The following is a 54,316-nucleotide window of genomic DNA, read 5'->3' as shown; positions in this document are numbered from 1 at the left end:
GAGACCGCGAAGAACGTCGAGAAGGTCTTCGAGGTGGCCAAGCGCCTCGCGCCCTGCGTGCTCTTCATCGACGAGTTCGACTTCGTCGCGAAGACCCGCACGAGCGACGAGCACGCCGCCATCAAACGCGCCGTCAACACCCTCCTGAAGGCCATCGACGAGATGAGCCTCGTGAAGGACGACGTGCTCCTCATCGGCGCGACCAACCACCCGGACGAGCTCGACGCCGCCGTCTGGCGGCGCTTCGACGAGATCCTGAGCTTCCCCAAGCCGACCGAGCCGATGCGCGCCGACATCATCCGCATCGTCACGCGCGGCATCGAGGTCGAGGACTTCGACCCCGAGGAGATCGCCGCCAACACCGATGGTCTCACGGGGAGCGACCTCCGGCTCGTCCTCCGCGAAGCCGTCCTCGACGCGCTCGTCGAGGACCGCACGACGCTCTCCCAGTCGGACCTCCTGACCGCCATCGAGTCCTTCGAGGAGCGCGACCACCTCCGCAACCTCGACAGTCTCGAGGAAGCCGTCGAGACCGAGGAGGGCGACGGCCACGACCACGCGCACGCCCACGACTGAGCGGCGGGGTCGCGACGCCCACCGATGCCGATGTGCCGGGAGTTAAGAACGCCCGCGACGACGTAGCGGGTGATGCGCGTCACCCTGCTCGGTACCGGCGACACCGCGGGCACGCCCCGGCCCGGCTGTGACTGCGACACCTGTCTCGCCGCGCGCGAGCGCGGCGTCGAACGCACCCGCTCGTCGGTGTACGTCGAGAACGAGGAGACGGGCGAGCGCCTCCTCGTGGACACGAGTCCGGACTTCCGCCAGCAGTTCCTCCGAGAGGGCGTCGCGCTCCCGGACGCCGCCGTCGTCACCCACATCCACTTCGACCACCTCGACGGCCTCGGGAACGTCTATCGCCTCCTCGACCACCTCCCCGTCTACGCGGCCGACGAGACCGACCCGGAGACGGGTGAGTCGGTCTCCGCGACGATACGGAGAAAATACGACTACCTCGACGCCGTCAGCGTCCACCCCCGGACGCCGCTCGAGACCTTCCGGGTGTGCGGCTTCGACGTCACGCTCGTCCCCGTCGACCACCCGCCCCTCCTCACCTACGGCCTCGTGGTCGAGCAGCCGGAGACGGGCGCGACGCTCGCGCTCTCCGGTGACACGAGCTACCGCGTCCCCGAGGCCTCCCGCGACGCCCTCCGGGACCCCGACCTCCTGCTCGCGGACGGCATCGTCCCCGCGAGCCTCTGCGAGTACCACCCGCTCGGCGGGCGCGACGAGGACGCAGAGGGCACCCCGCGGACGTTCGGCACGAAGCACATGACGCGGGAGGGCGCGGTGGCGCTCGCCGACGACCTGAACGCCGAGGAGCTGCGGGTGGTGCACGTCGCGCACCGCTACCCGCCCGACGAGGCGTTCGCGGAGCCGCTGGGCATCGATGGCGAGACGTTCTCCCTCTAGGTCCACCGACCGAGACCGGACTGCTCGCGCGCCCCGCCCGCGTCGGGGTCCCACGCCTGTCGCGCGGCGCGCTCCGAATCGCGGTCGACGGCCGGGCGCTCGCCCGCCTCGTAGCCCGGGCAGTCGGGGCCGCACTCGCTCGCGGCGTCGACGAGACGCCCCTTGTACGCGCAGTGCGGGAGCGTCGCCGCACCCGCCTCCGCGCCGCGATCGGCGTTCGCGCACGCGGGCAGCTCGTACGTCCGCCACCCCTTCCCGTAGGCGCGCTCGGCCACGCGGAGCCGCTGGGTCGCCTTCGCGTCCGGGGAGACGGGACGCACCGCCCAGCGGCCGGCGTGGCGCTCGCCGGGTTCGAGACCCCACCCCGACGCGTCGAGGCGCGTCGGCTCGCGGACGACCTCGATGGCCGACGCCTCGGCGTCCACGCGCCAGACGCCGACCGCGTCCGGGAGGCGATTGAGATGCGCGCGCGTCACGTAGGACTCGGTGGCGAGGACCGCGTAGTCAAGGAGGCCGAGCGAGACGTCGTGGCGGAGTTGCGCGTCGAGGTCCCCCGGTCTGCCGAGGTCGGGTTTGTTCTCGACGCCGACGAGGTCGCCGACCCAGTCGGGGTAGCGCGCGACCTGCCGGACGACCGCGTGGCCGTCGCGGCGCGCGCGTTCGAGGAAGCCCGCCTCGACGCCGCGCTCGGCGAGCGCCCGGGCGCGAGCGGGCGGGCCGTCGAAGACCTCGGTGACGCGACGCCACCGGCCGACGCCGATGTCGGCCTCGATGGCGGCGGCGGGAATCGCCTCCGGAGTGAGTTCGGCGCGCGCGTCGAACTCCGGGCCGCGCGTGAGACAGACGACGTCGACGATGCGCCCGCCGGCGGCGTGGACGCTCGTCCCGAGTTGGCGCGCCACCACGGGGTAGTCGCGCTCGAGGCGGGCGCACAGACGCAGCTCGAAGCCGAACTCGCGCACGAGAGACAGGAGGGCGCTGGGGCGGTTAAGCGTCCCGTCCGTTCACGCCGCGAGCGCGACGTCGAGCGTGAGCATCACCATCAGGCCCGCCATGGTGCCGAGCGTCGCGACGCGCTCGTAGCCCCGCGCGTGGCTCTCCGGGATGATCTCGTCGGAGATGACGTAGAGCATCGCGCCCGCCGCGAACCCCATCGCGTACGGGAGGATCGGTTCCATCACGAGGACGGCCCACGCGCCGAGGACGGCGACCGGCACCTCGACGAGGCCCGCGCGCAGTCCCGTCACCATCGCGTAGAAGCGCGTGCCGAGGCCGGCGTTCCGCGCGGCGATAGCGACGGCGAGCCCCTCGGGGACGTTCTGGATGCCGATGGCGAGCATGAGGGCGAGCGCCTCGCCGAGGTCGCCCGCGCCGAAGCCGACGCCGACCGCGAGGCCCTCCGGGAGGTTGTGGAGGGTGATGGCGACGATGAAGAGGAGGACGGATGCGATGCGGCCGTCCACGTCGGGAGGCGCGGCGGCCTTCGCGGCGGGCTCGCCCTCGGTGGCTTTCGCGGCGTCGGGCCGCTTGCGCCCCGTCACGAGCACGTGGACGTGGGGCACCCAGCGGTCCGCACGGTCGAGCGCGAGCACGCCGAGCGTGAGGCCGACGAGCACCGGCACGAGGCCGCCCGCGTCGATGCCGGGGAGGATGAGGCTCGTGAAGCTCGCGGCGAGCATCACGCCCGCCGCGAAGCCGAGCGCGCCGTCGAGCGCGCGCTCGGAGGGGTTCCGCCAGACGAGGATGCCGAGCGCGCCGACGAGGTTGAACGCGGCGATGACGACGCCGCCGACGAGCGCCTGTATCACGGGGTTCGAGCCCGTGACGCCGACGAACGCGTCGGCGAACCAACTCACACTCCCCACCTCTGCGCACGCGCCGCCGGACGGGCGCGTGACGTGTCGCGATGCATACGCAGTGGGCGGGCGGCCGAACGCATAGGCTTTCGCCCCTCGGACGGCGGGTGCGCGCCGCCGCGAGCGGCCGCTGGGCGTATCGAATCGGGGGCTTTATCATTTCCGCAGGGCGAAGTGCCCGCAAGATTACTTCATGGCAGGAACCCATCGCCAACCGGAGGTGAACATCGGTCTGGTCGGACACGTCGACCACGGGAAGACGACGCTCGTGCGCGCGCTGTCCGGTGAGTGGACCGATCAGCACTCCGAGGAGATGAAGCGCGGCATCTCCATCCGACTCGGCTACGCTGACGCGACCTTCCGCCGCTGTCCCGAGGAGGAACCCCCCGAGTGTTACACGGTCGAGGAGCACTGCGAGGAGCACGACGTCGACACCGAGGTCGCGCGGACGGTCTCGTTCGTCGACGCTCCCGGCCACGAGACGCTCATGGCGACGATGCTCTCCGGTGCGGCGCTCATGGACGGCGCCGTCCTCGTCGTCGGCGCGAACGAGGAGGTGCCCCAGCCACAGACCGAGGAGCACCTCATGGCGCTCGACATCATCGGCATCGAGAACGTGGTCATCGCGCAGAACAAGGTCGACCTCGTGGACGCCGAGCAGGCCCGCGAGAACTACCAGCAGATCGAGGAGTTCGTCGAGGGCACCGTCGCGGAGGGCGCGCCCGTCGTTCCCGTCTCCGCCGAGCAGGAGATCAACCTCGACGTCCTCATCGAGACCATCGAGGAGGAGATTCCGACCCCGGAGCGCGACCCCGACGCCGACCCCCGGATGTACGTCGCGCGCTCCTTCGACATCAACCGCCCCGGCACCACCTGGGAGGGCCTCACCGGCGGCGTTCTGGGTGGAAGCCTCGTCGCCGGCGAACTCGACGTCGACGACGACCTCGAACTCCGGCCGGGCCGTGAGGTCGAGGAGGGCGGCCAGTCCGAGTGGCAGCCCATCACGACGAACGTCCGCTCGCTTCAGGCGGGCGGCGAGAACGTCGACACCGTCACGCCCGGCGGCCTGCTGGGCGTGGGGACCGGCCTCGACCCGAGCATGACGAAGGGCGACGCGCTCGCCGGTCAGGTCGCCGGCCACCCCGAGGCGCTCCCGCCGACGTGGGAGTCCTTCGAGATGGACGTCGACCTGCTCGAGCGCCTCGTCGGCGCCGAGGAGGGCGAGACCATCGACCCCATCAACACCGGCGAACCCCTGATGCTCACCGTCGGCACCGCCACCACGGTCGGTGCCGTCACGTCCGCTCGCGACGGCGAGTGCGAGGTGAACCTCAAGCGCCCGGTCTGCGCCGAGGAGGGCGACGTCATCGCCATCAACCGCCGCGTCGGCGCGCGCTGGCGGCTCATCGGCATCGGCCGACTGCAGGGGTAACCATGTCGGAGCGGGTCGCCGTCGACGCGAACGCCCTCATGATGCCCGTCGAGGTGGGCGTCCGGGTGTTCGACGAACTCGACCGGGTCTGTGGCGACTACGACGCGGTCGTGCCGGACGTCGTCCGCGCCGAGCTCGCGACGCTCTCGGACGGCGCCGGCGAGGAAGCGACCGCCGCGTCAGTCGGCGCGGACCTCGCGGCCCGCTGTGACACCCAGGAGACGGACGGACAGTACGCGGACGACGCGCTCGTCGCGCTCGCAGAGTCGGGCGCGGTCGACGCCGTCTGCACGAACGACGGCCCCCTCCGCGAGCGCGTGCTCGCGGCCGGCGTTCCGGTAATCCATTTACGGGGTCGGAATCAACTCACACGCACTCAACCATAGATGTACAAGCGCGCACGCCTGAAGGACACGGTAGAAGTACCCCCGCGACACCTCGCAGACGTCTCACCGGACCTGGTGAAACGGCTGTTGCAGGACAAACTCGAGGGGCGCATGGACGAAGACCTCGGTAGCGTCGTCACCGTCACGGAGGTTCACGACATCGGCGACGGCGCCGTCCTCCCGAACCGACCTGGGGTGTATTACGAGGCGGAGTTCGACGCCGTCACGTTCGACCCCGAGATGCAGGAAGTCATCGACGGCGAGGTCGTCGAAGTGGTGAACTTCGGGGCGTTCGTCGGCATCGGCCCCGTCGACGGCCTGCTCCACGTCAGCCAGATCAGCGACGAATACCTCGCGTACGACGAGCAGAACCAGCAGCTCTCCTCGCGCGAGTCCAGCGACATCCTCGGCGTCGGTGACGCGGTGCGCGCACGCATCGTCACGAAGAGCATCGACGAGCGCAACCCGCGCGAGTCGAAGATCGGCCTCACCGCGAAGCAGCCGGGGCTGGGCAAGCACGAGTGGCTCCGCGCGGCCGACGAGAACTCGGAGGCCGAGTAGATGGCGTCGAACCGTCTCGCCTGCCACGACTGCCACCGCATCGTCGAGCCCGACGAGGAGGTCTGCCCGTACTGCGGGTCGAACGACCTCACCGAGGACTGGGCGGGCTACGTCGTCATCACGCATCCGGCGTCCTCCGAAATCGCGGAGAAGATGGAGGTCACGGAGGCCGGCGAGTACGCGCTGAAGGTCCGCTGAGGTACTGAGCCGTGTCCGAGGCCGTCGCGACGCTCCCGCCGAGCGCGCGCGCGTCGTTCAAGGAGCCGCTCGGCCCCGTGTTCACGGACGCCCTCGCCCTCCTCGAGGGCGCGGGCGAGCCCCTGATTGCGGTCGGCGACGTCGTCACTGCCCACCTCGGCGAGGCGGGCGTGACGCCGCACGTCGCCGTCGTGGACGGGAGGACCGAGCGCGAGGCCGTCGACCCCGCGGTCACCGCGAGCCTGCCCGACGCAGCGCGCGTCGTCGACGTCTCCTCCGACCCGGGGACGCTCTCCGACGAGTTGGTGCGCGCGCTCGTCGCGGCCATCGACGCCGACGACTCCACCAGAATCGTCGTGGCTGGCGAGGAGGACCTCGCGACCGTTCCGGCGGTGCTCTACGCGCCGGCGGACGCGACGGTGGTGTACGGACAACCCGGTGAGGGGATGGTGCGCGCGACTGTCACCGCCGGCCTCCGCGAGCGCGTGCGCGACCTCGCGGGCGAACTCGAGACGACCGCGGCGTTCTGGCGGCTCGTCGAGCGCGCGTAGCTACGCGCGCGGCTCGACGTCGTGAAGCCACGCGATCGCGACGACACCGAGACCGACGAGCATCGCGTAGAAGCCGACGGCGTAGAACGTCCCCGTGCTCCCCAGCGTGAGGAAACCCCCGACGAGGAGGACGCCGAGGCCGAGGCGTTGGAGCGACGCCGTGCTCATCGAACCACCGTGGCGGGCATGCGCGACGGGACGGCGGAGCGCGGGAAAAGCGTTCGGCCGAGTGAACAGCCCACGGGGATAGCGTCCGGCGACCGAGCGGTCCGTCAGGACCCGGACGGTCGCCGGTTCGCTCGCCGTCAGGCGAGGTGCAAACGGCCCCGTAGGGGTCGTGCAGTACTTTTGGTCGAGCTTTTGCCAGCGCCGGCTCCGCCGGCGCACAGCAAAAGGTCGTTCGTAATGCTTTTACTCGGTTCGACGCCTTAGTCAATGACAACTGACCATGGAAATCGACATCCTCAGTGAGGAGGACAATCCCCTCCTTCACCGCCGGCAGGTTCAGTTCGAGATCGTTCACGACGAAGCGACGCCGTCGCGCCTCTCCGTCCGCGATTCGCTCGCGGCGACGCTGGACAAGGACAGCGACGAGGTCGTCATTCAGAGCCTCGACACGAAGTTCGGGATGCGCAAGACCGTGGGCTACGCGAAGGTCTACGAGTCCCCGGAGGCCGCCATCGACGTCGAGCAGGACCACATGCTCGACCGCAACAAGATCAGCGCGGACGCGGAGGCCGCCGAGGCGGAGGCTGAGGAATAATGCCCCGCTCGGACTACTACAACGACGAGGGCGAGCTGGAGAAGGAGGAGTGTCCGCGCTGTGGCGACACGTTCCTCGCGGAGCACTCGGACCGCAAGCACTGCGGGAAGTGCGGCTACACCGAGTGGAACTGAGCGCGTAACTCCCTCCTTTTCATGCGCGTCGTCGGGATCGAGGGGACGGCGTGGTGCGCGAGCGCCGCGGTGTTCGACTCGGAACGTGATGCCGTCAGTATCGAGTCGGAAGCGTACGAACCGGAGAGCGGCGGCATTCATCCGCGCGAGGCCGCCGAGCACATGCGCGAGGCGATCCCGCGCGTCGTCGCGGCCGCACTGGAGACCGCCGAGGGGCCGATCGACGCGGTGGCGTTCGCGCGCGGCCCGGGCATCGGGCCGTGTCTGCGCATCGTCGGGTCGGCGGCGCGCGCGCTCGCACAGAGCCTCGACGTGCCGCTCGTCGGTGTGAACCACATGGTGGCGCACCTCGAGATCGGCCGGCATCGCTCGGGCTTCGAGTCGCCGGTCTGCCTGAACGCGTCGGGCGCGAACGCGCACGTCTTGGGGTATCACAACGGCCGCTATCGCGTGCTCGGCGAGACGATGGACACGGGGGTGGGGAACGCCCTCGACAAGTTCACGCGCCACGTCGGCTGGTCGCATCCGGGCGGCCCGAAGGTCGAGGAGCACGCGGAACGTGGCGACTACGTCGAGTTCCCGTACGTCGTGAAGGGGATGGACTTCTCCTTCTCGGGCATCATGAGCGCCGCGAAGGACGCGTACGACGACGGCACGCCGGTCGCGGACGTCTGCTGTGGTCTCCAGGAGACGGTCTTCGCGATGCTGACGGAGGTCGCGGAGCGCGCCCTCTCGCTGACGGGGCGGGACGAGCTCGTCCTCGGTGGCGGCGTCGGGCAGAACGCGCGCCTGCGGGAGATGCTCGCGGCGATGTGCGAGCAGCGCGGCGCGGAGTTCTACGCGCCCGAGGCGCGCTTCCTCCGGGACAACGCGGGGATGATTGCGGTGCTCGGCGCGAAGATGTACGGCGCGGGCGACACGCTCGACGTCGCGGCGTCGGCGGTCGACCCGGACTTCCGGCCGGACGAGGTGCCGGTGACGTGGCGCGACGACGCCGAGGATGTCCTGCTCGCGGGCGCGGGCGCGCCGACGGACGTCCGGGGCGCGGAGGCGGTGGTGGACGTCGGCGCGGAGACGGTGACGAAGACGCGTCGGCCGAAGGCGTACCGCCACGACGCGCTGGACGCGCGCCTGCGCCGCGAGCGGACGACGCACGAGGCTCGCCTGCTCTCGGAGGCGCGCCGCGCGGGCGTGCCGACGCCCGTCGTCTTCGACGTGGACGTCCCGGGGAGCACGCTCGAACTGGAGCGCGTCGGCGAGGCGGACTTACGCGACGCGCTGAGCGAGCGGCGCGTCGCGGCGGTCGCCGAGCACCTCGCGGCGCTCCACGACGCGGGCTTCGTGCACGGCGACCCGACGACGCGGAACGCCCGCGTCACGCGTAGCGGGACGCGGGACGAGCGAGCGGGGAGGCACGACCCGCGAGCCGCGCGACACGCGCAGCAACGCGACGCCGACGGGCCGGAGGCGTCGCGGGGAGAGCGAGCGGGAGCGGACGCGACACGCGAGCCGCGCGACGGCGGACGCGTCTACCTCATCGACTTCGGTCTCGGCTACTACACGGACGACGCGGAGGACTACGCGATGGACCTCCACGTCTTCGAGGGCGCGATCCGGGGGACGGCCGACGACCCCGAGCCGCTGCTCGCGGCCGCCGAGGCGGCCTATCGGGAGGCGGGCGACCCCGGTGTCCTCGAGCAGCTGCGCGAGATCGAGGGGCGCGGGCGCTACCAGTAGCGGCGGCGCAGCGTCTCAGCCCGCGCCGACGACGATTTCGAAGCGGGTGCCGCCGTCCGTCCCGTCGCGGACGGCGATCGACCAGCCGTGGCTGCTCACGATGCGCTCGACGATGGCGAGCCCGAAGCCGCTCCCGCCTTTCGCGGTCGTGTATCCCTTCTCGAAGACGCGCTCGCGCTCCGCCTCGGGGATGCCGGGGCCGTCGTCCTCGATGTAGACGCCGTGCCGTTCGTCGAGCACGCCCGCCGTGACGGTCACGTCGCTCGGGCCGTGCTCGACGGCGTTCCGGATCAGGTTCTCGAAGGCCTCCATCACGCGCGTGGGGTCACAGCGCAGGGGGACGCTCGCGGTGACGTCGAGCGAGCTCCCGGGCGCGTGGACGTTCTGGTAGCTCCCGGTGACGAGTTCGGCGAACTCGACCCGCTGGCGCTCGCCGACGCGTTCGCCCTCGCGTGCGCGCTCGAGGAGCTCGCCGATCAGCGTGTCCATGCGCTCGAGCGCGGTGAGCGCCGTCCCGAGGCGCTCGCTCTCCCCCTCGCGCTCCGCGGCGGCGAGTCTGATGCTCCCGTCCGCGACGTTCAGCGGGTTCCGGAGGTCGTGTGCGACCGTTCCCGCGAACTCCTCGAGCTGGTCGACCTTCCGGACGAGCTCGCGCTGGTGGGCTTTCCGGTCGGTGACGTCCCGCGAGATGCCGACGATGGCCGAGACGGTGCCGTCGTCGTCGCGCACGGGCTTACACCGCGACTCGACCCACAGCTCGACGGCCTCGGACTTCTCGACCCGGTACTCGACGACCTGCGGTTCGCCGTCGGACGCGCGCTCCATCGCGGTCGTCACGCGCTCGATGTCGGCCTCGTGGACGCGCTCGAGGAACGACGTCGGGTCGGCTCGGAGGGCGTCGCTCGACTGGCCGAACAGCGTCTCGTGGCGCTCGTTGATGAAGCGGAGCTCCGACCAGTCGGCGTCGAACATCCAGAGCGCCTGCTCGGTGACGGAGACGATTTCGCGCAGTCGGCGGTCGGTCCGCTCGGCTCGCCGCTGTGTGCGCCGGTGCTCGACGGCGGTGACGATCTTCCGCGCGAGCAGCGGCGCCTGGTTCCCGATGGCTTCCTGAATCACGTAGTCGGTGACGCCGGCCTCGATGCTCTCGCTCGCCACTCGCTCGTCCCCGGTCTCGGTCAGGAGGATGAACGGCATCTCGGGGCGCTCGGCGCGGACGTCGCGGAGGAGCGCGAGGCCGGTCTCCTCGGTGAGGTGGTAGTCCGAGAGGACGCAGTCGACGGCGCGCTCGTCGAGGAGCGCTCGCCCGCCGTCGGCCGATTCCGCGGTGAGGACGTCGACGCGCTCCGCTTCGCGAGACAGCTGCGTGCTGATCAGCTCCAGCAGCTGCGGGTCGTCGTTCACGTAGAGCACGGTGATCGGCTCGTCGTCCGCCATGGTCGATACACACGCAAACGAAGGATAGCGCTTTCGCCCGAACGCGCGTCCGCCGCGTCGCACGCGGCGCGCTCCCGTGGAAAGCGGAAAGGTTCTTCCCACCGCCCTCCATACCCCGCGGTATGTCCGACAAACCCGCGTCCGGGGAACTGTTCGGTGTGCCGTACAACTTCGAGCGCCCGTCGGTCTCGAACATGCTGAAGGCCTACTGGCAGCCGGGTGAGGGGATGCTCGTCGAGAAGCCGTTCGGCGTCGGCTACACGCTGAACCTCGCGAACTGGCGCGCGTGGGTCGTGCTCGCCGTCGCGGGCGCGCTCCTCTGGCAGCAACAGCAGGGCGAGAGCGAGGAGTCCGCCGTCGACGAGGCGGTCGAAGTCGTCGTCGACGACTGAGGTCGGTATTCCGTATCCTCTTTTACGCGCGGCGCCGCAGACGCAGGCATGAGCCTGCAGTTCGTGACGACGAACCCGGGGAAGGTCCGGGAGGCGACGGAGTACCTCGCCGAGTTCTTCGACGTCGAGCAGTACGACTACGATTACGCCGAGGTCCAGAGCGACGACCTCGCGGAGATCGCGGCGCGCGGCGCCGAGGAGGCGTTCGCGGCGGCGGGCGGCGACGACCCCGTGATCGTGGACGACGCCGGCCTCTTCATCGACGACCTCGACGGGTTCCCGGGGCCGTACTCCTCGTACGTCGAGGACACGCTCGGCATCGAGCGCGTCTGGCGTCTCGCGGAACCACTCGCGGACCGCTCGGCGGCGTTCCGTTGTACGGTCGCGTACGCTGACGGCGAGACGGTGGAGACCTTCGACGGCGAGATCCCGGGCGAGGTCGTCGCGCCGCGCGGCGACGGGGGGTTCGGCTACGACCCCATCTTCGAGCACGACGGCGAGACGTTCGCGGAGATGGGCACGGAGCGGAAGAACGACCTCTCGCATCGCGGGCGCGCGTTGGCGAAGCTCGCGGACTGGCTCGCCGAGCGCGCGTAGCGGGTGCGGTGCGGGGGGTCAGGCGCGCGGGTCGCGGTCGGGGCCGGGGTAGGCGTCGCCGACGACTTCGGGGTGGAGGCGCTCGGCGTCGAAGAGGCGCGCGAACCCTTCCGGTGAGGTGAAGCTCGTCGTGACGTACTTCTTCACGCTCGCGTTCGTCTTCGCGTTCCGCAGGCGGTCGTCGAACGTGAGGACGTGCGCGGCGTTCCCGTGCGCGGCGGACGCGAGCGCGGGGTGGTCGCCGTCGGGGTGCTCGACGCGCTCGGCGAGCGCCGCCGTCTTCTCGCGCCAGTCGGCGGCGAGACCGACGTCCGCAAGGTCGGCGATCAGCGCTTCGGCGTCGTCGAGGAGGGGGTCGCTCGCGACGAGCGTCATCCAGGAGTGCGCGCGGATCGCGTCGAGGGCGTCGCGCGCGTCACCGCCGACGAGGAGGTCGGCGGCGAGGACGTCGGCGTCCGCGACGACGCGCGAGACGTCGGGGGCGTCCGCGAACTCCTCACGCATCGTCGTCACCTCGGCGCTCGGCGAGCGCGTCGCGGACGTCCGCGACGGTCACGTCGTAGTCGGCGGCGCGCTCGAAGAGGGCGGCCCAGCGTTCCATACGCGCTCGAAGGGCCGTCCGGCGGATAAAGTCATAGCTCACGCGATGCGGTGCCAGCGCGCGGCGTCGACGGCGACGGTCGTCTCGGCGGGCGGCCGGTCGGCGGTGTAGGCGACGAGTTCGGCGTCGCCGACGTCGAGCGTGACGCGGTAGACGGCGTCCTCGCGGACGACGCGTTCGACGGACGCGGGGACGCCGCCCGCATCGAGCGTGACGTGCTCGGGGCGGACGGCGAGCAGGCCGTCGGGCGCGTCGAGGCCGGCGGGGAGGCGCGCGCTCTCGACGGCGTTCGCACCGGTGAACTCGGCGACGAAGCGACTCTCGGGGCGCTCGAACACCTCGTCGGTGGGGCCGACGTGCGCGACGCGACCGTCCCGGAGGACGGCGACGCGGTCGGCGACGGCGCGCGCGGTCGTGCGGTCGTGCGTGACGTAGACGGCGGTCTCGTCGGCGAGGAGGGTGAGGAGGTCCGCGCGGAGGCGCTCGCGCGTCGGCGCGTCGAGCGCGGAGAGCGGTTCGTCGAGGAGGAAGGCGTCGGGGCGGACGCAGAGCGCGCGGGCGAGCGCGACGCGCTGTTTCTCGCCGCCGGAGAGCGTCGCCGGCGCCCTGTCCGCGAGGTCGGCGACGCCGAGGCGTTCGAGGAGCGCGTCCGGGTCGCGGGTGTCGTCGTGGTACTTCGCGCCGAACGCGACGTTCTCGCGGACGCTCAGGTGCTCGAAGAGCGCGTACTGCTGGAAGACGAAGCCGACGCCTCGATCCTCGGGCGGGCGGCCGTCGAGGCTGCGGCCGTCGAGTTCGACGCCGCCCGCGTACTCCCGGAAGCCCGCGAGCGCTTCGAGGAGGACGGTCTTCCCGCTCCCGGAGGGGCCGAGGAGGCAGAGCGTCTCGCCGTCCCGAACGGTGAGGTCGGCGGCGACGTCGAACGCGCTCCCGGCGTCGCCGACGCTCGCGCGGAGGTCGACGCGGAGCATTCAGGTCCACCTCCCGGTCTCCCGGGTGAGCGCGCGGACGGCGAGGAAGACGGCGACGCAGACGAGCAGGAGGAGGACGGCGACCGACACGGCGGACTCGAAGTTCACGTCGAGTTCGTGGACGACGAAGACGGAGCCGAACATCGCCTGCACGCGCTCGCCCGCCGGCGGGTAGAAGACGGTGACGTTGTAGGCGACGACGGCGACGGCGCCGTACTCGGAGACGGCGCGGCCCCACGAGAGGACGGCGCCCGAGAGGACCCCGCGAACCGCGAGCGGGCCGGTGACGCGGCGGAACGTCTCGAAGCGCGACGCGCCGAGCGAGCGCGCGGCGCGTTCGGCGTCGCGGTCGACGGCTTCGAACCCCTCGCGCGCGCCGTTCACGAGGTAGGGCGCGGCGACGAACGCGAGCGCGAGGACGAGGCCGGGCATCGCGCCGAGGACGGGGAGCGTCGGGAACGCGCCGCTCTCGCCGAACGCGAGGAGCACGGCGAGGCCGGCGACGCTGTGCGGGACGACGAGCGGGAGGTCGACGAGCGCCTCGACCACGGGGCGGCCGGTGAAGCCCCGGCGGAGGAGGAGGGCGAGCGGAACGCCCAGAACGGTCGCGAGGAGCGTCGCGAGCAGCGGGGCGTAGACGGAGACGTAGAGCGTCCGCTGGACGTCCGGGCGCGCGAGGGCGTCGAGGACGGCCCCCGGCGTCGTGAACGTCGCGAGCGTCGCGAGCGGGTAGGCGAGCGCGACGAGGAGCGTGCCCCCGCAGAGCGCGGCGACGACGCCGAACGCGCCGCGACCGGCGCTCGCTCCGAGGACGCCGGCGCTCGCGACGGCGAAGACGACGTAGAGCGTGGGGCGACCGAGCGCGCTCGCGACCGCGAACGCGGCGAGTTGGACGCCGGCGACGGCGAGGACGAGCGTGCGCGCGTCGAGGGTCGGCGTGCGCATCGCTCAGAGCGCGAGCGGGCCGAGCGATTCGCGGGCCTCGGCGTGCACCGCCACCGGCTCGGGGACGGCGTCGGCGTGCGCGGCGGGGACGACGGCGGTGTCGAGGACGTCGAAGCCGTTCTCGCGGAGGACGCGCGCGCCCTCGCCGAGCGCGAACGCGACGTAGTCGGCGCCCCGGTCGGGATGTGCGGCGGTGCTCGGGACGGTGACGCCGTAGGCGATGGGGCCGCCTGTGTACGTCGTGCCGCCGGCGTCGACGGAGACCGTCGCGTAGTGCTCGGCGTACGCTTCCGTCGCTCGCGAGAGGTCGACCTCGGGCTGGAGGTCGATGGTGCGGACGTCGTGGCTCGCGCCGAAGGAGCGATAGGACCACGCGTAGTCGAGTTTCCCGGAGTGGAGCTGGCTGAGCAGGTCGACCTCGTCGCTCGCGGGCACCGTCGCGTTCTCGCGCATCGCCTCGGCGGCGGCGTCGTCGTAGAGCGCCTCGCCCTCGAAGGGGGTCGCGCCGAGCGCCATCGCCATGCGCGCGCGGTAGCCGTTCGGGTCGACGGCGGGGTCGGAGTGGCCGACCGCCACGTCGTCGCGCGCGAGGACGTTCCACCAGTTCTCGGGCGTGAACGCGTCGGCGTACGCGGACTCGTCGGTGTACGCGACGGTCATCGCGTTCGTCGCGAAGAGCGCGTACCAGTCGCCGTACTCCGGGAGGAGCCCGTCCCGGAGGAGGCGGTAGTCGGCGACGGCGAGGACGTCCGCGCTCCGGTGCGGTGGCTGCGTGACCTTCTTCGTGGAGCGCACGGAGCCGCCGGACTCCTGCGTGACCGAGACGTCGTTCGCGGCCGTGTACGCGGCTTCGAGGTCGTCGAACGCCGCGCCGAGACTGCCGGCGTGGAAGACGGTCAGCGCGTCGGCGGCGCCGGACGCCGCGCGCTCGGTGCTCGACGCGCCGGTGCTCGACACCTCCGTCCCCGACGCCCCGTCACCGCCCGTCCCGCCACAGCCGGCGAGTCCCGCGAGTCCCGTCGCGCCGACCGCCGCGAGGAACGCCCGCCGCGACCGTTGTTCCGACATGGATACAACGATGCCTCCTCGGCGACATAACCGTTTTGCTCGGCCGACGGATAGGGAGCGTATGGACGCCGGCTTCGACGCCCGACTGCACGCCGACGACGTCGCGTTCGGCGCTCGTGACGCCGCGCTCCTCCGCGCCATCGACGCGACCGGGTCGCTGAACGCCGCCGCCGAGCGCCTCGGGCGCTCCTACTCGCGCGCCCACGGCCGCCTCGACGACCTCGAGGCCGCCTTCGGCCCGCTCGTGGAGCGCACGCGCGGCGGCGCCTCCGGCGGCGGCACCGCGCTCACCGAGGACGCGTACGCGCTCCTCGCGCGCTTCGAGCGCCTGCGAGCGGGCTACGCCGCCATCGCCGAGACCACCGTCGCCGTCCTCTCCGGCACCGTCGTCGACCGCGACGGCGAACTCGGCACCGTCGAGACCGACGCCGGTGTCGTTCGCGCGCTCGTCCCCCCCGACGCGGACGCCGTCGACGTCGCCGTCCGCGCGGACGCCGTCACGCTCCACGCGCCCGACGACGCCCCGTCGGCGGACGCCACGAGCGCGCGCAACCGCTTCGAGGGGACCGTCGAGCGCGTCGAATCCGGCGACGCCGTCGCCCGCGTCCGCGTCGACGTCGGCGCGGACACGGCGCTCGACGCCCTCCTCACCGTCGACAGCGTCGAGCGCCTCGGCCTCCGGGTCGGACACCCGGTCGTCGCCTCGTTCAAGGCCACCGCGACGCGCGCCACCCCGACCGAGCGCTAGGGAAGCGCGTCCGCGACCAGCGACTGAATCGACGTCTCGATATCGGACGCCACCGGCCGATGCGGACTGCGCGCCCGACCCGCCGGCAGGTCGCGCGCACGCATCGCCGCCTTCAGCCCCGGAACGCCGTGCTCGCTCGTCACCGCGCGGTTCACCGCCGCACACCGCCGGTTCACCTGCCGGGACTCCGCGTCCTTCCCCGCCTCGTGGAGCCGATACACCTCGGCCGCGCGCTCCGGGAGGACGTTCGCGAACGCGAGAATCCCGCCGTCCGCGCCCGCCTCCAGCGCGTGTGCGTACGTCCCGCCGCTCCCCGCGAACACCGCGAAGTCGTCCGGCGTCGACTCCACGAACCGCAGCAGCGTCTCCAGGTCGCCCCCCGAGTCCTTCAGCCCCGCCACGTTCGCGTGCCCGGCGAGGTCCGCGACGAGCGCCGGCGAGAGCGTGACGCCCGTGTACTTCGGGACGTTGTAGAGGTAGACCGGGAGGGCCGCGTCGTCCGCGACCTCGCGATAGTACGCGCCGATCGACGCCTCCGCGTGCTTGTAGTAGTACGGCGAGACGACGAGCGCCGCGTCCGCGCCCGCCGCCGCCGCGCGCCGCGTCTGCTCGCGCGTCTCCACCAGCCCCGGATGGCCCGTCCCCGCGAGCACCGGCGTCTCGGCCGGCGCGGCCTCCGCCACCGTCTCGACGACCGCCGCGCGCTCCTCGAGCGTCAACAGCTCCGACTCGCTGTTCGACCCGCACGGCACCACGAAATCGACGCCGCGCCCCGTCACCCAGTCCGTGAGCTCGCGGAGCGCACCGTGATCCACGGTACCCGCGTCGTCGAACGGCGTCACGAGCGGCACACCAGTTCCGTGCATACATCGCGGTGGCGCGCGCCCGCCGTAGTCCTTCCCCTGACTGCCGTCTGACGAAGCTTTAGGTGTATCGGGACACTCCACTCGGCTGAGCGCGTTCCACACGTTCCCATCCGCTCGACGCGCTCTATTCCCCTCCCCGTTCTCGCGTTCCGACCGGTGAGCGACGCGTCTTTCTGTCTACTTCGCGACAGCATCGACTTCTCGTCGAGCGTGTCGTCGTGAGAAGAGCCTAGGGCGGGATTTGAACCCGCGCTCTCGTCCTTACCAAGGACGCGCTTTACCGCTAAGCTACCCAGGCAGGCACTCTTTCGTAGTTCGGTTCCGACTTTAGGGGTTTCGATTCGGATGCGTCGCGCGAACCGCCCGACGGGACTGGACTCGCGCCGGCGACGTCAGTGGTCGGTCGCCGAGGGGCGGACGGCGTCGCCGTCGGCGGCGGGCGCGCCGGCGACGCGCGCGAGGACGTCCTCGATGGTCTCCGGGAGGACGTCCGCCGGATTGCCGAGCGGTGGCGTCCCCCACGAGTCCGCGAGGCCGACCGCGTACTGGCGGAGCGCGCGCGGCGGCTCGGCGCCGGTCGCCGTCGCGCCCGCGACGACCGCGAGGTCGAAGACGGACGCTTCGAGGCTCCGCGCGGACGACTCGACGCCGTCGGCCGCGTCGGTGCGCTCGCGGCCGAACTCGCGGACGGTGTGGACGGCGGCGTCGGCCGCGTCGGTGCGCGCGAGCAGGCGAAAGCCGCGCGCGACGAGGACGTCCGCCGCGAGGACGTCGAGGTCGGCTGGCTGGTCGGAGGCGTCGCTCACCAGCCACGGCTCCGATTCGACGAGTTCGCGCGTGAGCGCGAGCCCCTCGTAGACGAGTTGGACGCCGGCCGTGCGGTCGGCGAGGCCGTCCGCCTCGGCCTGTCCCGGGACCGCGCGTGCGCTCAGGAGAACGAGCACGCCCGGAACGACGGAGCCCTCCGCGAGTCGCTCGTCGATGGCGGCGCGGAGGTCGGCGGGTTCGACGTCCCGAACTGCCTCGCGCGCGGCGGCGCGGGCCCGGTCGGCCTCTTCCATTAGCCGAATGTAGCCCGGCGAGCGGCAAAGACCTTTGGAAAGCGCCGACGCGCGCTCACACGTCGCCCCGGCGGCATCCGCGAGTCGCGCTCAGAACGTCGACTCGGGCGCGGGCGGCACGTGGCGCTTGTGCTCGCTTCGCGCGTGGAGGTCGCGGACGTGCTCGACGTTCGCGAGGGTCGTCTCCGCGATGTCGGCGGTCGCCTCCGGCGGGACCTGCCCGTCGACCGTGAGCGCGATGATCGCGTCGAGCGTGTCGTAGCCCATGCCGATCTCCTCCTCGTCGGTCTGGCCCGCCCAGAGCCCGGCCGTTGGCGTCTTCTCCACGAGCTCCTCGGCGGCACCGAGGTCGGCGGCGAGCTGGCGGACCTGCTGCTTGTAGAGGTTCCCGAGCGGGTGGCAGTCCACCGCGCCGTCGCCGTACTTCGTGAAGTAGCCGATCGCGGCCTCCGTGCGGTTCCCCGTCCCGAGCACGAGCCCGCTCTCGTGGTTCGCGACGAGGTAGTTCAGCACGGCGCGCGTCCGAGCGCGCGCGTTCCCGACGGCGATCTTCTCGCCCTCCGCTTCGGGGACGGCGTTCAGGAACTCCTCGACGATCGGGTTGATCTCGAAGACGTCGTACTCGATTCCGAGCTCCTCGGCGACGCGCTCGGCGTCGCTCATGTTGTCCGCGTCGCTCACCTCGCCCGGCATCACGAGGCCGTGGACGTTCTCCCGACCGAGCGCCTCCACGGCGAGATAGGCCGTCGTCGTCGAGTCGACGCCGCCGGAGAGGCCGAGAACGGCCCGCTCCGCGCCTGCGGCGTCGAGTCGCTCCTCGATGAACGACTCGATGCGGTCGCGCACGTCCGCGAGTTCGTCCGCCGAGAAACGCAGGTCCAGTGGGTCGATATCCGTCATCGTCGGCGCTTCGCCCGCACGCGACTAAAACCCACTCGCCGCCCGCCCGAAGGTGGACGGTCGTCCACTCCCGAAACGCTACGTTCAAGTGGGAGAGCGGATTAACCACGAGCGAAGCGAGCGCACCGGTGTTGAGCGGGACGGCGTTCCGCGATGCACGGTGGGTGAGTGAAACGAGCGCACCGGTGGTGAACAAACCCGAAGGGTTTGTGAGTCACGGTGCACAAGCGAAGCGCAGTGCACCGGTGGTCTAGTGGTAGGACATGAGCTTCCCAAGCTCATAGCCCGGGTTCAATTCCCGGCCGGTGCACTTCTCCTGCGTACGGCTGACCGAGGAGCGTCGCGTCTCGGCGTCGACGCCCTCGCGAGAAAACCGGAAACCGCCGCGCTACGCGTAGTGCTCGTCGAGGTACTCGACGATGTCGTCGCTCTCGTACATCGTGACTTCGCGCTCGGTGTCGACGAGGTAGGGGATCTGGTCCTCGCCGCCGGCGGTGAGTTCCTCGTGGGTGACCTCGTTGGTGACGTCGCCGCCCATGCCGCCGGGGAGGCGGGGGTTGTGGATGACGTAGGAGACGCCGAGTTCGCTGAGCTTCCGGCGAACTTTCTCGCAGTGCGGGCAGCCTTCGGACTGGTAGAGTTCGAGCATACTGGTGTGGACGGCCGGCGCGGACAAAAGGGCTGACGTCGCGGCGAGCGTCTGCGGGTTTCGCGGACGAACCGGGGAGTCGCCGGCGGAACCGTACCCGCTAAGTGTCGCTCGCCCCAATCGTCGCGTATGCGCTATCGCGAACTCGGGGACTCCGGTATCGAGGTCAGCGAAGTCGGGTTCGGCGCGTGGACCGTCGGCACCGACTGGTGGGGTGACCGCGACGAGTCCGACGCCGTCGAGATGATGGAGTACGCCGTCGAGCAGGGCATCACGTACTTCGACACGGGCGACGTCTACGGCCACGGCCGCTCGGAGGAACTCGTGGGGGAGGTGCTCGCCGAGCACGACGAGCTGGTGGTCGCGACGAAGGTCGGCTACGACTTCTACAACAACCCGCAGGCCGGCCACGGCGAACTCCCAAAGGAGATGGACGCCGACTACCTCCGCGACGCCGTCGAGCGCTCGCTGGAGCGGCTCGGAACGGACTACGTGGACTACCTCCAGCTCCACAACGCGAACGTCGAGGAGCTGACGCCGGACGTCCTCGAGTTGCTGGACGAACTCCGCGAGGGGGGCGCGGTGGGCGCCATCGGTCTCGCGCTCGGCCCGTCCATCGGCTGGCTCGCCGAGGGCGAGTTCGCCATCGAGCGGGAGTTCGACGGCGTCCAGTACGTCGGGAACCTCCTCGAGCAGGACGTCCACCAGCATTTCCTCGAGCACGTCCGCGAGCACGACTCCTCGACGAGCCTCATCCCGCGCGTCCCGCACTCCTCGGGCCTGCTGAACGAGCAGGTCACCCCGGAGACCGAACTGGAGGCGGGCGACCATCGGGGCTTCCGCCCGGACGAGTGGTACGAGACGGGGTGGGAGAAGGTGGAGGCGCTGCGCTTCCTCGAGCGCGACGGCGAGCGCACGATGGGACAGGCGGCCATCCAGTGGCTCCTCTCCACTGAGGAGGTGGCGTCGGTGACGCCGACGTTCCGCTCGAAGGCGGACATCGAGGAGTGGAGCGCGACCCCCGAGACGCCCCGCCTCAGCGAGGACGAGCAGGCGCGCGTCGCCGACCTCTACGCGGAGAACTTCGGCGTCGAGCGCTTCGACGGGATGGCCCACGAGGACTACCGGACGAGCGTCGACGGCGACGACCTCCGCGACGCCGGCCTGCTGGCGGACTGACCCGCCAGCCGAGACCGGAGTGAAAGTGACCCTCGGGGCGGCTTCCCCGATGCGGTACCGTGTTTTCCACCGGAAGGCAGGGGGTCGGGCCGAGCGGGGGCGACGCCCGGCACGAAGCAAGTGCGTCTACGGCGAGACGGTCAGGCCAAAAAGACGTGACGCGGGCGATCCGCGAGGACGTCGCGGCCCCACTGGACGGTGTCGCGGAAGGCGTCCGAGCGGAAGAACGCCATCGCGTCGTCCTTCGACTCCCAGCGCGAGTCGATGAAGAAGGCGTTCTCGTCCTCGGTCTCCTGAAGGAGGCGCGTCTCGCGGTGGCCGTCCTGGCCGGCGAGCGCGTCGCCGACGGCGTCGAACTTCTCGACGAAGTCCTCGCGGTGCTCGGGCTTGACGGTGTAGAACATCCCCATCGTCCCCCAGCCGGCGTCGGCGTCGCCGACGCGCTCCGTGATGCCGGGGAGGTCGGAGAGGAAGCCGGCGGCGGTGTCGGCGGCGCTCTGAGTCTCCCAGAGGGAGACGACGGCGGCGGGTCCGTCGCCGTCGACGGGCGCGTAGACGACCGTGCCGTCGTGTGTGTCGTAGTGGTCGAAGCTCTCCGCGAGTTCGTCGACGGCGTCCTCGAGTTCGTCGACGTCGGCCTCGGAGTAGAGGCCGACGGCGTAGACGTCCTCGCCGTGCGGCTGGCCGGCGTAGACGTCGAGGTCCGCGAGCTCCTCGCGGAGCGACGCCTCGCCGCCGTCCTCGCCCTCGGCGTCCTCGGTGTGGCCGTGTACGTGGCCGTCGTGGTGGGTGTCCTCGCCGTGGCCGTGTGCGTGCTCGTCACCGTGCTCGCGTTCGTCCTCGGGGACGGGGACGGACTCGCCGGCCATGAACGCCGGGAGGTCCGCGGGCGGGAAGCGCCGGCCGACGTAGAAGGAGCCGAACTCGCCGTACTTCGAGGAGGCCTCGTCGAAGCGCATCTCGTAGACGATGTCCTTGATGTCCGTCGGGTCGTCGCCGAAGAGCGTCACGCCCCACTCCCAGTCGTCGAGGCCGACGGAGGAGGCGATGACCTGCGAGATCTTTCCGGCGTACTCGCGGCCGAGGTCGCCGTGGCCCGCCATGAGGTCGGCGCGCTCCTCGAAGGAGAGGTCGTACCAGTTCTGCTCGGGCCGGCGGCGCTTGCTCATCGGGTAGAAGGAGACGTAGGTGTCCTCGGGGATCTCCGGGGTGAGCTTCCCCTCGATGTAGCGGCGCAGGCCGTCGTCGACGCTCTCCGGGTCCTCGAAGTAGTCGTCGCTCACGTAGCCCGACACCTCCGTGACGGAGACGTAGGAGTAACTGCGCTCGGTGTACTCGGCGAACGCCGTCCCCTCGAAGGAGCGTTCGATCCGGTTCAGTTCGTCGAGCGTCGGGCGGAAGTGGACGAACAGGAGGTCGGCCTCGTGGCCGAGCACGCTGAACGTCGCGGAGTCGCCCTCGTCGCTCCGCGCGAGCGCCTCGCGGTGCTCGAGGAAGGCCGCGGCCTCCTCCAGTGCCCGCTCGCGCTCGCGCTCGGGGGCGTCGCGCCACGCGTCCCAATCGATGGTCCGGAAGTCGTGCAGGGCGTACCAGCCCTCCGCCGTCTCGGGGGCTTCAACCATAGCCGAGAGTTCGGTCGGCGCCCCCAAGGGCTTTTCCAGTCGCGCCTGAGCCTACCCGAGCAGCTGCGGGCCGAAGACGAGCAGCACGAGGCTGACGCCCATGATGAGCCCGATGCCCGTGGTGATCGCGCGGACGGCCGCGCGTTTCTCCTCGATGGGGAGGCGGGAGACGACGGCTTCCGCGCTCGTCCGCAGGAGGTGGCCGCCGTCCAGCGGGAACGCCGGGATGCAGTTGAAGAACGCGAGGTTGAGGTTGATCCAGCCGGTCCAGAAGAGGGCGTTCGCGAGCAAGAATGCGCCGCCGCCGAGCGCGGCGAGCGGGCCCTCGACGGCGAAGAAGTTGAGGTTCCAGCCGTAGAAGCCCGCGAAGTTGTAGGTGAGCCCGGGGTCGATGACGCTGATGAACGGGAGGAAGAGCGTCGCCGCGACGGCGCGCACGAAGCCGGCGATGCCGCCGCCGGCCGTCTCACCGCTCACGTACGAGAGGTACGTCCCCGCCTCGTAGAGGTGGACGCCGAAGTCCGTGAAGGAGATACCCGAGGTGCCGTACGTCCCAAGGATGCCGAGGTAGCCCACCTCGGAGTTCGGGCTCTCGCCGAGCGTGACGGTGTAGTTCTCGAACGACCCGTTCGCGTACGCGGTCACGTCGACGTCCTCGCCGGCGTCCGTGTCCGCGAGCGCCGCGCTCACGTCGTCGTAGTCGACGACTCGCTCGCCGTCGAGGCGCGTGATGACGACGGGGTCACCGCTCGGGACGCCGCTCCGTGCGGCCGGGCCGTCGGGCTGGACGATGGCGAGCGCGCCGAGCGGTCCCGATACCGTCCGCGTCTCGCCCGACGTGCGGTTCAGGAGGGTGAGCGACGCCATCGTGTGGTTCGCGGCGAGGCGTTCGAAGCCCGCGCGCGTGTAGACGGGCGTCCCGTTCACCGCCGTCACGGTCGTGTTGATGGAGACGGACGCGAACGGTCCCGCCGTCGGCGCCGCGCGCACCAGGAGCGAGCGGTTCACCGTCGCCGTCTCCCCCGACGCGAGCTCGACGGCCACGCGCCGGTCTTCGAGCGCCGACAGCGTCGCCTCGAACTCGGTGTTGTTCGCGACGCTCTGGTTCCCGACGGCGACGATGCGGTCGCCCTGCCCGATGTCGGCCTGCGAGGCCGGCGACGCGGTGAGCGCGCTCCCGACGGCGGCGCCGGGCGCGACCGAGATCGCGCCCGCGACGGGGCCGAACAGACAGAGGAAGACGAGCGCGGTCAGGAGGAAGTTGTTCGTCACGCCCGCCGCGAACATCCGGGCTTTCCCGCCGCGGTCGGCGCGCTGCTGGCTCTCCTCGTCCGGTTCGACGAACGCGCCCATCGGGATGACCGCGAGGAGGACGACGCCCATCGAGGAGATGTCGATGTCCTCGACGCGACACATGATGCCGTGGCCGCCTTCGTGGACGATCATGCCGATGAGGAGGCCGAGGACGATTTCGGGCGCGACGTCCAGCGGGAGGAAGTCGTTCACGCCCGGGATGACGAGGATGTTCCGTGGCTGTGAGACCGCCGACGTCGCCGCCGGCGGGTTCTGGACGATGCTCGCGGCGCTCGCGACGAGGAACGCGAACATCCCGAGGCCGACCATCAGCGCCGCGCCGAGGCCGAGGTTCCCCCACGCCCGCCACGCGCGCGTCGGCCGTGCGAGCCAGTTCAGCAGCGCGCGCCCGCGCTTCGTGTGCACGGTCACCATCGGCCCCATCGTGCCGACGTACTCGGGGAGCACGTCGTTCCGGTCGAGGGTCGTAACGAGCGCCCACACCAGCAGTATGGCGGCGAGCACCCACAGCCAAGCGTCCATCGAGTCGGTGATTCTGGTCCCCGCCGGATAAAGCCCTACGACCTCACGTCGCGGCCGTCACCGCCGTCACCGCGACTCCCCCTTCTCGTCCGCCGAGTCGCCGTCCGCCGAATCGATGTACCTCCCGAGGTCCTCCTCCTCGCTGCTCCCGAACCCGGCGGAGAGAACGCGCGTCAGGGCGTCCTCGGCCGACTCGCCGGTCTCGATGATGTCCTCGGAGTCGACTTCGACGACGAAGCCCGACGTGATGTTCGGCGACGTCGGGATGAAGAGCAGCTCGCGGCCGTCCGGTGCCCGCTGCCCCGTCCGAAACGCCGTCATCCGCATGCCCTCCCACGCCTCGACCTTCACGGGTTTCTGGAACTCCTCCGTGCCGCTCAGCGCCGTCTCGATCGCCATCTTCGACGCGTTGTAGATGATCCTGAGCCCCGGGAGGCTGTTCATCGCGTCGTCGAGTTGGCCTTCGAGGAACGTCCCGAGCGCCGTCCGCATCAGGTAGCCGATGGCGAAGATGACGAGCACGAAGACGAGCAGCGACAGCACCACCGCCAGATACGGGTTCTGGAGCTGCGTGGCGGCGAGCGCGAGAACGGCTATCTTCGCGAACACCCAGTAGATGAGGTAGAGCGTGACGAGTACCGGAACGACGACGATGAGGCCGCTCGCCGCGTCCCGCTTCCACGTGCTCATTGTGATAGTGGTTAGCCGGCGCGCAGATAAGGGTTACTCGAGGCGGGTCAGCGACCGAGGATCGCGCGCAGCCCGAACAGGAGGTTCTCGCGGCGCTCGGTCATCCGCCGGGAGAAGTACTGGAACCACTTCCCGCCGTAGGGGACGTACTGGTAGACGTCGTATTCGCCGGCGAGGTCGAACTGCGCGTCCTCGCGGACGCCCATGAGCATCTGGAACTCGAAGGGCGTCCCGTGCTCCGCGTGGAGCTCCCGTGCGTACTCGATCATCGCGGGGTCGTGACTGCCGACCGCGACGCCCGAATCGAACTCCCGGAAGAGGAACTCGAGGTGCTGTCGGTAGCGCTCGTTCACGTCCGCCTTGTTCCGGTAGGCGACCTCGCCGGGCTCGTCGTACGCGCCCTTCACGAGGCGGACCTTCCCCGGGACGTCGGCGAGGCGCGCGAGGTCCTCGCCCGTCCGCCGCAGGTTCGCCTGCACGCAGACGCCGACGCCGCCGTCGTACTCGCGCGCGTAGCGCTCGTAGGCGTCCAGCGTCGCGTCCGTCGTCCCGTGGTCCTCCATGTCCACCCAGACGAAGACGTCCTCGGCGGCGGCGGCCTCGACGATGCGCCCGAGGTTCTCCTCGAAGACGTCCGGGCCGACCCCGAGGCCGATCTGCGATGGCTTCACCGAGAGGCAGGCGTCGACGTTCGCGTCCGTGATGTCGGAGACGAGCGTCCGATACGTCTCCGCGTCCGCGTCCGCCGGCGCGCGCTCGTGGTAGTGTTCGCCGAGCAGGTTCAGGATGGCCGAGACGTTCCGGTCGTTCAGCGACTCGACGTGCTCGAGGGCTTCCGCGGCCGTCTCACCGGCGACGAACCGCGACGCGATGGGCGGGATCACGTCACCCGATTCCGCCGGGAGCGCCTTAACTACTGCCGCCGGCGATACCCAGTCGTTAAGCGCCCGGCACCAGTCCCGAGAGGCATGGACGCAGTCACGGCCGTCGCCGTCGCGTTCTGGACGATGCTCCCCGCCTACGTCCCGAACAACGCGGCGGTCCTCGCGGGCGGCGGCCGACCCATCGACGGCGGACGGACGTGGCGCGACGGGAAGCGGCTCCTCGGCGACGGGAAGACGTGGCGCGGCACGCTCGTCGGCACACTCGCGGGCGCCGCGCTCGCGGGCGCGCTCAACGTCGCCCGGCCCGCGCTCGCGGGCGCGACCGGCGTCGCGCTCCCGGCGTTCCCGCTCGCCGTCGCGCTCGCGCTCCCGTTCGGCGCGATGCTCGGCGACATCCTCGCCTCGTTCGTGAAGCGCCGGAGCGGCCGCGAGCGCGGCGCCGCCTTCCCCCTCCTCGACCAACTCGACTTCGTGGTGGTCGCGCTCGTGCTCGCCGCGCTCGTCGCGCCCGCGTGGTTCCGCGCCACCTTCACCCTCCCCGTCGTCCTCGCCGTCCTCGTCCTCACGCCCGTCCTCCACGTCCTCACGAACGCCGGGGCCTACCTCCTCGGGCTGAAGGAGGAGCCGTGGTAGCGCGCGCCGCCGCCCCTCGACGCGGCCTCCCGGCTCGTGCGCCCGCCAGCGCCGATCGGGTCGTTTATCGGCCTCGCCGCCGCCAGTTCGAGCAATGACGGACGACGCGCTCATCACGGCCCTGCAGGACGCCGACGCGGTGCAGTACGGCGAGTTCGAGCTGTCCCACGGCGGCACCTCCGACTACTACGTCGACAAGTACCTCTTCGAGACGGACCCGCGCTGTCTGCGCCTCATCGCGGAGGCGTTCGCCGAGCGCGTCGACGACGACGCGAAACTCGGCGGCGTCGCGCTCGGCGGCGTCCCGCTCGCGGCGGCGACGGCCATCACGGCGGACGTCCCCTACGTCATCGCGCGCAAGAAGGCCAAGGAGTACGGCACCGCCAACCGAATCGAGGGCCGCCTCAGCGAGGGCGAGGAGATCGTCGTCGTCGAGGACATCGCCACCACGGGGCAGTCCGCCGTCGACGCCGTCGAGGCGCTTCGGGACGCGGGCGCGGAAGTGAACCGCGCGCTCCTCGTCGTCGACCGCGAGGAGGGCGGCGAGGAGCTGCTCGCCGAACACGGCGTCGAGATGGAGGCGCTCGTCACCGCCACCGAACTGCTCGACGCCGACGAGTAAGGCACGATTACGCAACGCTGGCTGTTTCGCACTCGAAACCGATTCGAGGTATTCAAGTTTTTGCAACCGTGAGTGGCGGTATGAACCGCGCAGAGAAGGCCGCCCTCCAGCTACGCGCCGTCTCCGTCCTGCGGACGCTGAAGGAGACGCGGACGTACGACGAACTCGCGGCGGAGACCGGTCTGCCGGCGGGCGACCTGAACCGCTACGTGAACGGACACGTCCTCCCGAGCGCCGAGCGCGCGAGCGACGTCGTCGCCGAGGTGGGCGAGCGCGTCCTCCGCGAGGAACTCTCCGAGCGCGTCCGCCTCGACGACGAAGGCTACGTCGACAACTCCGGCGTCGTCTTCGATCAGGCGTTCCTCGACCTCGTCGCGCCCGTCGCCGCCGAGTCCTTCGACTTCGAGCGCCCGGACGTCGTCCTCACCGCCGCCACCGACGGCATCACGCTCGCCGCGTCGCTCGCCTCCTACTACGACGCGCGCTGTGCGTACGCGAAGAAGTCGAAGGAGACGGCCGTTGATGAGTTCATCGAGGCCCGCCAGCGCCTCGACTCCGGCATCGAACTCACCTACTACCTCCCCGCCTCGGCGGTGGACGCCGGCGAGACCGTGCTCGTCGTCGACGACCTCATCCGCTCGGGCGAGACCCAGGAGCTCCTCCTCGACATCGTCGACACCGCCGACGCGTCCGTCGGGGGCGTCTTCGCGCTCATCGCCGCCGGCGACGAGGGCATCGAGCGCGCGACCGACCGCACCGGCGCGCCGACGGGCGCGCTCGTCCACCTCGACTGACGCTCTTTCCCGGCACGTACGTGTATCCTCCTTCCGAATAGTAGTCAAAAATAACCACTCTTACGCAACCGAGTTGGTAAGGGTTAAGTCAGCGGCAAAAACTATCCACGTGCATACGACATGGGGCTCACGGACTCACTCGCCGACTACTTCGGCTTCGACGAACACGACACGGACCTCCGGACGGAGGTGATCGCCGGGATCACGACCTTCCTCACGATGTCGTACATCGTGGTCGTCAACCCCGCGCTCCTCTCGCAGGCCATCCAGATCGACGGCGTCAGCGCGACGCGGACGTTCCAGATGATCGCGGTGGTCACGCTCCTCAGCGCCGCCGTCGCGACGTTCGTCATGGCCGTCTACGCCAACCGGCCGTTCGGGCAGGCGCCCGGTCTCGGCCTCAACGCCTTCTTCGCCTTCACCGTCGTCCTGGGCCTCGGTATCCCGTGGCAGACCGCGCTCGCCGCCGTCGTCGTCGAGGGCGTCGTCTTCATCGTCCTCACCGCCGTCGGCGCGCGCGAGTACGTCATCAGGCTCTTCCCCGAACCCGTCAAACTCGCCGTCGGCGCCGGTATCGGGCTCTTCCTCGCCATCATCGGCCTCGAAGAGATGCGCGTCGTGGCAGGCGACCCCAGCACCTACCTCACGTTCAACCCGGCGTTCGCGAGCGACCCCATCGCCATCCTCAGCGTCGTCGGCCTCCTCGTCACGCTCGCGCTCTACGCTCGCGGCATTCGCGGGAGCGTCATCCTCGGCATCATCCTCACGAGCATCGCGGGCTACGCCGCGTCCGCGCTCGGATTCAGCGCGTACTCCCCCGAACGCGCCGCCGAACTCTACGGCGTCACGCTGAAGTCCGTCTCGCTCGCGCCCGGCGCGCCCATCACGTACGACGCCGCGAGCTACAACATCGCGCCGCTCGCCGGGAGCTTCGTCACCGGCCTCCAGAACGTCGAGGGCGTCACCTTCGCGCTCGTCGTCTTCACGTTCTTCTTCGTCGACTTCTTCGACACCGCCGGTACCCTCGTCGGCGTCGGCCAGATGGCCGGCTTCCTCGACGAGGACGGGAACTTCCCCGACATCGACAAACCGCTCATGGCGGACGCCATCGGCACCACCGTCGGTGGCATCCTCGGCACCTCCACCGTCACCACGTTCGTCGAGTCCTCCACCGGCGTCGAGGAGGGCGGCCGGACGGGGATGACCGCGCTCGTCATCGCCGGCCTCTTCCTCCTCAGCCTCGCCGTCGTCCCGCTCGCCGTCGCCGTCCCGACGTACGCGAGCCACCTCGTCCTCGTCGTCGTCGGCATCCTCATGCTCTCGAACGTCGCCGAAATCGCGTGGGACGACCTCACCTTCGCCGTTCCCGCCGCCCTCACCGTCATCGTCATGCCGTTCGCCTACTCCATCGCGTACGGTATCGCCGCCGGCATCATCTCCTACCCCGTCGTGAAGACCGCCGTCGGCGAGTACGACGACGTTCGCCTCGGCCAGTGGCTGCTCGCGCTCGCCTTCCTCTGCTACTTCTTCGTGCGCACCAGCGGCGTCATCGCGCAGACGGTCTGACCGTCCGAGCGCGCGCCGTCTCCCGCGTACTCACGCTCCGACCCGCAGACGCACCGCTGGTAGCACCGACGGCGATACCGACGCGCCGCTCGCCGTGTAGAACGCGAAAAACGTGCCGCCGCGCCGCCACCCGCTTACCGCTCGTCGATGGGTGTGAACGTCTGGTCCGTGGGACCGACGTAACGCGCACGCGGGCGGATGAGGCGGTTGTCCTCGTACTGCTCGAGGACGTGTGCGATCCAGCCGCCGACGCGACTCATCGCGAAGATGGGCGTGTAGATGTCGATGGGGATGCCCATCTGGTAGTAGGTCGTCGCGGAGTAGAAGTCGACGTTCGGCGCGAGACCCTTCTCCTCGGCCATGTACTCCTCGATGGCGACGCTCATCTCGTACCACTTCGTGTCGCCGGCGGCCTCGCCGAGCTCTTCCGACTGCTCGCTGAGGATCTTCGCGCGCGGGTCCTTGACGTTGTAGACGCGGTGGCCGAAGCCGGCGACGCGCTTGCCGTTGTCGAGGGCGTCCGTCACCCACTGAACGGGGTCCTTCGCGGACTCGTCGACCTCCTTCAGCATCTCCATGACGTTCTGGTTCGCGCCGCCGTGGAGGCTGCCGCCGAGCGTTCCGACCGCGGACGTGACCGCCGAGTGGAGGTCCGCGAGCGTCGAGGACGTCACCATCGCGGAGAACGTCGAGGCGTTCAGACCGTGGTCGGCGTGCAGGACGAGCGCCTGATCGAAGACGTCCTCCATCACGTCGTCGGGCTCCTCGCCGTTCAGCATGTAGAGGAAGTTCGCGGCGTGGCTGAGGTCCTCGCGGGGCGCGACGGGCTCGGCGCCGTCGCGGATGCGCGTGAACGCCGCGATGACCGTCGGGATCTTCGCGGTGATGCGCTTGCCCTTCGCGAGGTTCGCCTCGCGGTCCGTGGGGTCCTCGCCGTCGGCGGCGTCGTCGAACGCGGAGAGCTCCGAGACCGCCGTGCGCAGGGCGGCCATCGGAACTTCGTCGGCTTCCGCGAGGTCCCGAACGGTCTCGAGGACGGCGTCGTCGACGGCGCGCTCTTCGGCCATCGCGGACGCGAACGTCTCGAGTTCGCTCTCGGTCGGGAGTTCGCCGTGCCAGAGGAGGTAGAGGACCTCTTCGTACGACGCCTCACGCGCGAGGTCCTCGATGGTGTACCCACGATAGACGAGGCGGCCCTCGTCGCCGTCGATGTAGCTGAGATCGGACTCAGCCACGAGCACACCCTCGAGCCCCTTCTTGAGTTCGTCGGACATACCCGACGGTTTTTCACGGTGTTGCAAAAGGGTTGCCTATTATCCATGCTCGACCGGTGACCGGGCGTACGATTTCACCGGATAGTACCGCCGTCGTCGCGGAAATACCGGCCGAACGTGCGCGAATCACAACGATGGTACCGCCGCGTTCCGGATGGATGAACGACTTGCCGGCGAGTTCGTCGCCGAACCGCGCGGTCGCGAGGCCGATTCACCCACGGGTGTTTTTATCGCTCGCCGCCGTCTCCCCACCATGCCCGGCCGCGTCGAGTACGAACCCGCGAGCGTCAAGGACCTCCTCGCGGAGATGAAGGACACCGCCGAACTCCTCATCGACCTCTCCTACTCGGCGGTCCTCCACGGGAGTCCGGCCATCGCCGAGGAAGTCCTCGAACTCGAAGAGCGCATGGACGTCCTCCAGTTGCGCGCCCGGATGAGCCTCCTGCTCGCCGCGCGCAACCCCGAGGACGCCGAAGCGCTCGCACCCGTCCTCGGCATCATCGGCGCCGCCGAGAAGGTCTCCGACGCGAGCGGCGACATCGCCAAAGTCGTCCTCGAGGAGGCCGGCCTCCCGGACGCCATCCGCGACGCGCTCCCCGAGGCCGTCGAGCGCCTCGTGCGCGCCGAACTCGCCGCGAGTTCCGCCTACGCCGGCCGCACGCTCGCCGACGTCAACCTCGAGACCGAGACCGGCGTGCGCGTCATCGCCGTCCGGCGCGGCGGCGACTGGAACCCGAACCCCGGCCCGACGACGGCGCTCGAAGCCGGCGACGTCCTCCTCCTCCGCGGCCCCGAGGAGTCCATCGGCGACGTCTACGAGCGCGCGACCGGCGCGACGTACGACCCCCCCGAGCCCGCCGACCCCGACATCGCCGACCTCGAACGCGCCGTCGACTCGCTCGTCCTCATGAAGAACATGAGCGAACTCGCCGTCGACCTCGCCTACGGGAGCGTCCTCTTCGACAGCGACGACATCGCCGAGGAGGTCGTCGAACTCGAAGCCGAAGTCGACGCCCTCGAGGCGCGCTTCGAGGCGTGGACGCTCCGGGCCGCCGCCGACGTCGCCGACCCCGTCTCCCTGCGCGGCCTCGTCCAGATCGCGAACGCCACCGAAGTCATCAGCGACGCCGCCCTCGAGATCTCCGAGGGCGTCCTCCGGGGGTTGGACACGCACGTCGTCGTCCAAGAAGCCGTCGAGGAGTCCGACGAGGTCATCGTCCGCGTCGCCGTCGCCCCCGACTCCGACCTCGACGGGACGACGCTCGGGGACGCCGCCGTGAAGACGGCGACTGGGATGCGCGTCATCGCCGTTCGCCGCCCCGAGGCCGACGCCGACGCCGCGAGCGGCCTCCGCGCCGACACCGAGGACGCGTGGGTCATCCAGCCCGGTCCCGCCACCGCCCTCCGCGCTGGCGACGTGCTGCTCGCGAAGGGGACGCGCGCCGGCGCCGAGCGCTTGCGCGCGCTCGCGGGCGCAGAAGACTAGAGACCGCTCAGAAACCGCGTCGGTCGCGCTCGTGTGCGAGCGTGCCGGGCGAGCGAGACGAGCGTCCTCAGACGCCCGTGGAGTAGCGAAGCAGGCCGCCGATTCCGCCGAACGCGTTCAGGAGCTGTTCGCCCTTTTCGAAGTCCGTGCTGATGAACGTCGTCTCCGTCCCGCGCTGGTCGGCGATGTTCATCAGGTGGTCGATGGCGTCCTCGCGCTCGCCCTCCTCGACCGTCTCCCCGCACTCCTCGCACTCGTGGGCGGGGAGTTCGTCCGTGCGGCGGTCGATGAGCTCGCGTTCCTCGTGGCCGTTCGGGCACTCGTAGGTGACGACGTCCTGTCGGAGGTCCTCGCTGAGGAGGAGCGTCTCGACGGAGCCCATCACGAGGTTGCGACGCGTCGCCTCGAAGCCGTACGTGGCGAGGTCGCCGTTGTGGAGCTCCTTGAAGAACGACTCCATCGCGTTCTTGTCCTCCATGAGCGCCGCCTCCGCGAGCGCGGCCGAGCCCGCGTCGACGAGGTCGTAGAGGCCGGATTCGTCCGTGTAGGAGACGTCGAACTTCCCGAGGACCTTGTCCTGGAGCTCGTGGTGGAGGTAGTCGCCGTCGAGGAACTCGTCCTTCGTCGGTGAGGGGCCGCCCACGAGGATGCCGTCGAGCTCGTGGCGTCGGTCGACGAAGAGGTCGTTCGCCATTCCCGCGACCTCCTGGTAGAAGTTGTCGATGGCTTCGAGGCGCAGGCGCGCGAAACGCTGGGCGGACTGGCCACCTTTGCGCTGCTTGCCCGGCACGAGCGACGACGCGGACTTCACGGGCTCGACGCGCTTGCCCTTCAGCCACCCGACGTTCGCCTCGCGCCGGTCGAGGACGACGAGCCCGTAGAGGCCCTTGTCCGCGAACATGTTCTCGAGGGGCTCCGTGAGGAACGCGCTGTCGCAGTGATAGCGGAAGGACTGGATGGGCTCGGGCGGGGACTCGAGCACTTCGGTCACCATGTCCGACTGCCCGCCGCCGACGTCGATGGAGCCCGAGAAGAGCACCATCCCGTTCTCCGGCGGGAACGTGTCGTAGTAGCGCAGGCGGTCCTTGATCGAGGTCAGCGCGTCCTGGACCGCCGTTCGGGTCTGCTTCGACTTGATGTTCGACGCCTCCGAGTGCTCCTGCGTGACGTGTGCGACCACGTCCGAGACCTGCTTGTCCTCGGGGACGTAGATGGAGACGAGTTGCGTCCCGCTCCCGGAGTAGTCCTGGAGCTGCTCGATGACCTTCCGGAACTCGTACTTCCGGCGGTCCTCGGACGCCTCTTCGCCCTGCTGCTCGCTCATTACGGAGTACTAGGGGCGTGTATCGGTAAGTACCCTGCGACCTTTTGCTCTGCGCTCGCTTCGCTCGCTCGGCAAAAGCTCGACCATCGTAGGAAGCGAAGCTTCCTACTGTTCAGCCGGAAACTCCGTTTCCGGCCACATCGGAGGACGCGTCGCGTCCTCCTATGCAGCGAGACGCGAAGCGTCTCGCACGCAAAAGCACTCCTCGCTCCCGTTGGTCGCTCGTCGGCCCGCGAGCCGTCGGCTCGCGGTGAACCGGCGACCTTCCGGGTCCTATCGGACCGCTCGTTCACGTGAGTCGCGCGCTTCACTCGCGCCGGAGGCGCGAGACTGAGGAGGGTGTCGCACCCGACGAAAGCTTCAGGCGTACTGCTGGTCGAGGTACTCCACGATGTCGTCGCTCTCCGGCATCCCCTCGACGCCGTTGGCGGGATCGACGAGGACGGGGACGCCGGTCTGGCCGCTGACGGCCTCGACCTCGTCGCGCTCGGCGTGCGAGCGCGGGACTTCGTGCGTGCGGTAGTCGAGGCCGAGGTCGTCGAGTTTCGACGTGACTTTCGCGCAGTACGGACAGCCCGGAAGGACGTAGAGTTCGAGGTCGCTCACGTCGACGCGTACGCGGTCGAGCGGGAAGAAGGATGCGGAGCGGGCGGCTTACGCTTCCGTCTCGGCGTCGTCGCCGCGTTCTTTGAGGAGGTCGCGGAACTCGGCGGGGTCGTCGATGCGTTCGAGTTCCGAGCGCTCGATGATGGCGGTGCCGCCGATGGACTCCTGTTTGGCTTCGTCGACGAAGTAGACCGCCCGGGTACGGGTGACGCGCCCGACGCTCGCCATGATGCGCGCGCGCTTGACGGCGGCGTCGGTGAGCGTCGAGTGACCGGTGAGGAGCCCCGAGGGGCGCTCGGTGTCCTCGCCGACGGCCTTGAACGGCGCGCGAACGGTCGGGTGGACGTCGAAGCCGGCGCGCGTGAGGACGGCGACGATGGGTTCGTCCTCCGGGTCGGCCTCGGGGTCGTCCGGGGTGGGGTCGGCGTCGCGGACCTCGTCGGCGCCGTCGAGGACGTCGACGGGGCTGGTGAGGGCGTCGCCGAAGACGTCCTCGAGTTTGACGGCGACGTCGATGCTGGCGTTCATGCCGTCCTCGTACTTCGAGACGGTGCGTCGGGAGACGCCGAGTTCGGTGGCGAGGCGACCGAGGCTCCAGCCGCGCTCCTCGCGCTCGTCCGCGAGGATGTCGCCGTCGATGTTGACGTAGAGGCCGCCGGGGGCGGCGTAGACGAGCGGGGGGACGCCCTCGACGAAGAGGTCCATCGCGGTGTCGGGGCTGATGACGGGGACGCCGTGGCGGAAGTAGACGACGCCGGGTTCGAGTTCCTGGTCGCGCGTGCGCAACCCCACGACGATGGGCGTGCCGTGGAGGTAGTGACCGAGGCGTCGCATCTCGGCGCCCGTCGGGGCGTCGAAGGCGTCGACGTTCCCGAGGACCTTCAGGAAGAGGAGGTCCTCGCCGCGCCGAGCGGCGACGTCGAAGCTCTTCGGCCGGATGACGCAGCGGTCGCTCACCGTGAACCCCGCGTCCGCTAACATCGCGGTGACGTTCTCGATGAGTGCCGACCGGGACATAGAGAACTCTAAGCCGGTATGCACATATATGTATTTTGCCGCGGGCGAGCGCGATGCGGGCGTCGAAAGCCGTAGGTAGACGCGGCGACTACCGTGGGCCGTGACGACGGTCGGTCTCGACGACACGGACTCGCGGACGCTCGGGATGTGCACGACGTACGTGGCGGCGCGGGTCGCGCGCATGCTCGAGGAGCGCGGCCACGGCGTCGCACGCGTCCTCCTCGTCCGCCTGAACCCCGCCGTCGAGCACAAGACGCGCGGGAACGCGGCGCTCGCGATTCACACGGACGCCCCGGCGGATGCGGCGTTCGCCGTCGCGCGCGACGCCATCGAGGCGGCCGCGGCGGTGGCCGACGACCGGACGAACCCCGGGCTCGTGGTCGCGCCCGGCCGACCGGACGACCCGGACGCCGTCCCGGACGCAGTCGCCGCGTTCGCGCGCGACGCGGTGCGCGACCACCACGACGTCGCGGACGCGACGGCGCTCGTCGAGACGGCGGGCTACCGCTCGGCCGGGTGGAAGAACGGCCGTGGGCGCATCGGCGCGCTCGCCGCCGTGGGCGCGTGGCGCGCGTTCGAGGACTGGACGTACGAGTACATCTCCTACCGCGAGGAGCCGCGCTGGGGGACGGCGCGCGACGTCGACCACGACTCGGTGTTCGCCGCGGCGGACGACGCCTACCCGGACGCGTGGGACACGGTCGACCGGGGGGAGGGCGAGGCGGTCTGCGTCCCGCACACGCCCGGCCCCATCCTCCACGGGATCCGCGGCGACGACCCCGAGGCCTGTCGCGGGCTCGCGGCCGCCGTTGAGGCCGAACCGACCGACTTCGCCCGGTTGTTCGTGACGAATCAGGGGACCGACGCCCACCTCCGCGACGCCGACGCGCTCGACGCGCTCACGGACGGCCGGGCGTACCGCGTCGACGGGACGGTCGCGACGGCCCCCGAGACGCGACGCGGCGGCCACGTCTTCTTCGCGGTCGCGGACGACACCGGCGAGATACCGTGCGCGGCGTTCGAGCCGACGAAGCGCTTCCGCGAGCGCGTGCGCGACCTCCGCGAGGGGGACGCCCTCACCGTCTGCGGGGAGGTGAGCGATGGGACGCTGAAGCTCGAGAAGTTCGCGCTCCGCGAGCGCGTGACGACGGCACCCGCGACGCCGGTCTGTCCGTCCTGCGAGCGGACGATGGAGTCCGCTGGCGCGGGCCAGGGCTACCGGTGCCGGGACTGCTCGACGAGCGCGCCCGGAAAGGTCGCGGAGCCGATCGCACGCGACCTCGACGTCGGCTGGTACGAGGTGCCGCCGTGCGCGCGCCGGCACGTCGCGCGCCCGCTCGTTCGCGGGTCGTGGGACGCCCCGATTCATCCCGAGCGCTGACTCTCCCACCGCTCGGACGCATCACCGCATTTAGCTCTGATGGCCGCTCACGCGCCCGTATTTGAACGCTTTCGGTTTTATTTTCGAACTCGATAGACGGCTATATATGTATCGGACGAGTCGGTCGAAACGACCGATGCGAACCAACACTGTCGCGCCATCGGTGACGCGAGAGGTGGGCGAATGACTCGCGGGTCCGTCGCGAGCGCCGTCCCCACCGGCGGGGACCTGCGTCCCACGACCGAGACGGAGACCTGGCCGGAGTTCGACCTCACCTGTCGCGTCGAGGAGTACGCGGACGGTGCGGAGTGCACCGTCTTCCCCGCCGATGCGGACGACGACGAACTCGTCACCACGTGGCTCACCGCCGCCGACGACGCGTTCGTCGACCTCGAATCGGTCCGGTAACACCCGCCTGCGCGGGTTTCTCGCCGTCCGAGAGGGGGTCGCCGGTGTGGCCGCCGTCGCGCCGACGCGCGCGTCTAGTACTGGTCGATGGTCGTGCCGACCGAGCAGACGTACTCGCCGGACGCGACCTGCGGGAGGCGCCGCGAGCGCCAGAAGACGCCGTCGTTGTCCGCCGACACCTCGGCTTTCACCTGCCCGAAGACGTCCGTCACGCGAAAGAGCGTGTCGCCGCGCGCGACTTCCTCGCCGAGGTCGACCCGGTAGTCGACGACGCCGCCCGAGGGCGCGCCGTAGCGGTCGAAGGCGTGCGCGCGCGTCTGCGGGCGCGCCTCCGTCTCGCCGTCGAGGAAACCGTAGTGCGTGAGGACGTTGAAGACGCCCCGGACGCCGTACTCGATGGACTCCTCGTCCCACCCGACCGCGCCGCCGAGCTCCGGGTCGATGGTCGGGACGCCCTCGTCGGGCGCGGCGCGCGCGAGCTGGCCCTCCGGGCCCTTCTGGTCGAGGATGTAGCCGCAGTCGAAGACCTTCGCGAGCTCGAGGCACTTCCGGTGGAGGCGGTGGTGGCGCCCGCAGCGCACCCGCACCTCGTTTATCATCCGACTCGTCGAGCCCTGATGGAGGTCGAGGACGTAGTCCGCGCGCGTCGCCGCCTCGAACGTCGCGTGCGCGATGCGCTCCGAGGACGACCCGCGCGCGTCACCCGGGTACGCGCGGTTCAGCTTCGTGTCGTCGATGGGGTTGCGGTGCTCGGCCACCTGGAACCCGAAGTAGTTCGCGATGCCGACGACGAGGACCGTCCCCGACAGCTCGGCGGGGTCGAGCTGCGGGACGACTCGCGCGACGACGCCGACGCCGTTCAGCTCGTCGCCGTCGCTCGCCGCCTGAATATAGAGGGTCTCGCCGTCGTCGACGCCGTTGATGACGGCGACCGGAAGCCCGACTGTCGTGCCGTCACGCGTCTCGCCGACCGTCAGCCGGCCCGTGTCCATCTCGCCCGGGGCCGCGCTCGCCGTACCGAGGCTCGTCATTATCTAATCGCCCTCGCCCGTGCGTATTGAGTGTCCCGGAACGGCCCCCGAACCGCCCTCGTGCGCGCGTCGCTCAGTAGCCGCGCTCGATGAGGTAGTGGGCGATCTCCTCGAGCAGGTAGCGCGCCTCGTTGTCCGGGAGGACTTCGAGTTCGGCCTTCCCCTCCGCGACGAGCTCCTCGGCGAGGTCGCGGGCGTAGTCGATGCTCCCGGCCTCCTCGAGCGTCGCGACGGCGGCGTCGATCTCGTCGTCGGTGACGTTCTCGGGGTCAGTCGCGTCCACGAGCGAGTCCACGTCGACGCCGTTATCGCGGGCGTGGACGGTGATGACGGTCTGCTTGCCCTCGACGAGGTCGCTCCCGCGTTGCTTGCCGAGCTGCTCGGAGGGGACGGTCAGGTCGAGGACGTCGTCCTGTATCTGGAAGGCCCGCCCGACGTTGACGCCGTACTGGTAGAGGGCGTCGACGACGTCGTCGTCCGCGCCCATGACGATGGCGGGCACGCTCGCGGCGGCGCCGTAGAGGACCGCGGTCTTGCGCTCGACCATGTCGAGGTACGCGTCGACGTCGACGTCCGCCCGCGTCTCGAAGTCCACGTCGAGCGCTTGGCCCTCGCAGATGCGCGTGCAGGTCTGCGCGAGGAGTTCGATGGCGTCGAGGCTCGACTCCGGCGCGGCGTCCGTGCGGAGCATGATCTCGAACGCCTTGGAGTAGAGGGTGTCCCCGGCGAGGATGGCGGTCTCGGTGTCGTACTCGCGGTGGACGGCGGGCACGCCGCGACGGAGGTCGTCGTCGTCCATGATGTCGTCGTGGATGAGGGTGAACGACTGGATGACCTCGATGGAGACGGCGGCCGCCATCACGTCGACGACCCCGTGGTCGAGCGCGGGGAACGCCTGATAGTCCTCGCTGCGCGGCTCGACGTCCGCGAGCGCCTCGGCGACGAGGAGCGAGACCGTGGGTCGGAGGCGCTTCCCGCCGGCCTCGAGGAGGTAGCGGGAGGCCTCGTAGAGTCGCTCGGGTTCGTCCATCGGGAGCTCCTCGTCGATGGCGTCGTTGACGAGTTCGCGTCGGTCCTCGATGGCGGACAGTACCGTGTCTTCGCGCGTGTTCTGGCTCATTTATTCTGCGAGTTCGATGATGGTTCCGTTCCGGGGGACGCGGACGTCCTCACCGGGCGTGTAACCCCGCGAGTCGGCGAGGGCGACGTACGATGCGATACCACGGAGGGACTGGTGGGCGGGAATCAGGGTGGCCGGCTGGAGGCGCTCGAGCATCTCGTAGTGGCCCTCCCTGCTGAGGTGGCCGGAGACGTGGACGTCGTCGTGGACGCGCACGCCCTGCTGGCGGAGGAGGGTTTCGAGGCGGTGGCGCTGGCCCTCGTTCGTGGGCTCGGGAATGGTGCGCGCACAGAAGACGACGGCGTCGCCCGCCTCGAACGCGAACGGCGTCTCGCCGCGCGCCAGCCGCGAGAGCACCGCGTTCGGCTCGCCCTGGTGGCCGGTGACGACGAGACAGAAGTTCTCGCGGCCCTCGTTCGCCACGCGACGGAGTGCGCGCTCGATGCCCGCTCGGTTGCCGTGCGCCGCGACGTCCGCCGGAATCGGGTAGTCGAAGTGGCGTGCGGTCGTCGCGTACGTCCGCATCGAGCGCCCGAGCAGGATGGGTTCGCGACCCATCGCCGTCGCGAACTCGACGATGCTGGCGACGCGGGAGACGTGGCTCGCGAACGTCGTCGCGACGAGCGCACCGTCGCTCCCCGCGAGACTGTCGAAGACGTCGCGGAGGCGCGCGCGTGCGACCGCCTCGCTCGGCGTCCGGCCCGTCCGCTCGGCGTTCGTGCAGTCCTCGACGTACGCGAGCACGCCCTCGCGGCCGATCTCGGAGAAGCGCTCGACGTCGACGGGGTCCGTGACGACCGGCGTGTGGTCGAGGCGCTTATCGAGGCCGTAGACCACGGCGCCCTCCGGCGTGTGGAGGACGGGGTTCACCGCGCCGACCGTCGAGTGCGTCACGTGGACGAACTCGAGTTCGCAGCGCGCGCCGACCGGCATCGTCTCCCCGGCCTCCATCGACACGAGCGCGTTCCCCGTCTCGAAGCGCTCCTCGCCCGCGAGCTGGTCCTTCACGAGCTCGAGCGTGAACGGCGTCGCGACGATCGGGGCGTCGTAGCGGTGTGCGAGTTTCCCGACCGCGCCGACGTGATCGAGGTGGCCGTGCGAGAAGACGATTGCCCGCACCGTCCCGTCGAGCTCGCCGACGATGCGGTCGTCCGGGACGGCGCCCATGTCGGCGAGCTCACGGCTGTGCAGGCGTTCGAACGCCGCGTCGCGGAGGAGGACCTCCGAGAGGTTCACCCCCATATCGAAGAGGACGACGTCGTCGCCCGCGCGGACGGCCGTCATGTTCCGGCCGACCTCCTCGTACCCCCCGACCGTCGCGATTTCTACCTCCATCGTATCACTCAGCGGCGCACCGGGGTCTCGGTCGCGGACGCCGAACCGGACGCACGCGGCCGTCGAGCGCTCGACCCGCCGGACGCCGGCGCGGACGCTTCGGCGCGAGGTACGACCCCCGCGCCTAAAAACGGCGGGGATTCCGCCGTCCGACCCGAGTGGAAGGGAATTTGTGCCCGAGCGTGAAAGCCCGAGACATGCCGGTGTCGCTCCTCGGCGCGTTCACGTCCGCCATCCTCCCCATCGTCGCCATCGCCGCCGTCGGCGCCCTCATCGGGACGCTCGCGGACGTCGACGTCGGGCCGCTCAACACCGTCGCGCTCACCTTCTTCCTCCCCGCGCTCGTCTTCCACGGCGTCGCCACCACCGACCTGAGCGGCGACGCCGTCGCCACCCTCGTCGGCGCCGTCCTCGCCTACGCCCTCCTCGTCATGGGCCTCGCCTACGTCGCCGGCCGCGCCATCGGCCTCCCCGACTCCCTCCTCTCCGGCGCCGTTCTCGCGAGCGCGTTCCCCAACTCGGGGTTCGTCGGCATCCCGCTCGCCGGCTTCGTCTTCGGCGACCTCGGCGCGACGGTCGCGACGCTCTTCCTCACCACCCAGAGCGTCCTCCTCTACACGCTCGGCGTCTACGTCGTCTCCGCGAGCCACGACGCCGGCGCGGGCGCCGCGAGCGCGCTCCGCGACGTCTTCCGCCTCCCACTCGTCTACGCCGTCGCCGCCGCCGCACTCCTCCGCCTCCTCGGGTGGGTCCCGCCCGTCGAGGGCACGGTCATGACAACTCTCGATAGCGTCGGCTCGGCGTCCATCCCCCTCATGCTCACCGTCGTCGGCATCCAACTCGCCGACGTCGACCTCGGACACCTCCGCCGTGCCGTCTTCCCCAGCGCGCTCAAACTCCTCGTCGCCCCCCTCGTCGGCGTCGCCATCGCGCTCGCCGTCGGCTTCGCGAACCCCGCCGTCGCCAACGTCTTCGTCCTCGAGTGCGCCACCCCCGCCGCCGTCACCCCGCTCGCCATCGTCCTCGCCTACAGCGACGCCGACGACGACCCCGACACCGCCGAGTACATGAGCACCGTCATCTTCGTCACCACCGTTCTCAGCGTCCTCGTCCTCACCGGCCTCGTCGCCGCCATTCGGGGCGGCTACCTCTTCTAAACGAGCTTTTGCTGCGCTCCCTGCGGTCGCTTGCAAAAACTCGATCCAAAGCCGACGTCACCCCTCTTCCGGGGTTCCTCGGCCTCGCCTTCGGCGATTGAACCGCGCGACTGCCGGGCTCTGGCGAGCCGCTCGTCGCGCGGACGCCAGCTCCGACGTTCGGTTCGGCGGCTATCCGCGCGGAACGTCTGCTAGGTGCATTCCGAACTGGACACCAGCGTTCGCGCGAACGAGCGGTCCGGAAGGATCCGGTCGTTCGCGCGATTCACCGGCCGAGCGGAGCGAGGCCGGCCTTTTTCAGCCGTGTTTTTGCCGCGAGCGGTTCGCGCCTCGAGCGAACCCGAGCGGGAAAAAGATGGTCTACATCGAAGTGGGGGCCTCGACGCCGAGGACATCGAGGGCGTTCGCGAGGGTGTGGCGCGCGGCGCGGACGAGCGCGAGGCGCGCACTGCGGACGGCCGGGTCGACGTCGTCGGCGAGGACGGGGCACTCGCGGTAGAAGGCGTTGAAGGCGTCGGCGTACTCGCGGGCGAACGTCGCGACTTGGTGGGGCTCCAAGTCCTCGGCGGCGGCCTCGATGACGCGGGGGAAGCGCGCGGTCTGGCGGAGGAGGGCGATTTCCGCGTCGTCGTCGAGGACGCTCGCGTCGACATCGGCGGGGACCTCGGCGTCGGCGAGGATGCCGCAGGTGCGCGCGTGGGCGTACTGGACGTAGGGCGCGCTCTGCGCCTCGAAGTCGAGCGCTTCCTCCCACTCGAACGTGATCGCCTTCTGGGGCTGCTTGGAGATGATGTCGTAGCGGACGGCGCCCACGCCGACCTGTTCGGCGATGCGTTCGACGTCCTCCTCGTCGAGGTCGTCGTCGCGGATGCGGTCGTCGAGGCGGGATTCGACCTCGTCGCGGGCGCGGCGGATGGCTTCGTCGAGGAGGTCGTCGAGGTCGACGCCGGTGCCGGCGCGCGTGCTCATCTTCCCCTCGGGGAGGTTGACGTAGGAGTAGATGACGTCGTCGAGCTGTGAGACGTCGTTCCCGAGGAGTTCGAGGGCGGCCTGCAGCTGGCCGGCCTGCAGTTTGTGGTCCTCGCCGAGGACGGTGACCGAGCGGTCGTACGCCTCGAACTTCCACTCGTGGTGGGCGAGGTCGCGGGTCGTATATAAACTAGTGCCGTCCGAGCGGAGGAAGACGAGTTTCTTCTCGTAGCCCCACTCGGAGAGGTCGAGCTGCCACGCGCCCTCCTCGAGGACGGCCTCCTCGGTGTCCTTGAGGCGCTCGGCGAGCTCGGTCGTGCTCCCGTCGAGCATGAACTCGGTCTCCTTCACGAACTCGTCGAACTCGGCGGGGAGCCGCAGGAGGCACTCGCGCATCCCGGAGAGGACCTGATCGACGACGCGCTGGACGCGCTCGTACGTCTCCTCCTCGCCCGCCTCTAAGCCCTGCAGGATGGCCTGAATCTCGTCCTCGGCCGCCTCGATGTCCTCGGGGTCGGCCTCTTCGAGGTACTGGTTGCCCTTGCGGTAGTAACGCACGAGGTCGTACTCGATGCGGTCGCGCTCCGGTTCGGAGTCGAGGTCGTCCTCGTCGAACGTCTCGTAGGCCCACGTGAAGACCGCCATCTGCCGGCCGGCGTCGTTCACGTAGTACTCCTTCGTGACGTCGTGGCCGGCGTAGTCCATGAGGCGCGCGACGGCGTCGCCGACGATCGGGTTGCGCGCGCGGCCGACGTGGACGGGCCCCGTCGGGTTCGCGGACGTGTGCTCGACGAGGACGTCTTCGCCGGTCGCGGGGAGGTGGCCGTAGTCGTCGTCGCCGCTCGCTTCGAGCGTGTCCGCGTAGTAGGCGGGCGTCGGGAGGACGTTCACGTACGGGCCCTGCGCGCGGACCGCATCGACGTACGTGAGGCCGTCGACGTCGACGGCGTCGGCGATGCGCGCGGCGACCGCCGGCGGTGCGGCCTCCGCCGCGCCCGCGAGTCGGAACGCCGCGCTGGAGGCGAGCACGGCGTCCACGCCCTCGGGGGGCTCCTCGATACCGAGGTCGTCCGACGGGAGGTCGAGGTCGTCGAGCGCCGCAGTGAGCGCCTCCTCGACCTCCGCGCGGAGTGCTAGGAACATGCTACGGTGTGCGCTACGCGGGCTAAAATGGCTTCCGAAGGCACGCGACGCAGGCCGGTGGAGAGGGACCGCGAGGCGTGCGACCGGTGGGGATACACCCCGTGTCCCGCCCGAAGCAGACGCGTCCGGCGTGCCGGTGCTGTGGCGGGACGGCCCGCGTGTTGCACGGGAGCGTTCCGCCGCGCGCCGCCGCCGTCTCAGAGCGTGACGGTCTCGCCGTCCGCCGGTAGCAGCACGTCGTCCACCGCCTCGCGGAGGTCGTCGCGCTCCAGCAGGCAGTGGTTGATGGCCTCCATGTGGACGGCGACCACCGGGCAGTCCGCGTGCCCGACAACCCGCCGAACGTCCGCGGCGTCCATCGTGATGGGGTCGCCGTCGACGAACTGCGCGGCGCCCGCGTTCACGACGACGCCGTCGGGGTCGTGGGCGTCGATGGCCTCGGGAACCGGGTCGTACCAGACGGTGTCGCCCGCGAGGTAGAGCGTCTCCGCGCCCTCGAGGACGAACCCGCAGACGGGCGCCATCGCCTCGGCGGTGTCGCCGTGGCCGTGGCGCGCGGGCGTCCGGTGGATCGTCACGCCGTCGAACGCCTCGGCGTCCGCGACGGGCCGGACGTCCGTGAGGCCGTCCTCGCGGAAGGCGTCGGCCTCGGCGGGGTTGCAGAAGACGGGCGTGTCGTCGTCGATGGCGTCCGCCCACGCGTCCCAGTGGTCGGTGTGGCGGTGCGTGACGAGCACGGCGTCGTGTTCGAGATCGACGTTCGGCAACTCGACGAGCGGGTTCCGTCGCTGTCGCGGCGTGTTCTCGACGGGCGGGTTCGCGCCGGGCTCCGAGAGCATCGGGTCGACGAAGAACCGGGTGCCGTCGAGTTCGACCACGAGCGTCGCGTGTCGCGCGAGCGTGACGTCCATGCTCCGATACTCACGACCGCCGTCGAGTTGAACCTAGGCGAGGCGGTCCGAGTCGCCGCCTCGGGACGCGGGTCTCGCCACGCTTTTCCCGTCGCGCGCCCCGTCTAGGGGTATGCCCGAGCAGGTGGATTCGCCGAGCTACCACCACGAGAACCACACGGCCGCGCAGACGTGCGGCTGGACGGCGAACGCCCTCCGCGGCGAGGGCACCTGCTACAAGCACGCGTGGTACGGCATTCGCTCCCATCGCTGCATCCAGATGACGCCGGTCGTCCGATGCAACGAGCGCTGCGTCTTCTGCTGGCGCGACCACAACGGCCACGCGTACGAACTCGACGGCGTCGAGTGGGACGACCCGGAGGCGGTCGTCGACGCCTCCATCGACCTCCAGAAACGCCTCCTCTCGGGGTTCGGCGGGAACGAGAACGTCCCGCGCGAGCGCTTCGAGGAGGCGATGGAGCCGAAGCACGTCGCCATCAGCCTCGACGGCGAACCCACCCTCTATCCCTACCTCCCCGAACTCCTCGAGGCCTTCCACGACCGGGGGCTCACGACGTTCCTCGTCTCGAACGGCACCCGACCGGAGGTGCTGGCGGAGTGTGACCCCACGCAGCTCTACGTCTCCGTGGACGCGCCCGAGCGCCACACGTTCGATTCGGTGGTGGGTGCGACGGAGGACGACGCGTGGGAGTCGCTGGTCGACACCCTCGACGTCCTCCACGGGAAGGAGGAGACCCGAACCGTGCTGCGGACGACGCTCGTGAACGGCGAGAACATGACGAACCCGGACTGGTACGCGGGGCTCTACCGGCGCGCGGACCCGGACTTCGTCGAACTGAAGGCCTACATGCACGTCGGGCACTCGCGCGGCCGCCTGGACCGCGACTCGATGCCGTCGCCCGAGACGGTCGAGTCGTTCGCGGCGCGCGTGCAGGAACACATGCCCGAGCATCCCGTGCTGAAGACGCAGGAGGCGTCCTCGGTGGCGCTCCTCGCGCGCGACGAGGAGACGTGGGTGCCCGACCTCGCGCCGGGCGGGGACTTCTACGACTAACTCAATACTGAGACGCTTCCCAAAAGTATTATGCTTGGCTAGGGGCTAGTCGGGCGTATGTCACGGGCAACGCTCGCTGTCGGCTACGACGAACTCGCCGCGCTCAAACTGCTCGCCCTCGACGGCGCGCGACGCGGCGAGGTGAAGGTGTCGTGTGGCGACCTCGCCGGCCGCCTCGACGCCTCCACACAGACCGCCTCCCGGCGCTTGCAGGCGCTCGAGGAGGCCGGCTACGTCGAGCGCGACGTCGTCAGCGACGGCCAGTGGGTCACCATCACGGACGACGGCGACCGCGTCCTCCAGCGCGAATACGAGGACTACCGGCGCGTCTTCGAAACCACCGCCGACCTCGAACTCCGGGGCTCGGTCACTGCGGGAATGGGCGAGGGCCGCCACTACATCTCCCTCCCCGGCTACAAGCGCCAGTTCGAGGAGCGCCTCGGCTACGAGCCGTTCCCCGGGACGCTGAACGTCGAACTCGCCGAGCGCTCCCGCCGCGAGCGCTCCGCCATGGAGTCCTTCGACGGCGTCGACATCGACGAGTGGGAGGACGACGAGCGCACCTACGGCTCCGCCACCTGCTACCCCGCGGTCCTCGAAGCCGACGGCGATACCTACGACCCCGTCCACGTCATCGTCCCCGACCGCACCCACCACGACGAGACGAAGGTCGAACTCATCGCCGCCGACAAGCTCCGCGACGAACTCGGCCTCGCCGACGGTGACGAGGTGATTGTCCATGTCTCACAGTAACCCCGTGCGTGCCGACGGCGAAACCGAATCCGACGGCGAGGGCGCCGCCGAAGCCGCCGTCGCCGCCATCGGACGCGGCGAGCCCGTGCTCGTCCACGACGCCGCAGAGCGCGAGGGCGAAGTCGACCTCATCTACCACGCCGCCGACGTCACGCCCGACGCCGTCGCCCGCCTCCGCAACGACGCCGGCGGCCTCGTCTGCGTCGCGCTCTCCCACGACGTCTGCGAGGCCTTCGACCTCCCGTTCCTCGCGGACGAACTCGACCACCCGAGCGCCACCGACGAGCACCTCGACTACGACGAGCGCGCGTCCTTCAGCCTCACCGTCAACCACCGCGACACCTACACCGGCATCACCGACGACGACCGCTCGCGCACCATCCGCGCGCTCGCCGACGCCGCCGCCGACCCCGATTCGTGCGACTTCGCCGCCGAGTTCCGCGCGCCCGGCCACGTCCACCTCCTCCGGGGCGCCCCCGACGGCGTCGCCGACCGCGAGGGCCACACCGAACTCGGCCTCGCCCTCTGTGAGGCCGCCGGCCGCCCGCCCGCCGCCGTCGTCTGCGAGATGCTCGACGCCGACACCGGTCAGGCGCTTTCCCCCGCAGACGCCCGCCGCTACGCCGACGATAACGGCCTCGTCTACGTCGAAGGCCGCGACCTCCTCTCGTTCCGTCGCTAACGAGGAACGTTCATAACGCCGCGTGCGCAACCGTCTGCCAATGCCTGGCTTCGAACAGATGCGCGCCGAGCGCGACTCCCTCGACACCATCTGGATGAACGGCGAGTTCACCGACTGGGAGGACGCGACGACGCACGTCCTCACGCACGGCCTCCACTACGGCACCGGCGTCTTCGAGGGCGCGCGCTGCTACGACACCGAGAACGGGCCCGCGCTCTTCCGCTGGGACGCCCACGTCGAGCGCCTCTTCGACTCCGCGAAGCCCTACGACATGGAGATCCCCTACACGAAGGAGGAGCTCACCGAGGCCACCCTCGAACTCATCCGGACGAACGAGCTCGAGTCCTGCTACATCCGCCCCGTCGCCTACTTCGGCTACCACCAGCTCGGCGTCTCCCCCGGCGACTGCCCGACCGACGTCGCCATCGCCGCGTGGCCGTGGGGCGCCTATCTCGGCGAGGACGCCCTCGAGAACGGCATCGACGTCATGGTCTCCTCGTGGCGCAAGCACGCCTCCAGCCAGATCCCCACCAACGCCAAGACCAACGGCCTCTACGTCAACAGCCTCCTCGCCGGCGAGGAAGCCCGCCGCAACGGCTACGAGGAAGCCCTCGTCCTCAACAAGGAGGGGAACGTCGCCGAAGGCCCCGGTGAGAACCTCTTCATGGTCCGGGACGGCGAGCTCTACACGCCCGCGCTCTCCGAGAGCATCCTCGACGGCATCACCCGCGACACCGTCATCACGCTCGCCGAAGAACGCGGCTACGACGTCCACGAGACCGCCATCTCGCGCGGCGAACTCAACACCGCCGACGAGCTCTTCTTCACCGGGAGCGCCGCCGAGGTCACCCCCATCCGCAAGGTCGACAACGTCGTCATCGGCGACGGCTCCCGTGGCCCGGTCACCGAGGACCTCCAGTCCGCCTTCTTCGACCTCGTCGAGCGCACGAGCGACGAGCACGACGACTGGTTCACCTACGTCTAAACGACGACCTTTTGCTGTGGGTCGGCTTCGCCGACCCCGGCAAAAGCTCGACCAAAAGCCCACGTCACTCCTTTCAGTCGTTCCTCGGCCTCGCCCTTCGGGCGAGTGAACCGGCGACCTACCGGGTCCTGACGGACCACTCGGTCGCCGGACGCTACTACGCGGTCTGTTCGGCAGTGCTACTGGCGAACGTTCACGTACGAAGCCGGGGCCACCCGGTCCCGTGACTTGAGAGCCCCTGCGGGACGCCCAGCGAAACCGGCGACGCGCCGTCCCGTGTGGCGACGACCAGCGGGAGTCGCCGACCGACCGAGCGGTGAAACCGCGAGCCACGCCGATGCGTCGCCTGTTCGCCCTTTCGCGCCCCGAAACCGCCCGGCGTCGCGCGCCCGCCTATCGCGGCTATCACCGCTGGACGGCCTAGCCGCCCGAGAGACGCCCTATCCCTCGCGGCGCAGGCGCGTCACGACGAACTCCCGGTCGAGGTCCGCGAGGAACTGCCCGAGTTTCGGGCCCTGCTCCTCGTCGAAGAAGAGCCGGTAGCCCGTCGCGAAGAAGTCGCCGATGTCGATGTCGTGGCGCTTCGCGGTCTCGTAGACCTCCCCCTGGAGGGTCTCGCCGTCCGGGTCCTCGTCCTCGATGAAGGCCGCGAGGTCGTCGAGCGCCGCCGCCGTCTCCTCGTCCACGTCGACCGCCGGCATCGTCCGGCGCTCGATGCGGTAGTTGTACTGGTTGTCCGTGCGCTCGGCCCATTCCCGAGCGCGTTCGACGCGTTCGAGGGCCGCCGCGACCGCCTCCTCGCTCGCGTCCTCGGGGATGTGGCCCTCGCGGCGCGCTATCTCCTCGCGCAGCTCCGGGTCCTCGGTCATCCCGAGGACGGCCGCGAACGTGTAGGGGAGGCGGATGCGCTCCTCCTCGACCGCGTCCACGCAGAAGGGGTAGACGCGCTCGGCGAGCTCGACTTCGCGCTCGCTCGCGTCCGCTTCCTCCCCGAAGTAGACGCGTTCGAAGCGGTCGAACTCGTCGACGAGGAGGTCGATCCGCTCGATGGAGAAGTCCCGCGCCTTCTTCGGGTCCTTGCTGAAGAAGTATCGGAGGACCTCCGGCGCCACGAGCTCGAGGACGTCCGAGACGAGGACGACGTTCCCCGCCGAGGAGCTGAAGGGCTCGCCGTCGAGCGTGAACCACTCGTAGACCATCGGCGTCGGGGGCTCGATGTCGAGGACGTTCGCGGCGATGTCCGCGCCGGAGGGCCACGACCCCTCCGCGTGGTCCTTCCCGAACGGCTCGAAGTCGACGCCGAGGATCTTCCACTGCGCCGGCCACTCGAAGCGCCACGGGAGTTTGCCCTCGCGGAGCGTCGCGGTCCCCGCGTGCCCACAGCCCTCGATGGTCTGGTCGCCCGCGTCCATGTCCGTACACTCGTAGTCGACCGTACCCGCCTCGGCGTCGATCGCGGTGACGGTCTCCGTCACCTTCCCGCAGTTCTCACAGATCGGGTTGAACGGGACGTAGGACTCATCGACCTTGTCCTGGTACTCCGCGAGGACCGCCCGCGCCTCATCGGCGTTCGCGAGCAGGTCGCGCGTGACGGCCTCGAACTCCCCGCTCTCGTAGAGCTCGGTGTTCGAGACGGTCTCGACGTCGACACCGAGCAGGGCGGCGGAGCGCTCGATGAGGTTCGAGAAGTGCGCGCCGTAGGACTCACAGCAGCCGAACGGGTCCGGGATCGACGTGTACGGGTGACCGAGGTTCCGGCCGAGCGCGCCCGCGTTCACGTCGCCGAGGTCGACGATGTCGCCGTCGAGGTCCGCGAGCTTCCGCGGGAGGCCGCGAAGCGGGTCGCGGTCGTCCGAGGTGAAGAGCTGGCGGACGTCGTGGCCGCGCTCGCGGAGGACTTCGGCGACGAAGTAGCCGCGCATGATCTCGTTCATGTTCCCGAGATGCGGGACGCCCGACGGCGAGATGCCGCCCTTGATCACGACGGGGTCGTCGCCGCCGCGCTCCTCGACGTGGTCGGCGGCCTCGTCCGCCCAGAAGACGCGCTCGCCGGCGAGCGTCGCGTGCGGGTCGTGCGCGTCGCTCATTCGTCCGCGACCCAGTAGTCCATCCCCGCGTCGCTCCCGTCGGGGACGATGTCGGTGCCGTCGTGCTCGCCGCGGAGGACGGCGTCGAGGACGTCCTCGGGGTCGGTGCCGTCGAGGACGATGGTGCGGACGCGCGAGCGCTCGATGAGCTTCGCGGCGAGCAGGTCGACCGGGGCGCTGCTCCCGGCGCTCATCTCGATGTCCGCGATGACGTCGACGAGCTCGGCGGGCGTGATGCGCTCGTAGCGCTCGGCGTCCTCGTCGGTCTTCGGGTCGGCGCTGTAGACGCCGGGGACGCTCGTCGCGTAGACGAGCAGGTCGGCGTTCGTGTACTCGGCGAGCGCGGCGCTCACCGCGTCCGTCGTCTGGCCGGCGGTGACGCCGCCCATGATGGCGACGTCGCCGCGCCGCATCGCCTCGCCGGCCTCCTCGTAGTTCTCGGCGGGGCTGGGTGCGGCGTCGTCGCCGAGCGCGGCGATGAGGAGCTGGGCGTTCAGCCGCGTGACGGAGATGCCGATGTCGTCGAGCTCGACCTCGTTCGCGCCGAGCTTGCGCGCGGTCTTGATGTAGTTCCGTGCGACACCACCACCGCCGACGACCGCGCCGACGGAGCATCCTTCGTCGACCAACTGGTCGATGACGTCGGCGTACTGCTCGACCCGCTCGTGGGCGAGGTCGGGCGCGAGCACGCTCCCGCCGACGGAGACGACGACTCTCATAATTATCGCGAGTTAGCTCTGTCGCGGCCTTAAGGATTGTCAAGCGCCGACGCCGGCGTTCGCCGTCACGACACGGCGTCTCACGGCTCTCCGTCGAGCGGCGAAACCGACAAACCCCGCGCTCTCCTTCGCGGGGACATGTACGCACTGGACGTGGCCACGTCTGCGGGCCGCGACCCCTCGCCCATCGTCGACCGACTCCGCGACGCGTTCGCCGACCGCGGCCGCGTCGCGGTCGTCCGCCGCGACGCGACGCTGGACGCGCCGACCCACACGACCGTGCGCGTCGGCGACGGCGGGGTGCGCTCGACGGCCGCGACGCCGGTCGACCTCGAGGACGTCCTCGACGACCTCGCGGCGACGCACGACTACGCGATCACCGTCGGTTTCCCGGACGCGGCGCTCCCGCGGCTCGCGCTCGGCGATATCGACGCGGCCGACCCGCTCATGCACGCGAACGACGCGGCGGATGTGGACGTCGCGGCCGTGGCGGACGCGCTCGAGGCGACGGAGCCCTACGAGTCGCTCGCGTCGCTCGTCGCGCGAGCGAAACGCTCCCCGGACGCCGAGTTCTCCGGGGCAATCGCGACGTTCACCGGCCGCGTCCGCGCGAAGGAGGGCCCGGAGGACGCCCCGACGGAGGCGCTGGAGTTCGAGAAGTACGACGGCGTCGCCGAGGAGCGACTCGCCGAGATCACCGCCGACATCGAGGCGCGCGAGAGCGTCCACGAGGTGTTGCTCCACCACCGGACGGGCCGTATCGAGGCGGGCGCGGACATCGTCTTCGTCGTCGTGCTCGCCGGCCACCGCCGCGAGGCCTTCCGCGCCGTCGAAGACGGAATCGACCGCCTGAAGGACGAAGTCCCGCTGTTCAAGAAGGAAGTGACGGTCGACGAGAGCTTCTGGCGCCACGAGCGCGACGCCTGACGCGCGGCACGCCGACCGCGCGCGCCGCCCGAGTCGCCCCGAACCGACGCGGGCTGTCGGCAAAACGCCGTGCCACTAGATACCGTGCGCGGAGCCACCTCAGACACGACGTTACGGATTCAGAGACGTTTGTAAAACGTCTCGTGCTCTCTGAGGGGGTTTTGAATAGTCCGTGAATCGTCGCGAAACACGTTTTGACCGTCGAAGGAACGCGAAACGACCCTAGCGTTCCTGCCCTTATACGATGCCTCGGGCGATAGGGTGAGATGGCCATGAGCGCAACTGCCCAGCCCTCCACGGACGAGCCCGCGAACGAGTCGGTCGACAAGGAGTCTCGCCTCCGCTCCTACCTGCGCGAGAAGGCCGCCGACGGCGAGCTCTACTTCAAGAGCAAGTTCATCGCCGAGGACGTCGACCTCTCCGCGAAGGAGATCGGCGCGCTGATGGTGAAGCTCAGCGACTCCGCCGACGACCTCGTCATCGAGAAGTGGTCCTACACGTCCGCGACCACGTGGCGCGTCCAGCACGCCTGAACGATCCCTGAACACGACGAACCGCACCGCCGCCCGAACGCATCAGTCCCCGCCCCCTCCGCTCGGCGTCGTCGCCCGATCGGCGTCGAGTCGAAGCCCCGTTCTCTCACCCCGTCACGAACAGCCGTGTCGCTCGGCTCCGCACTCACGCTCGCATTCCTTCCGGCCTCTTCACCGTCGCGACGAAGGTGGGCCGCCTCGGTCTTTGGAACCACTTAACCGCATTCGTCCCCTACTCGGGCGTATGTCGGCGGAGTTCTCCGACGCCCCCGCGCCCCGCGCGCTCTCGTCGGTCTTCTACGTCTACGACGTCGTCCGCGAGGGCGACGAACTCGTCTACTACGGCGAACCGCTCGTCGACCAGCGGACGCTCCACCAGACCGCGTGGCCGCTCTTCGACGAGCGCGGCTACGAGGTCAGCATCGAGTCCCGCCCGGGCGAGACGGTGCTCGTCGCCGAACCCGCCCGCGAGTCGGGCGCGGCGTTCCCGTGGACGAACGTCGCGCTCGCCGTGCTTACCGTCCTCACGACGCTCTACGCGGGCACGCAGTGGTACCACGTCGACCCGCTCTCGCTCGACGTCGTGCGCGCGCTCCCGTTCGTCGCCGCCGTCATGGGCGTCCTCGGCGTCCACGAGTTCGGCCACTACCTGATGAGCCGCTACCACGACGTCGACGCCAGCCTCCCCTACTTCATCCCCATCCCGTTCACGCCCATCGGCACGCTCGGCGCCGTCATCAAGATGAAGGGCGTGATGCCCGACCGGAAGGCGCTCTTCGACATCGGCGTCGCCGGCCCCGTCGCCGGCCTCGTCGCCACGATCGTCGTCAGCGCCGTCGGCCTCCTCCTCCCGCCGATCAGCGTCCCCGCCGCACCCGCAGGCACGGTCAGCATCGCGTTCGGAAACCCGCCGCTCCTCCGGGGTATCGCGTGGCTCCTCGGCCAACCCCTCGCGTACGGCGACGGCCTCGCGGTGAGCCCCGTCGTCTTCGGCGGTTGGGTCGGGATGTTCGTCACCTTCCTCAACCTCCTCCCGGTCGGCCAGCTCGACGGCGGGCACGTGATGCGCGCCGTCTTCGGGCCGTCCTACGAGCGCGTCGCGCCGCTCGTCCCCGGCGCGCTCTTCGGCCTCGCGGGCTACGTCTACTTCGCGCTCGACGCGCCCAACGGCGCCACCGTCTGGCTGATGTGGGGCGTCATCACGTCCGTCTTCGTCTTCGTCGGCACCGCCCACCCGGCTAACGAGGAGCCGCTCGACCGCAAACGCCTCGTCGTCGCGGGCGTCACGCTCCTCCTCGGCCTCCTCTGCTTCATGCCCGTCCCCATCCGCATCGTCGGCTGACCCGGCCTACTCGCCGTGCGTGTAGCCGACGTCCGGGAGCTCCTCGCCGTCCAGCGTCACGCCCGACTCCGTGACGTCGCCGACGACCGTCAGCGGGACGTCGAGCAGGCCGCGAACCGCCTCGACGGCGTCCGCGGGGAGCGTACACACGAGCTCGAAGTCCTCGCCGAACGTCGCCGCGCGCCACAGCCGGTCGTCGGAATCAGCGCCCGCTCCCGCGGCCGCGTCGCTGCCTCTGAGCTCGCCCGTCACCGGCACCGCGTCGCCCTCAACGGCGAAACCCACGCCGGAGGCCTCGGCGAGCTGGTGGAGCGAGCGCGCGAGGCCGTCGCTCGAATCCATCATCGCCGTCGCGTTCCCCCGGAGCGCGACCCCGGCGGCGACGCGCGGCGTGAACCGGAAGAGGTCGTTCGCCCGCTCCGTCTCGCCGGCCGCGAACGCGTCGAGCGCGGCGGCGCTCCGACCGAGCGCTCCCGTGACCGCCACCACCTCACCGGGCGAGGCGCCGTCGCGCGTCACCGGGGCGGCCGTCTCGCCGAGCGCCGTCGTCGCCACCGTGAACTCGTCGTGGTCGTCGAGGTCGCCGCCCACGTACTCGGCGCCCACGCGCTCGCAGACGTCGAGTGCGCCCCGCACGAACGCCTCGACGTCCCCGCTCTCGAAGTCGGGCGCGCCGTAGACGCCGACCGCGCCCGTCGCGTCCGCCCCCATCGCCGCGACGTCCGAGAGCGACGCGCCGACCGCACGCCACCCCGCCGTGTACCGCGTCGTCCCGGCCGGGAAGTCCGTCGTCTCGTGGAGCATGTCGATGGTCACGACGGTCGACCCCACGACCGCGGCGTCGTCGCCCGCCGCGTCCACGAGGTCGCCGACGAGCGCGAGCGCCGCCCGTTCGTCCATACCCGCACCTCTCCGCCCGC

57 protein-coding genes and 2 tRNA genes (1 of these 59 cut by a window edge) are annotated in these 54,316 nt (G+C 70.4%); 30 read left to right on the top strand and 29 right to left on the bottom strand.

Annotated elements, in window-relative coordinates:
- Together IEY12_RS05050 and IEY12_RS05045 are read left to right on the top strand one after the other, a co-directional pair.
- On the top strand, positions 1–576 hold the end of the coding sequence (locus IEY12_RS05050; protein ID WP_188879852.1) for an ATP-binding protein. Its footprint begins 738 nt before the window's first position; 576 of the gene's 1,314 nt are visible here — the last part of the coding sequence; its start codon lies beyond the left edge, outside the window; it ends in the stop codon at positions 574–576.
- Positions 577–648: 72 nt separating this feature from the next.
- Positions 649–1,473: an MBL fold metallo-hydrolase gene (locus IEY12_RS05045; RefSeq protein WP_188879850.1), complete on the top strand. Its 825-nt coding sequence runs from the start codon at positions 649–651 to the stop codon at positions 1,471–1,473.
- Here the strand turns inward: IEY12_RS05045 and IEY12_RS05040 are convergent.
- Positions 1,470–2,435, bottom strand: coding sequence for a DUF5787 family protein (locus IEY12_RS05040; RefSeq protein WP_188879848.1), 966 nt, complete (start codon positions 2,433–2,435; stop codon positions 1,470–1,472). The genes IEY12_RS05045 and IEY12_RS05040 overlap by 4 nt on opposite strands.
- A 42-nt stretch (positions 2,436–2,477) precedes the next feature.
- On the bottom strand, positions 2,478–3,329 hold the full coding sequence (locus IEY12_RS05035; RefSeq protein ID WP_188879846.1) for a ZIP family metal transporter: 852 nt from the start codon (positions 3,327–3,329) through the stop codon (positions 2,478–2,480).
- A gap of 193 nt (positions 3,330–3,522) precedes the next feature.
- Between IEY12_RS05035 and IEY12_RS05030 the strand changes: the two genes are divergently transcribed.
- The 5 genes from IEY12_RS05030 to IEY12_RS05010 are packed head-to-tail and all read left to right on the top strand — an operon-like array spanning position 3,523 to position 6,457.
- Positions 3,523–4,761, top strand: coding sequence for a translation initiation factor IF-2 subunit gamma (locus IEY12_RS05030; protein WP_188879844.1), 1,239 nt, complete (start codon positions 3,523–3,525; stop codon positions 4,759–4,761).
- Between the two features lie 2 nt (positions 4,762–4,763).
- Entirely contained in the window at positions 4,764–5,147 is a 384-nt protein-coding gene (locus IEY12_RS05025) for a PIN domain-containing protein (RefSeq protein WP_188879837.1), read from the top strand.
- Complete coding sequence (locus IEY12_RS05020; protein ID WP_123074999.1) at positions 5,148–5,708, top strand: DNA-directed RNA polymerase; 561 nt, start codon at positions 5,148–5,150, stop codon at positions 5,706–5,708.
- Entirely contained in the window at positions 5,709–5,906 is a 198-nt protein-coding gene (gene spt4 / locus IEY12_RS05015; protein ID WP_123075001.1) for a transcription elongation factor subunit Spt4, read from the top strand.
- An 11-nt stretch (positions 5,907–5,917) separates the two neighbouring features.
- Positions 5,918–6,457: a GTP-dependent dephospho-CoA kinase family protein gene (locus IEY12_RS05010; RefSeq protein WP_188879832.1), complete on the top strand. Its 540-nt coding sequence runs from the start codon at positions 5,918–5,920 to the stop codon at positions 6,455–6,457.
- Here the strand turns inward: IEY12_RS05010 and IEY12_RS05005 are convergent, their stop codons facing one another.
- Complete coding sequence (locus tag IEY12_RS05005; RefSeq protein WP_188879830.1) at positions 6,458–6,625, bottom strand: hypothetical protein; 168 nt, start codon at positions 6,623–6,625, stop codon at positions 6,458–6,460.
- Positions 6,626–6,905: 280 nt separating this feature from the next.
- Between IEY12_RS05005 and IEY12_RS05000 the strand changes: the two genes are divergently transcribed.
- Genes IEY12_RS05000 through IEY12_RS04990 form a run of 3 tightly spaced genes read left to right on the top strand, consistent with a single transcriptional unit; the run spans position 6,906 to position 9,091 of the window.
- Positions 6,906–7,220, top strand: a complete 315-nt coding sequence (locus IEY12_RS05000; RefSeq protein ID WP_188879828.1) for a 30S ribosomal protein S24e — start codon at positions 6,906–6,908, stop codon at positions 7,218–7,220.
- A complete protein-coding gene (locus tag IEY12_RS04995) occupies positions 7,220–7,354 on the top strand; it encodes a 30S ribosomal protein S27ae (RefSeq protein WP_188879825.1) in 135 nt (44 codons plus the stop codon). Before IEY12_RS05000 ends, IEY12_RS04995 begins: the two co-directional genes overlap by 1 nt.
- A 21-nt stretch (positions 7,355–7,375) precedes the next feature.
- Entirely contained in the window at positions 7,376–9,091 is a 1,716-nt protein-coding gene (locus IEY12_RS04990; protein WP_188879824.1) for a bifunctional N(6)-L-threonylcarbamoyladenine synthase/serine/threonine protein kinase, read from the top strand.
- A gap of 15 nt (positions 9,092–9,106) precedes the next feature.
- Here the strand turns inward: IEY12_RS04990 and IEY12_RS04985 are convergent, their stop codons facing one another.
- The gene (locus IEY12_RS04985) at positions 9,107–10,528 is read right to left on the bottom strand and encodes a sensor histidine kinase (RefSeq protein WP_188879814.1); all 1,422 of its coding nucleotides are present in this window, start codon (positions 10,526–10,528) and stop codon (positions 9,107–9,109) included.
- A 122-nt stretch (positions 10,529–10,650) separates the two neighbouring features.
- Between IEY12_RS04985 and IEY12_RS04980 the strand changes: the two genes are divergently transcribed.
- Both IEY12_RS04980 and rdgB read left to right on the top strand, forming a co-directional pair.
- On the top strand, positions 10,651–10,920 hold the full coding sequence (locus IEY12_RS04980) for a DUF5808 domain-containing protein (protein WP_123075012.1): 270 nt from the start codon (positions 10,651–10,653) through the stop codon (positions 10,918–10,920).
- 48 nt (positions 10,921–10,968) lie between these two features.
- The gene (gene rdgB, locus IEY12_RS04975) at positions 10,969–11,517 is read left to right on the top strand and encodes an RdgB/HAM1 family non-canonical purine NTP pyrophosphatase (protein WP_188879811.1); all 549 of its coding nucleotides are present in this window, start codon (positions 10,969–10,971) and stop codon (positions 11,515–11,517) included.
- Between the two features lie 18 nt (positions 11,518–11,535).
- Here the strand turns inward: rdgB and IEY12_RS04970 are convergent, their stop codons facing one another.
- The 4 genes from IEY12_RS04970 to IEY12_RS04955 form a co-directional block, all read right to left on the bottom strand.
- On the bottom strand, positions 11,536–12,021 hold the full coding sequence (locus tag IEY12_RS04970) for a DUF7384 family protein (RefSeq protein ID WP_188879799.1): 486 nt from the start codon (positions 12,019–12,021) through the stop codon (positions 11,536–11,538).
- 135 nt (positions 12,022–12,156) lie between these two features.
- A complete protein-coding gene (locus tag IEY12_RS04965) occupies positions 12,157–13,089 on the bottom strand; it encodes an ABC transporter ATP-binding protein (protein ID WP_188879797.1) in 933 nt (310 codons plus the stop codon).
- Positions 13,090–14,034: an ABC transporter permease gene (locus tag IEY12_RS04960; protein WP_188879794.1), complete on the bottom strand. Its 945-nt coding sequence runs from the start codon at positions 14,032–14,034 to the stop codon at positions 13,090–13,092.
- A 3-nt stretch (positions 14,035–14,037) separates the two neighbouring features.
- Complete coding sequence (locus tag IEY12_RS04955; protein WP_188879792.1) at positions 14,038–15,102, bottom strand: extracellular solute-binding protein; 1,065 nt, start codon at positions 15,100–15,102, stop codon at positions 14,038–14,040.
- Between the two features lie 61 nt (positions 15,103–15,163).
- Here IEY12_RS04955 and IEY12_RS04950 point away from each other — a divergent pair, with 61 nt between their 5' ends.
- Positions 15,164–15,850, top strand: a complete 687-nt coding sequence (locus IEY12_RS04950; protein WP_188879790.1) for a TOBE domain-containing protein — start codon at positions 15,164–15,166, stop codon at positions 15,848–15,850.
- On the opposite strand, the gene IEY12_RS04945 is transcribed toward IEY12_RS04950, so the two are convergent.
- From IEY12_RS04945 to IEY12_RS04930, 4 genes are all read right to left on the bottom strand, one after another.
- A complete protein-coding gene (locus tag IEY12_RS04945; protein WP_188879787.1) occupies positions 15,847–16,716 on the bottom strand; it encodes a dihydrodipicolinate synthase family protein in 870 nt (289 codons plus the stop codon). The genes IEY12_RS04950 and IEY12_RS04945 overlap by 4 nt on opposite strands.
- Before the next feature lie 226 nt (positions 16,717–16,942).
- Positions 16,943–17,014: transfer RNA gene (locus IEY12_RS04940), tRNA-Thr, on the bottom strand.
- A 94-nt stretch (positions 17,015–17,108) separates the two neighbouring features.
- Positions 17,109–17,777 carry a DUF7114 family protein gene (locus IEY12_RS04935; protein WP_188879783.1) on the bottom strand — a complete coding sequence of 223 codons (669 nt, stop codon included), beginning with the start codon at positions 17,775–17,777 and terminating at the stop codon, positions 17,109–17,111.
- A 90-nt stretch (positions 17,778–17,867) separates the two neighbouring features.
- Positions 17,868–18,677 carry an NAD+ synthase gene (locus IEY12_RS04930; RefSeq protein WP_188879774.1) on the bottom strand — a complete coding sequence of 270 codons (810 nt, stop codon included), beginning with the start codon at positions 18,675–18,677 and terminating at the stop codon, positions 17,868–17,870.
- A 239-nt stretch (positions 18,678–18,916) separates the two neighbouring features.
- Here IEY12_RS04930 and IEY12_RS04925 point away from each other — a divergent pair.
- Positions 18,917–18,987, top strand: a tRNA-Gly gene (locus IEY12_RS04925).
- Between the two features lie 78 nt (positions 18,988–19,065).
- On the opposite strand, the gene IEY12_RS04920 is transcribed toward IEY12_RS04925, so the two are convergent.
- Positions 19,066–19,326, bottom strand: coding sequence for a glutathione S-transferase N-terminal domain-containing protein (locus IEY12_RS04920; RefSeq protein ID WP_123075032.1), 261 nt, complete (start codon positions 19,324–19,326; stop codon positions 19,066–19,068).
- A gap of 129 nt (positions 19,327–19,455) precedes the next feature.
- Here IEY12_RS04920 and IEY12_RS04915 point away from each other — a divergent pair, with 129 nt between their 5' ends.
- A complete protein-coding gene (locus IEY12_RS04915; protein ID WP_188879772.1) occupies positions 19,456–20,505 on the top strand; it encodes an aldo/keto reductase in 1,050 nt (349 codons plus the stop codon).
- 140 nt (positions 20,506–20,645) lie between these two features.
- On the opposite strand, the gene IEY12_RS04910 is transcribed toward IEY12_RS04915, so the two are convergent.
- From IEY12_RS04910 to IEY12_RS04895, 4 genes are all read right to left on the bottom strand, one after another.
- The gene (locus tag IEY12_RS04910; protein WP_188879770.1) at positions 20,646–22,127 is read right to left on the bottom strand and encodes a heme-binding protein; all 1,482 of its coding nucleotides are present in this window, start codon (positions 22,125–22,127) and stop codon (positions 20,646–20,648) included.
- A 51-nt stretch (positions 22,128–22,178) separates the two neighbouring features.
- On the bottom strand, positions 22,179–23,963 hold the full coding sequence (locus tag IEY12_RS04905) for a site-2 protease family protein (protein WP_188879765.1): 1,785 nt from the start codon (positions 23,961–23,963) through the stop codon (positions 22,179–22,181).
- 66 nt (positions 23,964–24,029) lie between these two features.
- On the bottom strand, positions 24,030–24,653 hold the full coding sequence (locus IEY12_RS04900; protein ID WP_188879763.1) for a DUF502 domain-containing protein: 624 nt from the start codon (positions 24,651–24,653) through the stop codon (positions 24,030–24,032).
- A 47-nt stretch (positions 24,654–24,700) separates the two neighbouring features.
- Positions 24,701–25,537 (bottom strand): proline dehydrogenase family protein, encoded by an 837-nt coding sequence (locus tag IEY12_RS04895; protein ID WP_188879761.1) that lies wholly within the window; start codon positions 25,535–25,537, stop codon positions 24,701–24,703.
- An 84-nt stretch (positions 25,538–25,621) separates the two neighbouring features.
- Between IEY12_RS04895 and IEY12_RS04890 the strand changes: the two genes are divergently transcribed.
- The 4 genes from IEY12_RS04890 (at position 25,622) to IEY12_RS04875 (ending at position 29,152) form a co-directional block, all read left to right on the top strand.
- The gene (locus tag IEY12_RS04890) at positions 25,622–26,170 is read left to right on the top strand and encodes a CDP-2,3-bis-(O-geranylgeranyl)-sn-glycerol synthase (RefSeq protein ID WP_188879759.1); all 549 of its coding nucleotides are present in this window, start codon (positions 25,622–25,624) and stop codon (positions 26,168–26,170) included.
- A gap of 94 nt (positions 26,171–26,264) precedes the next feature.
- The gene (gene pyrE / locus IEY12_RS04885; protein ID WP_123075046.1) at positions 26,265–26,792 is read left to right on the top strand and encodes an orotate phosphoribosyltransferase; all 528 of its coding nucleotides are present in this window, start codon (positions 26,265–26,267) and stop codon (positions 26,790–26,792) included.
- 80 nt (positions 26,793–26,872) lie between these two features.
- Complete coding sequence (locus IEY12_RS04880; protein ID WP_123075048.1) at positions 26,873–27,586, top strand: phosphoribosyltransferase family protein; 714 nt, start codon at positions 26,873–26,875, stop codon at positions 27,584–27,586.
- Between the two features lie 120 nt (positions 27,587–27,706).
- Positions 27,707–29,152: an NCS2 family permease gene (locus IEY12_RS04875; protein ID WP_188879755.1), complete on the top strand. Its 1,446-nt coding sequence runs from the start codon at positions 27,707–27,709 to the stop codon at positions 29,150–29,152.
- Positions 29,153–29,286: 134 nt separating this feature from the next.
- On the opposite strand, the gene citZ is transcribed toward IEY12_RS04875, so the two are convergent.
- The gene (gene citZ / locus IEY12_RS04870; RefSeq protein ID WP_188879752.1) at positions 29,287–30,426 is read right to left on the bottom strand and encodes a citrate synthase; all 1,140 of its coding nucleotides are present in this window, start codon (positions 30,424–30,426) and stop codon (positions 29,287–29,289) included.
- A gap of 253 nt (positions 30,427–30,679) precedes the next feature.
- Here citZ and IEY12_RS04865 point away from each other — a divergent pair, with 253 nt between their 5' ends.
- Entirely contained in the window at positions 30,680–31,912 is a 1,233-nt protein-coding gene (locus tag IEY12_RS04865; RefSeq protein ID WP_188879750.1) for a potassium channel family protein, read from the top strand.
- Positions 31,913–31,979: 67 nt separating this feature from the next.
- On the opposite strand, the gene prf1 is transcribed toward IEY12_RS04865, so the two are convergent.
- The 3 genes from prf1 to IEY12_RS04850 form a co-directional block, all read right to left on the bottom strand.
- The gene (gene prf1, locus IEY12_RS04860; RefSeq protein ID WP_188879748.1) at positions 31,980–33,236 is read right to left on the bottom strand and encodes a peptide chain release factor aRF-1; all 1,257 of its coding nucleotides are present in this window, start codon (positions 33,234–33,236) and stop codon (positions 31,980–31,982) included.
- Between the two features lie 360 nt (positions 33,237–33,596).
- Positions 33,597–33,842 carry a glutathione S-transferase N-terminal domain-containing protein gene (locus IEY12_RS04855; protein WP_188879746.1) on the bottom strand — a complete coding sequence of 82 codons (246 nt, stop codon included), beginning with the start codon at positions 33,840–33,842 and terminating at the stop codon, positions 33,597–33,599.
- A 48-nt stretch (positions 33,843–33,890) separates the two neighbouring features.
- Positions 33,891–34,859, bottom strand: a complete 969-nt coding sequence (locus IEY12_RS04850; protein ID WP_188879744.1) for a transcriptional regulator — start codon at positions 34,857–34,859, stop codon at positions 33,891–33,893.
- 100 nt (positions 34,860–34,959) lie between these two features.
- Between IEY12_RS04850 and IEY12_RS04845 the strand changes: the two genes are divergently transcribed.
- Together IEY12_RS04845 and IEY12_RS04840 are read left to right on the top strand one after the other, a co-directional pair.
- Positions 34,960–36,240, top strand: a complete 1,281-nt coding sequence (locus tag IEY12_RS04845) for a tRNA(Ile)(2)-agmatinylcytidine synthase (RefSeq protein ID WP_188879742.1) — start codon at positions 34,960–34,962, stop codon at positions 36,238–36,240.
- Positions 36,241–36,423: 183 nt separating this feature from the next.
- Positions 36,424–36,648, top strand: a complete 225-nt coding sequence (locus IEY12_RS04840) for a DUF7511 domain-containing protein (protein ID WP_188880375.1) — start codon at positions 36,424–36,426, stop codon at positions 36,646–36,648.
- A 74-nt stretch (positions 36,649–36,722) separates the two neighbouring features.
- On the opposite strand, the gene IEY12_RS04835 is transcribed toward IEY12_RS04840, so the two are convergent.
- From IEY12_RS04835 to IEY12_RS04825, 3 genes are all read right to left on the bottom strand, one after another.
- Entirely contained in the window at positions 36,723–37,679 is a 957-nt protein-coding gene (locus IEY12_RS04835; protein ID WP_188879740.1) for a succinylglutamate desuccinylase/aspartoacylase family protein, read from the bottom strand.
- Between the two features lie 73 nt (positions 37,680–37,752).
- Positions 37,753–38,799: a geranylfarnesyl diphosphate synthase gene (gene idsA3, locus IEY12_RS04830; protein ID WP_188879736.1), complete on the bottom strand. Its 1,047-nt coding sequence runs from the start codon at positions 38,797–38,799 to the stop codon at positions 37,753–37,755.
- On the bottom strand, positions 38,800–40,134 hold the full coding sequence (locus IEY12_RS04825; protein WP_188879734.1) for an MBL fold metallo-hydrolase: 1,335 nt from the start codon (positions 40,132–40,134) through the stop codon (positions 38,800–38,802). It lies immediately after the preceding gene.
- A gap of 203 nt (positions 40,135–40,337) precedes the next feature.
- Between IEY12_RS04825 and IEY12_RS04820 the strand changes: the two genes are divergently transcribed.
- On the top strand, positions 40,338–41,291 hold the full coding sequence (locus IEY12_RS04820) for an AEC family transporter (RefSeq protein WP_188880360.1): 954 nt from the start codon (positions 40,338–40,340) through the stop codon (positions 41,289–41,291).
- Between the two features lie 360 nt (positions 41,292–41,651).
- On the opposite strand, the gene argS is transcribed toward IEY12_RS04820, so the two are convergent.
- Positions 41,652–43,403 (bottom strand): arginine--tRNA ligase, encoded by a 1,752-nt coding sequence (gene argS, locus IEY12_RS04815; protein ID WP_188879732.1) that lies wholly within the window; start codon positions 43,401–43,403, stop codon positions 41,652–41,654.
- A 197-nt stretch (positions 43,404–43,600) separates the two neighbouring features.
- Entirely contained in the window at positions 43,601–44,314 is a 714-nt protein-coding gene (locus IEY12_RS04810; RefSeq protein ID WP_188879727.1) for an MBL fold metallo-hydrolase, read from the bottom strand.
- A gap of 112 nt (positions 44,315–44,426) precedes the next feature.
- On the opposite strand from IEY12_RS04810, the gene twy1 reads away from it, so the two are divergent.
- Genes twy1 through IEY12_RS04790 form a run of 4 tightly spaced genes read left to right on the top strand, consistent with a single transcriptional unit; the run spans position 44,427 to position 47,788 of the window.
- Complete coding sequence (gene twy1, locus IEY12_RS04805; protein ID WP_188879723.1) at positions 44,427–45,368, top strand: 4-demethylwyosine synthase TYW1; 942 nt, start codon at positions 44,427–44,429, stop codon at positions 45,366–45,368.
- A 57-nt stretch (positions 45,369–45,425) separates the two neighbouring features.
- Entirely contained in the window at positions 45,426–46,121 is a 696-nt protein-coding gene (locus tag IEY12_RS04800; RefSeq protein WP_188879721.1) for a DUF120 domain-containing protein, read from the top strand.
- Positions 46,108–46,803, top strand: a complete 696-nt coding sequence (gene ribB, locus IEY12_RS04795; protein WP_188879718.1) for a 3,4-dihydroxy-2-butanone-4-phosphate synthase — start codon at positions 46,108–46,110, stop codon at positions 46,801–46,803. The genes IEY12_RS04800 and ribB overlap by 14 nt, the downstream gene beginning before the upstream one ends.
- A gap of 40 nt (positions 46,804–46,843) precedes the next feature.
- Positions 46,844–47,788 (top strand): branched-chain amino acid transaminase, encoded by a 945-nt coding sequence (locus IEY12_RS04790; RefSeq protein ID WP_229870940.1) that lies wholly within the window; start codon positions 46,844–46,846, stop codon positions 47,786–47,788.
- A gap of 440 nt (positions 47,789–48,228) precedes the next feature.
- On the opposite strand, the gene lysS is transcribed toward IEY12_RS04790, so the two are convergent.
- Entirely contained in the window at positions 48,229–49,875 is a 1,647-nt protein-coding gene (lysS, locus tag IEY12_RS04785; RefSeq protein ID WP_188879716.1) for a lysine--tRNA ligase, read from the bottom strand.
- Complete coding sequence (gene pyrH / locus IEY12_RS04780) at positions 49,872–50,594, bottom strand: UMP kinase (RefSeq protein WP_188879714.1); 723 nt, start codon at positions 50,592–50,594, stop codon at positions 49,872–49,874. Before pyrH ends, lysS begins: the two co-directional genes overlap by 4 nt.
- A gap of 138 nt (positions 50,595–50,732) precedes the next feature.
- On the opposite strand from pyrH, the gene IEY12_RS04775 reads away from it, so the two are divergent.
- The 3 genes from IEY12_RS04775 (at position 50,733) to IEY12_RS04765 (ending at position 53,396) form a co-directional block, all read left to right on the top strand.
- Entirely contained in the window at positions 50,733–51,521 is a 789-nt protein-coding gene (locus tag IEY12_RS04775) for a molybdopterin synthase (RefSeq protein ID WP_188879711.1), read from the top strand.
- Between the two features lie 272 nt (positions 51,522–51,793).
- Positions 51,794–52,054: a DUF7123 family protein gene (locus tag IEY12_RS04770; protein WP_188880358.1), complete on the top strand. Its 261-nt coding sequence runs from the start codon at positions 51,794–51,796 to the stop codon at positions 52,052–52,054.
- Positions 52,055–52,298: 244 nt separating this feature from the next.
- Positions 52,299–53,396: a site-2 protease family protein gene (locus tag IEY12_RS04765; RefSeq protein ID WP_188879709.1), complete on the top strand. Its 1,098-nt coding sequence runs from the start codon at positions 52,299–52,301 to the stop codon at positions 53,394–53,396.
- 6 nt (positions 53,397–53,402) lie between these two features.
- Here the strand turns inward: IEY12_RS04765 and thiL are convergent, their stop codons facing one another.
- The gene (thiL, locus tag IEY12_RS04760) at positions 53,403–54,296 is read right to left on the bottom strand and encodes a thiamine-phosphate kinase (RefSeq protein WP_188879705.1); all 894 of its coding nucleotides are present in this window, start codon (positions 54,294–54,296) and stop codon (positions 53,403–53,405) included.
- Positions 54,297–54,316: the final 20 nt, after the last annotated feature.

The sequence above is a fragment of the Halarchaeum grantii genome (assembly GCF_014647455.2).
In the GTDB taxonomy this organism is placed as follows: domain Archaea; phylum Halobacteriota; class Halobacteria; order Halobacteriales; family Halobacteriaceae; genus Halarchaeum; species Halarchaeum grantii.
Note: the sequence above shows the minus strand (reverse complement) of the source record. Positions and strands in the feature narration are given on the sequence as shown.

Bases quoted from the DNA above. Each gene is read 5' to 3' on its own strand.
- IEY12_RS05045 (WP_188879850.1), top strand. From the start codon at position 649: ATGCGCGTCACCCTGCTCGGTACCGGCGACACCGCGGGCACGCCCCGG.
- IEY12_RS05030 (WP_188879844.1), top strand. From the start codon at position 3,523: ATGGCAGGAACCCATCGCCAACCGGAGGTGAACATCGGTCTGGTCGGA.
- IEY12_RS05025 (WP_188879837.1), top strand. From the start codon at position 4,764: ATGTCGGAGCGGGTCGCCGTCGACGCGAACGCCCTCATGATGCCCGTC.
- IEY12_RS05020 (WP_123074999.1), top strand. From the start codon at position 5,148: ATGTACAAGCGCGCACGCCTGAAGGACACGGTAGAAGTACCCCCGCGA.
- spt4 (WP_123075001.1), top strand. From the start codon at position 5,709: ATGGCGTCGAACCGTCTCGCCTGCCACGACTGCCACCGCATCGTCGAG.
- IEY12_RS05005 (WP_188879830.1), bottom strand. From the start codon at position 6,625: ATGAGCACGGCGTCGCTCCAACGCCTCGGCCTCGGCGTCCTCCTCGTC.
- IEY12_RS05000 (WP_188879828.1), top strand. From the start codon at position 6,906: ATGGAAATCGACATCCTCAGTGAGGAGGACAATCCCCTCCTTCACCGC.
- IEY12_RS04995 (WP_188879825.1), top strand. From the start codon at position 7,220: ATGCCCCGCTCGGACTACTACAACGACGAGGGCGAGCTGGAGAAGGAG.
- IEY12_RS04990 (WP_188879824.1), top strand. From the start codon at position 7,376: ATGCGCGTCGTCGGGATCGAGGGGACGGCGTGGTGCGCGAGCGCCGCG.
- IEY12_RS04985 (WP_188879814.1), bottom strand. From the start codon at position 10,528: ATGGCGGACGACGAGCCGATCACCGTGCTCTACGTGAACGACGACCCG.
- IEY12_RS04980 (WP_123075012.1), top strand. From the start codon at position 10,651: ATGTCCGACAAACCCGCGTCCGGGGAACTGTTCGGTGTGCCGTACAAC.
- rdgB (WP_188879811.1), top strand. From the start codon at position 10,969: ATGAGCCTGCAGTTCGTGACGACGAACCCGGGGAAGGTCCGGGAGGCG.
- IEY12_RS04970 (WP_188879799.1), bottom strand. From the start codon at position 12,021: ATGCGTGAGGAGTTCGCGGACGCCCCCGACGTCTCGCGCGTCGTCGCG.
- IEY12_RS04965 (WP_188879797.1), bottom strand. From the start codon at position 13,089: ATGCTCCGCGTCGACCTCCGCGCGAGCGTCGGCGACGCCGGGAGCGCG.
- IEY12_RS04960 (WP_188879794.1), bottom strand. From the start codon at position 14,034: ATGCGCACGCCGACCCTCGACGCGCGCACGCTCGTCCTCGCCGTCGCC.
- IEY12_RS04955 (WP_188879792.1), bottom strand. From the start codon at position 15,102: ATGTCGGAACAACGGTCGCGGCGGGCGTTCCTCGCGGCGGTCGGCGCG.
- IEY12_RS04950 (WP_188879790.1), top strand. From the start codon at position 15,164: ATGGACGCCGGCTTCGACGCCCGACTGCACGCCGACGACGTCGCGTTC.
- IEY12_RS04945 (WP_188879787.1), bottom strand. From the start codon at position 16,716: ATGCACGGAACTGGTGTGCCGCTCGTGACGCCGTTCGACGACGCGGGT.
- IEY12_RS04935 (WP_188879783.1), bottom strand. From the start codon at position 17,777: ATGGAAGAGGCCGACCGGGCCCGCGCCGCCGCGCGCGAGGCAGTTCGG.
- IEY12_RS04930 (WP_188879774.1), bottom strand. From the start codon at position 18,677: ATGACGGATATCGACCCACTGGACCTGCGTTTCTCGGCGGACGAACTC.
- IEY12_RS04920 (WP_123075032.1), bottom strand. From the start codon at position 19,326: ATGCTCGAACTCTACCAGTCCGAAGGCTGCCCGCACTGCGAGAAAGTT.
- IEY12_RS04915 (WP_188879772.1), top strand. From the start codon at position 19,456: ATGCGCTATCGCGAACTCGGGGACTCCGGTATCGAGGTCAGCGAAGTC.
- IEY12_RS04910 (WP_188879770.1), bottom strand. From the start codon at position 22,127: ATGGTTGAAGCCCCCGAGACGGCGGAGGGCTGGTACGCCCTGCACGAC.
- IEY12_RS04905 (WP_188879765.1), bottom strand. From the start codon at position 23,963: ATGGACGCTTGGCTGTGGGTGCTCGCCGCCATACTGCTGGTGTGGGCG.
- IEY12_RS04900 (WP_188879763.1), bottom strand. From the start codon at position 24,653: ATGAGCACGTGGAAGCGGGACGCGGCGAGCGGCCTCATCGTCGTCGTT.
- IEY12_RS04890 (WP_188879759.1), top strand. From the start codon at position 25,622: ATGGACGCAGTCACGGCCGTCGCCGTCGCGTTCTGGACGATGCTCCCC.
- pyrE (WP_123075046.1), top strand. From the start codon at position 26,265: ATGACGGACGACGCGCTCATCACGGCCCTGCAGGACGCCGACGCGGTG.
- IEY12_RS04880 (WP_123075048.1), top strand. From the start codon at position 26,873: ATGAACCGCGCAGAGAAGGCCGCCCTCCAGCTACGCGCCGTCTCCGTC.
- IEY12_RS04875 (WP_188879755.1), top strand. From the start codon at position 27,707: ATGGGGCTCACGGACTCACTCGCCGACTACTTCGGCTTCGACGAACAC.
- citZ (WP_188879752.1), bottom strand. From the start codon at position 30,426: ATGTCCGACGAACTCAAGAAGGGGCTCGAGGGTGTGCTCGTGGCTGAG.
- IEY12_RS04865 (WP_188879750.1), top strand. From the start codon at position 30,680: ATGCCCGGCCGCGTCGAGTACGAACCCGCGAGCGTCAAGGACCTCCTC.
- prf1 (WP_188879748.1), bottom strand. From the start codon at position 33,236: ATGAGCGAGCAGCAGGGCGAAGAGGCGTCCGAGGACCGCCGGAAGTAC.
- IEY12_RS04850 (WP_188879744.1), bottom strand. From the start codon at position 34,859: ATGTCCCGGTCGGCACTCATCGAGAACGTCACCGCGATGTTAGCGGAC.
- IEY12_RS04840 (WP_188880375.1), top strand. From the start codon at position 36,424: ATGACTCGCGGGTCCGTCGCGAGCGCCGTCCCCACCGGCGGGGACCTG.
- IEY12_RS04835 (WP_188879740.1), bottom strand. From the start codon at position 37,679: ATGACGAGCCTCGGTACGGCGAGCGCGGCCCCGGGCGAGATGGACACG.
- idsA3 (WP_188879736.1), bottom strand. From the start codon at position 38,799: ATGAGCCAGAACACGCGCGAAGACACGGTACTGTCCGCCATCGAGGAC.
- IEY12_RS04825 (WP_188879734.1), bottom strand. From the start codon at position 40,134: ATGGAGGTAGAAATCGCGACGGTCGGGGGGTACGAGGAGGTCGGCCGG.
- argS (WP_188879732.1), bottom strand. From the start codon at position 43,403: ATGTTCCTAGCACTCCGCGCGGAGGTCGAGGAGGCGCTCACTGCGGCG.
- IEY12_RS04810 (WP_188879727.1), bottom strand. From the start codon at position 44,314: ATGGACGTCACGCTCGCGCGACACGCGACGCTCGTGGTCGAACTCGAC.
- twy1 (WP_188879723.1), top strand. From the start codon at position 44,427: ATGCCCGAGCAGGTGGATTCGCCGAGCTACCACCACGAGAACCACACG.
- IEY12_RS04800 (WP_188879721.1), top strand. From the start codon at position 45,426: ATGTCACGGGCAACGCTCGCTGTCGGCTACGACGAACTCGCCGCGCTC.
- ribB (WP_188879718.1), top strand. From the start codon at position 46,108: ATGTCTCACAGTAACCCCGTGCGTGCCGACGGCGAAACCGAATCCGAC.
- IEY12_RS04790 (WP_229870940.1), top strand. From the start codon at position 46,844: ATGCCTGGCTTCGAACAGATGCGCGCCGAGCGCGACTCCCTCGACACC.
- lysS (WP_188879716.1), bottom strand. From the start codon at position 49,875: ATGAGCGACGCGCACGACCCGCACGCGACGCTCGCCGGCGAGCGCGTC.
- pyrH (WP_188879714.1), bottom strand. From the start codon at position 50,594: ATGAGAGTCGTCGTCTCCGTCGGCGGGAGCGTGCTCGCGCCCGACCTC.
- IEY12_RS04775 (WP_188879711.1), top strand. From the start codon at position 50,733: ATGTACGCACTGGACGTGGCCACGTCTGCGGGCCGCGACCCCTCGCCC.
- IEY12_RS04770 (WP_188880358.1), top strand. From the start codon at position 51,794: ATGAGCGCAACTGCCCAGCCCTCCACGGACGAGCCCGCGAACGAGTCG.
- IEY12_RS04765 (WP_188879709.1), top strand. From the start codon at position 52,299: ATGTCGGCGGAGTTCTCCGACGCCCCCGCGCCCCGCGCGCTCTCGTCG.
- thiL (WP_188879705.1), bottom strand. From the start codon at position 54,296: ATGGACGAACGGGCGGCGCTCGCGCTCGTCGGCGACCTCGTGGACGCG.